This window comes from Pseudidiomarina terrestris (genome assembly GCF_030466405.1).
GTDB lineage: Bacteria > Pseudomonadota > Gammaproteobacteria > Enterobacterales > Alteromonadaceae > Pseudidiomarina > Pseudidiomarina terrestris.
Genome location: NZ_JAGGJF010000001.1, coordinates 1 through 57,671 on the forward strand (window position 1 = coordinate 1; position 57,671 = coordinate 57,671).

The 57,671-nt window shown below is 52.7% G+C and carries 51 protein-coding genes (2 of these 51 only partly in view); 18 read left to right on the top strand and 33 right to left on the bottom strand.

Features of this window, described 5'->3' with window-relative positions; genetic code table 11:
* Positions 1-97: IS3 family transposase (locus tag J6J34_RS00005; protein WP_301774300.1), on the top strand; the 97-nt coding region annotated here is incomplete at its 5' end.
* An 86-nt stretch (positions 98-183) separates the two neighbouring features.
* On the opposite strand, the gene purF is transcribed toward J6J34_RS00005, so the two are convergent.
* From purF to fabB, 10 genes are all read right to left on the bottom strand, one after another.
* Entirely contained in the window at positions 184-1,704 is a 1,521-nt protein-coding gene (gene purF / locus J6J34_RS00010) for an amidophosphoribosyltransferase (protein ID WP_301719868.1), read from the bottom strand.
* Between the two features lie 20 nt (positions 1,705-1,724).
* Entirely contained in the window at positions 1,725-2,210 is a 486-nt protein-coding gene (locus J6J34_RS00015) for a CvpA family protein (RefSeq protein WP_301835822.1), read from the bottom strand.
* 78 nt (positions 2,211-2,288) lie between these two features.
* A complete protein-coding gene (locus J6J34_RS00020; protein WP_301898263.1) occupies positions 2,289-2,861 on the bottom strand; it encodes an SPOR domain-containing protein in 573 nt (190 codons plus the stop codon).
* Between the two features lie 2 nt (positions 2,862-2,863).
* Entirely contained in the window at positions 2,864-4,132 is a 1,269-nt protein-coding gene (gene folC / locus J6J34_RS00025; protein ID WP_301898264.1) for a bifunctional tetrahydrofolate synthase/dihydrofolate synthase, read from the bottom strand.
* Between the two features lie 8 nt (positions 4,133-4,140).
* Positions 4,141-5,004, bottom strand: coding sequence for an acetyl-CoA carboxylase, carboxyltransferase subunit beta (accD, locus tag J6J34_RS00030; RefSeq protein WP_301719864.1), 864 nt, complete (start codon positions 5,002-5,004; stop codon positions 4,141-4,143).
* 102 nt (positions 5,005-5,106) lie between these two features.
* Positions 5,107-5,916, bottom strand: coding sequence for a tRNA pseudouridine(38-40) synthase TruA (gene truA, locus J6J34_RS00035; protein ID WP_301898265.1), 810 nt, complete (start codon positions 5,914-5,916; stop codon positions 5,107-5,109).
* A complete protein-coding gene (locus tag J6J34_RS00040) occupies positions 5,913-7,976 on the bottom strand; it encodes a FimV/HubP family polar landmark protein (RefSeq protein WP_301898533.1) in 2,064 nt (687 codons plus the stop codon). The genes truA and J6J34_RS00040 overlap by 4 nt, the downstream gene beginning before the upstream one ends.
* Positions 7,977-8,033: 57 nt before the next feature.
* On the bottom strand, positions 8,034-9,050 hold the full coding sequence (locus J6J34_RS00045) for an aspartate-semialdehyde dehydrogenase (RefSeq protein WP_301835830.1): 1,017 nt from the start codon (positions 9,048-9,050) through the stop codon (positions 8,034-8,036).
* 2 nt (positions 9,051-9,052) lie between these two features.
* Positions 9,053-10,234 (bottom strand): 4-phosphoerythronate dehydrogenase, encoded by a 1,182-nt coding sequence (locus J6J34_RS00050; protein ID WP_301898266.1) that lies wholly within the window; start codon positions 10,232-10,234, stop codon positions 9,053-9,055.
* Between the two features lie 116 nt (positions 10,235-10,350).
* Positions 10,351-11,562, bottom strand: coding sequence for a beta-ketoacyl-ACP synthase I (gene fabB, locus J6J34_RS00055; protein ID WP_301719859.1), 1,212 nt, complete (start codon positions 11,560-11,562; stop codon positions 10,351-10,353).
* 134 nt (positions 11,563-11,696) lie between these two features.
* On the opposite strand from fabB, the gene mnmC reads away from it, so the two are divergent.
* Positions 11,697-13,541 (top strand): bifunctional tRNA (5-methylaminomethyl-2-thiouridine)(34)-methyltransferase MnmC2/FAD-dependent 5-carboxymethylaminomethyl-2-thiouridine(34) oxidoreductase MnmC1, encoded by a 1,845-nt coding sequence (gene mnmC, locus J6J34_RS00060; RefSeq protein ID WP_301898267.1) that lies wholly within the window; start codon positions 11,697-11,699, stop codon positions 13,539-13,541.
* Between the two features lie 7 nt (positions 13,542-13,548).
* Here mnmC and J6J34_RS00065 read toward each other — a convergent pair whose 3' ends face one another.
* Entirely contained in the window at positions 13,549-13,827 is a 279-nt protein-coding gene (locus J6J34_RS00065) for a YfcL family protein (protein ID WP_301898268.1), read from the bottom strand.
* Between the two features lie 166 nt (positions 13,828-13,993).
* Here J6J34_RS00065 and fldB point away from each other — a divergent pair, with 166 nt between their 5' ends.
* Positions 13,994-14,518 (top strand): flavodoxin FldB, encoded by a 525-nt coding sequence (gene fldB / locus J6J34_RS00070; protein WP_301898269.1) that lies wholly within the window; start codon positions 13,994-13,996, stop codon positions 14,516-14,518.
* Here the strand turns inward: fldB and J6J34_RS00075 are convergent.
* Positions 14,515-14,967 (bottom strand): HIT domain-containing protein, encoded by a 453-nt coding sequence (locus J6J34_RS00075; RefSeq protein ID WP_301719855.1) that lies wholly within the window; start codon positions 14,965-14,967, stop codon positions 14,515-14,517. The two genes, fldB and J6J34_RS00075, sit on opposite strands and share 4 nt — an antisense overlap.
* Positions 14,968-15,005: 38 nt before the next feature.
* Between J6J34_RS00075 and J6J34_RS00080 the strand changes: the two genes are divergently transcribed.
* Entirely contained in the window at positions 15,006-17,372 is a 2,367-nt protein-coding gene (locus J6J34_RS00080; RefSeq protein WP_301898270.1) for a zinc-dependent metalloprotease, read from the top strand.
* 77 nt (positions 17,373-17,449) lie between these two features.
* Here J6J34_RS00080 and J6J34_RS00085 read toward each other — a convergent pair whose 3' ends face one another.
* Positions 17,450-19,084 (bottom strand): M28 family metallopeptidase, encoded by a 1,635-nt coding sequence (locus J6J34_RS00085; protein WP_301719853.1) that lies wholly within the window; start codon positions 19,082-19,084, stop codon positions 17,450-17,452.
* A gap of 175 nt (positions 19,085-19,259) precedes the next feature.
* Between J6J34_RS00085 and J6J34_RS00090 the strand changes: the two genes are divergently transcribed.
* The 3 genes from J6J34_RS00090 to J6J34_RS00100 all read left to right on the top strand — a co-directional run bounded on the left by J6J34_RS00090 (position 19,260) and on the right by J6J34_RS00100 (position 24,263).
* Positions 19,260-21,452: a TonB-dependent receptor gene (locus tag J6J34_RS00090; RefSeq protein WP_301719852.1), complete on the top strand. Its 2,193-nt coding sequence runs from the start codon at positions 19,260-19,262 to the stop codon at positions 21,450-21,452.
* Between the two features lie 98 nt (positions 21,453-21,550).
* On the top strand, positions 21,551-23,821 hold the full coding sequence (locus tag J6J34_RS00095) for an alpha/beta fold hydrolase (protein ID WP_301898271.1): 2,271 nt from the start codon (positions 21,551-21,553) through the stop codon (positions 23,819-23,821).
* A gap of 43 nt (positions 23,822-23,864) precedes the next feature.
* Complete coding sequence (locus J6J34_RS00100; protein WP_301720790.1) at positions 23,865-24,263, top strand: acyl-CoA thioesterase; 399 nt, start codon at positions 23,865-23,867, stop codon at positions 24,261-24,263.
* A 36-nt stretch (positions 24,264-24,299) separates the two neighbouring features.
* Here the strand turns inward: J6J34_RS00100 and J6J34_RS00105 are convergent, their stop codons facing one another.
* Both J6J34_RS00105 and cysS read right to left on the bottom strand, forming a co-directional pair.
* Positions 24,300-25,829 carry a M17 family metallopeptidase gene (locus J6J34_RS00105; RefSeq protein ID WP_301774560.1) on the bottom strand — a complete coding sequence of 510 codons (1,530 nt, stop codon included), beginning with the start codon at positions 25,827-25,829 and terminating at the stop codon, positions 24,300-24,302.
* Positions 25,830-25,851: 22 nt separating this feature from the next.
* On the bottom strand, positions 25,852-27,234 hold the full coding sequence (gene cysS, locus J6J34_RS00110) for a cysteine--tRNA ligase (RefSeq protein WP_301719848.1): 1,383 nt from the start codon (positions 27,232-27,234) through the stop codon (positions 25,852-25,854).
* Positions 27,235-27,368: 134 nt separating this feature from the next.
* Between cysS and J6J34_RS00115 the strand changes: the two genes are divergently transcribed.
* Both J6J34_RS00115 and lpxH read left to right on the top strand, forming a co-directional pair.
* Positions 27,369-27,869, top strand: coding sequence for a peptidylprolyl isomerase (locus J6J34_RS00115; protein WP_301774559.1), 501 nt, complete (start codon positions 27,369-27,371; stop codon positions 27,867-27,869).
* Between the two features lie 8 nt (positions 27,870-27,877).
* A complete protein-coding gene (gene lpxH / locus J6J34_RS00120; RefSeq protein ID WP_301719846.1) occupies positions 27,878-28,633 on the top strand; it encodes a UDP-2,3-diacylglucosamine diphosphatase in 756 nt (251 codons plus the stop codon).
* Here the strand turns inward: lpxH and miaE are convergent.
* Positions 28,590-29,372 carry a tRNA isopentenyl-2-thiomethyl-A-37 hydroxylase MiaE gene (gene miaE / locus J6J34_RS00125; protein WP_301719845.1) on the bottom strand — a complete coding sequence of 261 codons (783 nt, stop codon included), beginning with the start codon at positions 29,370-29,372 and terminating at the stop codon, positions 28,590-28,592. The genes lpxH and miaE overlap by 44 nt on opposite strands.
* Positions 29,373-29,564: 192 nt before the next feature.
* On the opposite strand from miaE, the gene J6J34_RS00130 reads away from it, so the two are divergent.
* Positions 29,565-30,161 (top strand): Yip1 family protein, encoded by a 597-nt coding sequence (locus J6J34_RS00130; RefSeq protein ID WP_301719844.1) that lies wholly within the window; start codon positions 29,565-29,567, stop codon positions 30,159-30,161.
* A gap of 206 nt (positions 30,162-30,367) precedes the next feature.
* Positions 30,368-31,666, top strand: a complete 1,299-nt coding sequence (locus J6J34_RS00135) for a dicarboxylate/amino acid:cation symporter (RefSeq protein ID WP_301898272.1) — start codon at positions 30,368-30,370, stop codon at positions 31,664-31,666.
* A gap of 19 nt (positions 31,667-31,685) precedes the next feature.
* On the opposite strand, the gene J6J34_RS00140 is transcribed toward J6J34_RS00135, so the two are convergent.
* The 4 genes from J6J34_RS00140 to J6J34_RS00155 form a co-directional block, all read right to left on the bottom strand.
* Entirely contained in the window at positions 31,686-32,387 is a 702-nt protein-coding gene (locus tag J6J34_RS00140) for a hypothetical protein (RefSeq protein ID WP_301898273.1), read from the bottom strand.
* A gap of 1 nt (position 32,388) precedes the next feature.
* The gene (gene smrA, locus J6J34_RS00145; RefSeq protein ID WP_301719839.1) at positions 32,389-32,973 is read right to left on the bottom strand and encodes a DNA endonuclease SmrA; all 585 of its coding nucleotides are present in this window, start codon (positions 32,971-32,973) and stop codon (positions 32,389-32,391) included.
* Positions 32,974-32,985: 12 nt separating this feature from the next.
* Positions 32,986-33,975: a protease SohB gene (gene sohB / locus J6J34_RS00150; RefSeq protein ID WP_301898274.1), complete on the bottom strand. Its 990-nt coding sequence runs from the start codon at positions 33,973-33,975 to the stop codon at positions 32,986-32,988.
* Between the two features lie 91 nt (positions 33,976-34,066).
* Entirely contained in the window at positions 34,067-36,457 is a 2,391-nt protein-coding gene (locus J6J34_RS00155; protein ID WP_301898275.1) for a VolA/Pla-1 family phospholipase, read from the bottom strand.
* Between the two features lie 237 nt (positions 36,458-36,694).
* Here J6J34_RS00155 and J6J34_RS00160 point away from each other — a divergent pair, with 237 nt between their 5' ends.
* From J6J34_RS00160 to J6J34_RS00175, 4 genes are all read left to right on the top strand, one after another.
* Positions 36,695-37,441 carry a YciK family oxidoreductase gene (locus tag J6J34_RS00160; RefSeq protein WP_301719836.1) on the top strand — a complete coding sequence of 249 codons (747 nt, stop codon included), beginning with the start codon at positions 36,695-36,697 and terminating at the stop codon, positions 37,439-37,441.
* 103 nt (positions 37,442-37,544) lie between these two features.
* The gene (locus tag J6J34_RS00165; protein WP_301719835.1) at positions 37,545-37,832 is read left to right on the top strand and encodes a metal-sensitive transcriptional regulator; all 288 of its coding nucleotides are present in this window, start codon (positions 37,545-37,547) and stop codon (positions 37,830-37,832) included.
* 38 nt (positions 37,833-37,870) lie between these two features.
* Entirely contained in the window at positions 37,871-40,120 is a 2,250-nt protein-coding gene (locus J6J34_RS00170; protein ID WP_301898276.1) for a heavy metal translocating P-type ATPase, read from the top strand.
* 76 nt (positions 40,121-40,196) lie between these two features.
* Entirely contained in the window at positions 40,197-41,234 is a 1,038-nt protein-coding gene (locus tag J6J34_RS00175) for a WD40/YVTN/BNR-like repeat-containing protein (protein WP_301719833.1), read from the top strand.
* On the opposite strand, the gene J6J34_RS00180 is transcribed toward J6J34_RS00175, so the two are convergent.
* From J6J34_RS00180 to J6J34_RS00240, 13 genes are all read right to left on the bottom strand, one after another.
* Positions 41,194-43,305 (bottom strand): aminotransferase class V-fold PLP-dependent enzyme, encoded by a 2,112-nt coding sequence (locus J6J34_RS00180; RefSeq protein WP_301774552.1) that lies wholly within the window; start codon positions 43,303-43,305, stop codon positions 41,194-41,196. The two genes, J6J34_RS00175 and J6J34_RS00180, sit on opposite strands and share 41 nt — an antisense overlap.
* A gap of 39 nt (positions 43,306-43,344) precedes the next feature.
* Positions 43,345-43,557 (bottom strand): (Na+)-NQR maturation NqrM, encoded by a 213-nt coding sequence (nqrM, locus tag J6J34_RS00185; protein WP_301719830.1) that lies wholly within the window; start codon positions 43,555-43,557, stop codon positions 43,345-43,347.
* Positions 43,558-43,570: 13 nt separating this feature from the next.
* Complete coding sequence (locus J6J34_RS00190; RefSeq protein WP_301898277.1) at positions 43,571-44,587, bottom strand: FAD:protein FMN transferase; 1,017 nt, start codon at positions 44,585-44,587, stop codon at positions 43,571-43,573.
* A gap of 17 nt (positions 44,588-44,604) precedes the next feature.
* Positions 44,605-45,831: an NADH:ubiquinone reductase (Na(+)-transporting) subunit F gene (gene nqrF / locus J6J34_RS00195; RefSeq protein WP_301720789.1), complete on the bottom strand. Its 1,227-nt coding sequence runs from the start codon at positions 45,829-45,831 to the stop codon at positions 44,605-44,607.
* 60 nt (positions 45,832-45,891) lie between these two features.
* Positions 45,892-46,500 carry an NADH:ubiquinone reductase (Na(+)-transporting) subunit E gene (gene nqrE / locus J6J34_RS00200; RefSeq protein WP_301719828.1) on the bottom strand — a complete coding sequence of 203 codons (609 nt, stop codon included), beginning with the start codon at positions 46,498-46,500 and terminating at the stop codon, positions 45,892-45,894.
* A gap of 10 nt (positions 46,501-46,510) precedes the next feature.
* Entirely contained in the window at positions 46,511-47,146 is a 636-nt protein-coding gene (locus J6J34_RS00205; protein ID WP_301719827.1) for an NADH:ubiquinone reductase (Na(+)-transporting) subunit D, read from the bottom strand.
* Entirely contained in the window at positions 47,139-47,930 is a 792-nt protein-coding gene (locus J6J34_RS00210; RefSeq protein WP_301719826.1) for a Na(+)-translocating NADH-quinone reductase subunit C, read from the bottom strand. Before J6J34_RS00210 ends, J6J34_RS00205 begins: the two co-directional genes overlap by 8 nt.
* On the bottom strand, positions 47,923-49,119 hold the full coding sequence (locus J6J34_RS00215; RefSeq protein ID WP_301719825.1) for an NADH:ubiquinone reductase (Na(+)-transporting) subunit B: 1,197 nt from the start codon (positions 49,117-49,119) through the stop codon (positions 47,923-47,925). The genes J6J34_RS00210 and J6J34_RS00215 overlap by 8 nt, the downstream gene beginning before the upstream one ends.
* Before the next feature lie 2 nt (positions 49,120-49,121).
* Entirely contained in the window at positions 49,122-50,465 is a 1,344-nt protein-coding gene (locus J6J34_RS00220) for a Na(+)-translocating NADH-quinone reductase subunit A (RefSeq protein WP_301719824.1), read from the bottom strand.
* 257 nt (positions 50,466-50,722) lie between these two features.
* On the bottom strand, positions 50,723-51,904 hold the full coding sequence (gene fabV, locus J6J34_RS00225; protein WP_301898278.1) for an enoyl-ACP reductase FabV: 1,182 nt from the start codon (positions 51,902-51,904) through the stop codon (positions 50,723-50,725).
* Between the two features lie 105 nt (positions 51,905-52,009).
* Positions 52,010-52,354, bottom strand: coding sequence for a BolA/IbaG family iron-sulfur metabolism protein (locus tag J6J34_RS00230; RefSeq protein ID WP_301774550.1), 345 nt, complete (start codon positions 52,352-52,354; stop codon positions 52,010-52,012).
* Positions 52,355-52,357: 3 nt separating this feature from the next.
* Entirely contained in the window at positions 52,358-52,837 is a 480-nt protein-coding gene (locus J6J34_RS00235) for a hypothetical protein (RefSeq protein WP_301774549.1), read from the bottom strand.
* Positions 52,838-53,017: 180 nt separating this feature from the next.
* The gene (locus J6J34_RS00240; RefSeq protein WP_301774548.1) at positions 53,018-54,850 is read right to left on the bottom strand and encodes a cation:proton antiporter; all 1,833 of its coding nucleotides are present in this window, start codon (positions 54,848-54,850) and stop codon (positions 53,018-53,020) included.
* Positions 54,851-54,986: 136 nt separating this feature from the next.
* Here J6J34_RS00240 and J6J34_RS00245 point away from each other — a divergent pair, with 136 nt between their 5' ends.
* Positions 54,987-56,015 carry a Fe(3+) ABC transporter substrate-binding protein gene (locus J6J34_RS00245; protein ID WP_301898279.1) on the top strand — a complete coding sequence of 343 codons (1,029 nt, stop codon included), beginning with the start codon at positions 54,987-54,989 and terminating at the stop codon, positions 56,013-56,015.
* Positions 56,015-57,671 carry the 5' portion of an ABC transporter permease gene (locus tag J6J34_RS00250; RefSeq protein ID WP_301719817.1) on the top strand. 11 nt of this gene lie beyond the right edge of the window, so 1,657 of the gene's 1,668 nt are visible here — the first part of the coding sequence; its start codon is at positions 56,015-56,017; the stop codon falls past the right edge of the window. Before J6J34_RS00245 ends, J6J34_RS00250 begins: the two co-directional genes overlap by 1 nt.
* A protein-coding gene (locus J6J34_RS00255; protein ID WP_301898534.1) for an ABC transporter ATP-binding protein crosses the window boundary here: on the top strand, positions 57,669-57,671 show its 5' end (the start). Its footprint extends 1,107 nt past the window's final position; 3 of the gene's 1,110 nt are visible here — the first part of the coding sequence; its start codon is at positions 57,669-57,671; its stop codon lies off the right edge, out of view. Before J6J34_RS00250 ends, J6J34_RS00255 begins: the two co-directional genes overlap by 14 nt.

The following is a 57,671-nucleotide window of genomic DNA, read 5'->3' on the forward strand; positions in this document are numbered from 1 at the left end:
AGAATACATCGATTATTACAACACCAAACGTATTAAGCTCAAACTAAAAGGCCTGAGTCCGATTGAATATCGAACCCAGACCTTGGAAGCCGCTTAGAAATGAGTCCAACTTTATGGGGTCACTTCATTACCGCGGGCTTTTTTATTGCGTTTCCGATTAGAGCGTCGTTAGGTGCCTACGACCTAATCGTCTTCATCCTCGTTGTGCATCTCCAGATTCGCGTCTTCAGTATCGCCCTGAGCATTACGGGCAACATCATTACGCGCTGCATCCAGACGATCCAGATAGCCCTGGTTAATATCACCGGTGATGTACTCGCCGTTAAAGACTGAGCTTTCAAACTGCGTGATCGACGGATTCTCTTCCTGGACCGCAGCGAGCAGATCGGTCAGGTCCTGATAGATAAGACCATCAGCTTTGATCAACGCGTTGATTTCTGAGGCTTCACGACCATGACCAATGAGTTCGTTGGCGCTTGGCATATCGATGCCATAAACATTCGGGAACCGGATTTCAGGTGCAGCTGAGGCAAAATAAACCTTATTCGCGCCGGCTTCACGTGCCATTTCGATGATTTGTTCGGACGTCGTGCCGCGCACAATAGAGTCGTCGACTAAGAGCACATTTTTACCACGGAATTCAGCGCCAATGGCATTCAGCTTGCGGCGGACCGCTTTACGGCGAAGGGTTTGACCCGGCATAATGAAGGTGCGACCGATGTAGCGATTTTTTACAAAACCTTGCCGATACGGCAGGCCGAGTACGTTCGCCATTTCCAGTGCAATATCACAGCTGGTTTCTGGAATTGGAATCACCACGTCAATATCCAGATCAGCGTAATCACGTTTGATCTTCTCACCTAACTTACGGCCCATATTTACACGTGATGCGTAAACTGAAATCTTATCGATAAAGGAGTCTGGCCGCGCAAAATAGACGTATTCGAAAATACATGGCACGTGTTGCGGGTTGTCCGCGCACTGACGCGAGTAAAGCTCACCATCTTCGGTGATATAAATAGCTTCGCCTGGCTCCACATCGCGCACGTACTTGAAGCCTGTACCATCAATAGCCACGCTCTCAGAGGCAACAATATACTCGTTACCATTGGCGGTTTCACGCTGACCTAACACCAGCGGGCGGATGCCCCATGGGTCACGGAAGGCCACCACGCCGTGGCCAATAATCATTGCCACAACCGCGTAAGCACCGCGGATCTGACGGTGTACCCGGCTGACGGTTGCAAACACATCGTCCGGCGTCAGTTGCAGACTTTGCTGCTGATAAAGTTCATGCGCAAAAATGTTCAATAGGATCTCGGAATCCGAGGTGGTATTAATGTGCCGACGCGCCTTAGCAAACAACTGCTCCTGCAATTGTTCTGCATTGGTCAGGTTGCCATTATGCGCCATTGCAATACCAAACGGCGAGTTCACATAAAACGGCTGAGCTTCTGCTGAACTCGAGCTACCAGCGGTGGGGTAACGCACATGCCCAATACCCACGCGACCGGCTAAGCGATGCATGTGACGCGTATGAAAAACATCTCGCACCAATCCATTCGCCTTGCGCAAACGCAGTGTATTGTTATGAACGGTCATGATCCCTGCCGCATCCTGTCCGCGATGTTGTAACATCGTCAGACTGTCATACAAGGCCTGGTTGACCGGATCTTTACCCACTATACCCACAATGCCACACATGCTACGACAACCTCATTTGCTTAGTTGGGGAGAAAACTCGAAGTTTGCTCAAAATATTCAAAAAACCATTGGATGAAAATACCGAAATGCGGTATCAGCAAGGACTGTTGCCACCATTCGGCGCCGGCCAGACCGGTAAAACTATCCATAAAGAACAGTAACGCGCTGACAATCAGCACCCCGCGCAGGGCTCCGAAGACACCCCCGAGAATGCGATCCGTGCCGGTCAACCCGGTCTTATGGACCAGTTGGCCCAGCACGTAGTTCACGACGGCACCGACAATTAGGGTACTGACAAAGAGCGCTAACGCAGCGACGGCGTTACGCACCATAGGATCATCAAGACGGGTAAACCAACTGGCGAGATCTTCATAGTACCAGCTGGCAATAAAGAATGCGGCGACCCAAACGGCTAGCGACATGGCTTCTTTCACGAAGCCGCGCACCAGACTCACCAGTGTCGACAGCGAAATCACAATTAGAATGGCATAATCAATCCAGACCATAAGGGCTATCCCAAGGCTGTTGAAGACGCGCGCAGTTTATCAGAAACCAGCGAAAAAAACGCCACTTTTTATTCAGCTTTACGGTTCGAATCGCACCACCCGCCCCTCCAGGCCGGTAAGCTGCTTAAGCTCGGGGAGTTGTTGTTCAAGTTCGCTTTGCGACAGTGCGGGACCGACCAGCAGTCGGGTTAAGGTTTTGCCTTGCACCTGCACGGGCTCACGGTAAGCAGCAAAGCCTTGCTGTTGCAGCTGCTGGATGAGCTGGTCAACAGATTCGGCGTTACCAAAGGCGCCCAGCTGGATGACCCAGCCCGGTTCTTGTAATGACTCTGAGCTTGGGGTCGGTTGCGTCTGAGCGGCATTGGCTTCGCGTTCTGCAACGGCTGTCTCATCCAGTGCCGGCGCGGCATCAGCCGTTTCCGTCACAGTCTCAGTACTTGCCGGGGAAACCTCAATTGCTGTGCCCTCGAGTTCGGCCGCCGGCAAGGTCACTTGCTGTTCGATCACGTCCGTCTCCGGCTGCAGTGGCATCGCTTCAAAATCTTGCTGTTGCCGAACCTGTTTGCCATCCAGCAGCTCGGGCAAAATAATCACCGCCAGAGCGACCAATATAATAGTGCCAACAATCCGGTTCTGTAATTGCGATGCCATGCTTACTCCGCTTCGGGGATTTTAGCCACAGTGTAGAACGACCCGCACACCAATACTAGGGGTTGCGAGTCAGATTCGCGCGCAGCCTGACATGCGGCCTGAAAAGCCGCAGTCACCGCCGGGAATTCGTGCACCGATGCCCCAGGCAGTGCGGCCGCTAACTCCGCCGCCGCAGCACCACGCGGAGCTTCCAGGTCAGCGACAAACCAACGCTCTACCACCGGCGTAAGTTCCGCGAGGGTACCGGGAATATCTTTATCTTTCAGCATACCCACCACAGCGAAAACCGGACGCTGCGGGAATCGTTGCTGCAGATAGTTCGCCAGAAATGCCGCCGCATGTGGATTATGCGCAACATCCAACAGATAATCAGGCTCCCCGGCGACAAACTGTAAGCGCCCCGCTTCACTGGCGCGCAGCAAACCTTGCCGTAGCGCCTGCTCGGACACGGGCAACGGTAACAGCTCCAGGGCCATCAGAGCAGTCGCGGCATTAGGCAGAGGTAAACTGGGTAGGGGTAAGTCGTGCAACTGGCTGTGGCGGCCACTGAAGCGCCAGCTTTGCCCATCTGCTGCCAGTTGGTAATCAAAATCAGTTCCTACCCGGACGGGATGAATGTCACGCGCCGCCAACGCGCTGAACACTTCTGCGGGGAAATCGGGCTCACCAATGACCGCAGCCTTACCGGGACGAAAAATACCTGCCTTTTCCCGCGCAATACCTGTGCGGTCATCACCGAGAAAACCGATGTGGTCAATACCCACGGACGTGACAATGCCGACGTCCGGGTCAATACAGTTTACCGCGTCGAGCCGACCGCCCAGACCCACTTCCAGAATCCAGACATCCAGCGCGTGTTGTTGCATAAGCCAGAATGCCGCCAGTGTGCCAAACTCGAAATAGGTCAGGGAGGTATCCTGCCGAGCTTGTTCAACGGCCTGAAAGGCGCGGACATGCTCGCCCGCGTCGAGCTGCACGCCATTGACGCGCACGCGCTCTTCGTAGACGCGCAGGTGTGGAGAGATATAGACCCCGGTGCGATAGCCGGCAGCACGCAGCATGGTTTCCAGGTAGCGCACCGTTGACCCTTTACCATTCGTTCCGGCAACGGTGATCACCTGTGCTGGAGCTGGGTCAATGGCGAGCCGCTGTCTGACCCGTTCTACGCGTTCAAGACCGAGCTCAATTTCGCTTGGATGCAAGGCCTCTAAATAACGCAGCCAGGCGTCTAGCCCGGCTGTCGATGAAGGTGCGGATACAGTAGCGTTCATAGGTTGGATTAGTATTCGTCGGCCACCGGCGCATGATGTTGGAACTTAGCCAACAAGGATGCAATACGATTGCGCATCTGGCGACGGTCAACAATCATATCGACAGCGCCATGGTCGAGTAAAAACTCCGCCCGCTGAAAGCCTTCGGGCAGTGTCTCACGCACGGTTTGTTGAATAACCCGTGGTCCGGCGAAACCAATCAAAGCTTTCGGCTCGGCAATATTCACGTCACCAAGCATGGCAAGACTGGCCGATACGCCGCCCATAGTGGGATCGGTCAGTACTGAGATAAAAGGTAAGCCCTCTTCGCTCATTCGTGCCAGCGCTGCTGATGTTTTCGCCATCTGCATGAGGGACATTAAGGCTTCCTGCATGCGGGCTCCGCCCGACGCAGAAAAACAAATCAGTGGAATACGTTCACGCAAACAAACCTCGGCCGCTTTGACAAAGCGCGCGCCCACCACAGAGGCCATTGACCCGCCCATGAATTCAAATTCAAAAGCAACGGCAACAACAGGCATGCCCTTGAGCTTACCTTTTTGCGCGACCAAAGCGTCTTTTTCACCGGTCGCTTTTTGTGCTGCAGCGATACGATCTTTGTATTTCTTTGAGTCACGGAACTTCAGGATATCTTTTGGCTCAAGTTCGGCACCAATTTCACTACCGCTGCCATTATCCAGAAAACTGTCCAGGCGGCGACGCGCTGACATACGCATGTGGTGATCACACTTAGTGCACACATGCAGGTTGCGTTCCAGATCTGCGCTATAAATGATGGCATCGCAACTACTGCATTTCGCCCATACTCCCTCGGGAATATTGCGACGTTTACCGCTTTTGGGCTTTGCAAGAATTCGCTCAATCCAGCTCATATCGTTTCATTCATCTCAATTGGTTGTTGGGGCAAATTGCCTGAACTCCCTGTATTAAAGCACACTACGACCTTATCTTGCAGTAAAAAGTGGTCTTATTAGTCAGCTTCCGGGAGCGTTTTCGGGCAGCCATAGAGGCCCGGCAGGACACTTTGGAAGTGCATACTGGGCCGGATAATCGACCTGCACTAAATACAAGCCTGCAGCTTTTGCCGTCGCTGCGGCGAGCGTGCGATCGCGCTGCATAAGTAACTCTCCCGGCCAGGACACGGGTTGTTCGCCGCGCCCTACTTCCAGCAACGTACCGACAATATTGCGCACCATATGGTGTAAAAAAGCATTGGCGGCGATATCGATGACCACAAAATCACCGTGGCCACTGACGTCAATGTGGGTGACACAGCGATTGGGTGAGTTGGACTGACATTGCGCTGCGCGAAAAGCACTAAAATCATTCTCGCCGAGTAGCGCCTGTGCCGCATCGTGCATGCGCTGGACATCAAGATCAAAGTGGTAATGGCTCACCCCACGACCCAGGATCGCCGGACGCAACCGGGTATTGCAGATAATGTAACGGTAACGCCGGCCGGTGGCGCTGAAGCGCGCGCTAAAATCATTATCAACTTGATGCACCCAGCGCACCGCCACATCTGCTGGCAAATTACTGTTCACACCCATGGTCCAGGCCGCTGGCGTGCGTGCTTCGTTACTGTCAAAGTGCACCACCTGTCCGGTGGCATGCACGCCTGCATCTGTACGTCCGGCACAGACCACTTCGATCGGCTGGTTAGCAACTTTGCTAAGCGCCCGTTCAAGCACCTCCTGAACGCAGGTCACTTCCCGTTGTCGTTGCCAGCCAAAATAGTTACTGCCGTCGTATTCAATACCAAGCGCAAAGCGCGTACTACTCATCGCCCGCCCTGTTCACTTAATTTTTTTAATAATGCAGTCGCTTCTTGCTCTGCTTCCTCATCGCCGCAGCCCTGAATGCCTTCAAGCAGGTCGCGGGCATCGTCCACTTCACCCATATCGATATAGACTTGCGCCAAATCCAGGCGGGCAGCGGGTGATTTACTTTCATCCAGCATGGCTTCTGTGGACAGATCGTAATCGTGATCGCCGTCATGGTCTCCGGCCAGAGCATCATTGATCTTGTCCTTATCGTAAGGGTCAACCTGCTCTTCGCTGGCCTCGGTATCGGCCTCTTCCATCAGCGCGTCAATCGACAAGTAATCATCATCCGCATCCGCCGTGTCGGTTTTCTTGTTCTTTGTGACTGGCGTTTCGGTGTCACTGTCAGCCGCTGGTTTCTGCTCCGGCGCCGCTGAGGTGGTCATGTCATCATCTAAGCGCAGTCCGCCAAAGGAGTCTGCTGTATCAGTGTCAGTTTGCTCAACGACGCGGTATTCACTTACATCTTCAGGTTCAAGTGGAACTGCGGTTTCATCGTCCTCTGGTGAACTCGGTTCAAACGCGAGTAACTCATCCACTTGTTTCGAAATAGGATCCACATCCTCGTCATCTGCTGAGGTATCGGGAGCCGGCTCGTCATCGGCATGTTCGCGCAGATAAGCATCCAGATCGACATCCGAAACTTCGACATCTTCGACATCGTCATCGTCAGATGTGACGGGTTCGAGCGCTTCCTCTTGCCATTCCGAGCTGGTTTTATCGGTACGCTCGGATACTTCATCACTCACTTTTCCGCTAACATCCTCAGCAGGTTCGTCTGTTGCTTCTGTTACTTCGGTTGCTTCGCTGGCCGGGCGGGTTGTCGTCTCTGCTGCAGCTGCTAACTCAGTTTCCTCGATAGTATCTGGCGTGGCAGCCCGATCTTCTATGGTTGCAGATTCAGCTGCTGGCTCTGGTGTGCCTGACACTGCAGGCGGCACTGCAGAATCCTTTTCTAGCGCTGGCTCAGTGCCGATCTCCCGTTCCAGACGACGCACATAAGCGAAATACCACAAGCCACCCAACAGCAGGATCAGTAGCAACGCCAGGCCGCCCAGATGCAGCGGTTTTAATAACCAGTCCATCCAGCTCTGCTGCTTGCTGGAGCGCGTTGCCACTGGCTGCGGTTCAGACTGAGTCGCGACCGGACGTTCCGCTGTGGAGGTATCCACTGCAGTTTGGTCGGCTTCAGCTGCGCTCTCAGTAACTTCAGTCACCTGTTCAGTGTAGCCAGGCACTTCAGCGTCAGTCGGCTGCGCTGCTGTCATTTCCGCTTCTTCTGCGGCCATGCCAGGGTTCACCTCACTGGGTTGCTGCGCTACGCCCTCAGCAGTCAGCTCCTGAGTCCCCTCTGCATTGAGCTCTTGCGCAATACTTTCCATTTCTGCTGAGGCACGCTGTTCGTCAGCGGCGCGTTGGCGCAACACGCGTAATTCGCGGGTGACAGCTTCCAGCCGTTGCTGCAGATCAGTGTTCTCACTTTGCAGATTCTCAATTAAATCTATGGACTCTGACAACTGGCCGCGCAGGGCCTGCATTTCAGAAACTGAGATTGCGATTTGACCTTCAACCTCGGCGCCGGTGACGGGTGTCTCATCGGCGGCAGCGGTGCGGGTTGGTGCTGTGGAAGCGGCCTGCTCTGCGGCGGCCTCAGACGTCGAATCGGTTGTGGCTGTGTCTGCGGTTTTATCAGCTGGCAATGATGCCTTAGGTGTGGTTTCACCGGCCGTCTGCTCGCCGAGCGCCGGGATGTCCAGGTAAAAACCGGTGTACATGAAGTCCGGTCGATTATCACGGAAGGCGCGTGGATTTGCCGCGACAATGGCATCCATCATTTCAAACAGACTGACGCCGCGTTGTCGACCATAGTAGGTCGCTATGCTCCACATGGTGTCGGTAGGGACAATCGGACCGAACTGATCAGGTTGCCAACGTGATGCACGCGAGCCCTGCTGTGCCATAGCAGTCGCGGAAACCGCAACAAGAACTGCCAAAACTGCAGCCATAATAATCCGTGTCATCACGTGTCCATCCTTTCTAGCTGTCATTATCGAATCCGAAAAAGGTCAAAAACCTATTCAAATATAGTCGTTTATCAAATGTTCAGCAATTTGAATACTATTGGTCGCTGCGCCTTTGCGGACGTTATCGGCAACCACCCACAAATTCAGCCCTTGCGGATGAGAAATATCGTTGCGCACGCGGCCGACAAATACTTCGTCATGCCCGGTGGCGTGGCTCACCTGGGTCGGATAGTCCGCATTGTCGTCAAACAGCACAACACCGGGCGCCTGGCGCAATAATTCTTTAGCCTGCAATGCATCAATAGGCTGTTGTGTCTCAATGTGAACCGCCTCAGCATGCCCGAAAAAAACCGGTACGCGAACGGCAGTGGCGTTCACCCGAATATCGGGATCGGCAAAGATTTTTTGTGTTTCCCACACCATTTTCATTTCTTCTTTGGTGTAGTCATTGTCCATAAATACGTCAATTTGCGGTATGCAGTTAAACGCCATCTGCCGCGCGAAATAATCGCTTTCCAACGGCCGGCCGTTCATCAGTTGCGCTGTTTGCTGCGCCAGGGCATCCATCGCTTCCTTGCCCGCACCCGAAACGGACTGATAGGTCGCCACATTAATCCGTTCAATACCAACAGCGTCATAAATGGGCTTAAGTGCCACCAGCATCTGGATGGTCGAGCAATTCGGATTGGCAATGATGTTGCGATTGCGAAAGTCAGCCAGCGCGTGGGCATTTACCTCAGGCACAACCAGTGGAACGTCTTCTTCGTAGCGAAATTCCGAGGTGTTATCAATGACAATGCAGCCGGCTTCTGCAGCGCGTGGCGCAAATTCACGGGAGATACTTCCGCCAGCTGAGAAGAACCCCAATTCGACCTGGGTCCAGTCAAAGCTATCCGCGTCCAGCACTTCGACGTCTTCGCCACGAAATTTAATGGTCGAACCGGCAGAACGGCTGCTGGCTAATGGGAAGAGCTGCGCCACCGGAAATTTGCGGGATTCCAGTAATTCGATCATGTGTTGACCGACTAATCCAGTCGCGCCAAGTACCGCAACATTAAATGCTCGTGACATGCTTACTCCTCTTGTGTTGCCGTCTGAAATGTTAGTTGGGCGAGTCGTTGTTGCCAGGCGACAGAGTCTGCCCAATCACCTGTGCTTAAGTGTAGCTGATTAAGTTCGCTGCGTACCGCATACTGTGCCCGCAGTGCATCAAACTCAGCTGGAGTACAAGGCACTGCCCGTAACGCTGCATCGTCCTTACGGATATCGTAACAGCGCAAAATCCAGTGCGCCAGCTGCTGCCAGTCTGGCGCCTTGTCAGCCCGCAAGCCCTGGATCTGGCCTTGCGGATAACGGCCCAGCAACGTTGCCAATGACGGCAATTGTAAGCTCAGCTGCTGATCCGTCAACCACTTATTCAGCAGTTGCCAACTGCCGCCAAGTTTACCCGCCAGGCTATGCCCGGCGATATGAGGCGTGGCCAATTGCAGATAGGGTAACAACGCCGCTGAGATCTGTGGCTCATGTTCCCAGACATCAAGTACCACGTCTAAGTCAGACTGCTGTTGCAGCCGGTTTAACAAAGCTTGTTCCGCAATCACTGGTCCACGGCTGGCATTGATAAGCCAGGTGCCCGGCGCCAGCTGAGCCAACGCCTCAGCGTCAAACATATGCCAGGTCGGGTGAGGTCCTTCACGCTGCAGTGGCACATGACAACTGATCATTTGCGAGTTCAGCACGCGTTGCCAGTCGTCGTGTACAGCCAGGGTACTTGAGCCCTGCTCGAGGAGGGGCGGATCGTAGTAATGCACGCTTAGCCCTAAGCCGGCAAGTCGTTGTCCCGCCGCCCGTCCGGTATTGCCAGCTCCGACAATGGCCACCTCACCCTCGGGCAAGCCACCGCGTTGCAGCGCCAGCGCTGCCGCTGCACTGGCCACATAATCGCCAACCGCATTGGCGTTCACCCCGGGAGTGCTGTGAAAACTTAGTCCTGCGGCCTGCACTGCCGCCTGGTCGACGTGATCCGTGCCGATAGTGGCGCTACCCAGCCAGCGTAGCTTGGGCGCTTGCGCCAGCAGTTGTGCATCGACTTTGGTCACCGAGCGAATAAACATCGCCTCCGCTCGTGCCAGTTGTTCGGCACTGGGTAAACGGCCACCAAACCGCTCCAGTTGCAGCGCAATGCCACTTTGGCGGGCGACCACAGCAACCAGCGAGTCTAATTCCGGTAAATTGGCATCGGCGAGTAGGTACATGGCATCCAACGGCTAAAGTCCAAAGCCTAAGCATACAAAAAGGCGCGCCGTAGCGCACCTTTTTCAACGGAAATCGAGCTTAATTTACAAAGTAAGCCGAAGCCTAAACCTTTGCTTTACTTGTATTTACGCATCACCAGAGTGGCATTGGTGCCACCAAAACCGAAGCTGTTCGACATCACTGTGGTCAGCTCTACCGGCTTCATTTCGGTGATAATGTTCATGCCCTCGGCGCCTGGGTCGAGGTTATCAACATTAATCGATGGCGCGACAAAACCATACTCTAACATTAACAATGAATAGATGGCTTCGTGAACACCAGCAGCACCTAAGGAGTGACCTGTCATTGCTTTGGTCGCACTGATCATAGGTGTCTGCTCAGGGAAAACTTCCCGGATGGCTTCCAGCTCTTTGGTATCACCCACCGGCGTACTGGTGCCATGAGTGTTGAGGTAGTCGACAGGGGTATCCACAGTTTCCATCGCCATTTGCATGCAGCGGATCGCGCCTTCACCCGATGGAGCGACCATGTCGTAGCCATCTGAAGTCGCGCCGTAACCAACGATTTCGCCGTAGATTTTGGCGCCGCGAGCCAGCGCTGTTTCAAGCTCTTCAATCACCACGATACCGCCACCGCCGGCGGGTACGAAACCATCGCGGTCAGTGTCGTAAGTACGCGACGCTTTACTCGGCGTATCGTTGTACTTAGTGCTCAATGCGCCCATGGCATCAAATTCCATGCCCAGCGTCCAGTGCAGCTCTTCACCACCACCGGCAAAGACACGGTCTTGTTTACCCAGCTGAATCAGTTCCAGCGCATGACCGATACAATGTGCAGAGGTCGCGCAAGCAGAGCTGATGGAGTAGTTCACGCCTTTGATTTTAAAAGGTGTAGCAAGGCACGCAGAAGTGGTAGAGGCCATGCAGCGTGGGACCATGTAAGGGCCAACGCGCTTAACGCCTTTCTCACGCAAGGTATCCGCTGCAGCGACCTGATGCTCGCCAGAAGCGCCACCAGAACCCACTACCAGACCCGTACGCGGATTTGACACCTGCGACTCGTCCAGACCTGCATCCTCAACTGCTTGCGCCATAGCCATGTAGGCATAGGCTGCAGAGTCCCCCATAAAGCGTAACGCTTTACGGTCAATGTGGTCCGCTGGATTTGCACGGACGGGTCCCCAGACCTGACAACGCAAGCCCATATCGGCAAATTCTTGAGAATATTCAATACCTGAACGTCCGGCTTTCAGAGATTCAAGTACTTCTTTTTGGTTCACGCCGATACTCGACACGATGCCGATACCGGTTATCACTGCTCTTCTCATTCTAGTTTCCTGTCTTGCTGAGCGCAGGTGTATGTTAGCTTAGTTCTGCAAAAAAGTGGTCTGCTTTCCGCAATATTAAGTAAAAATTGTTACACTATTGCGTATTCTTCATCGTCGAAGTTCGAGATTACTCTGTGACCAACCCTACTCACGCTCAAGTTACGTTTAATGAATTTGGTTTACCCGTTGCCACGGTATTCGATGACATCTACTTTAACAATGAAAACGGTCTCGCCGAAAGTAATTACGTCTTTATTCAGCATAATGATCTACTGACCCGCTGGCAACTTGAACGCGAACGGCCTTTTGTGATTGCTGAAAGTGGTTTTGGCACCGGCCTCAATCTGCTGGTCTGCTGGGAGCAGTTCCTGCAGCATGCCCCCGCCGACGCAACCTTACATTTTATCTCCTTCGAAAAGCATCCTTTAACGCCGGTCGATCTGGCACGGGCGCTGGCCGCGTTTCCGCAGTTGAGCGAACCGGCGGCAGAGCTTATCGAGCTCTACCCTCCGGCAGAACCCGGCTGCCATCGTCGCCATCTGGCCAATGGCAGGATTATTCTGGATCTGTGGATCGGTGATATTCACCAGCAGCTCCCGGCCTGGCTTCCTCATGCTGCGGACAGCGTTGACGCATGGTTTCTGGATGGCTTCGCGCCGGATAAAAATCCAGATATGTGGCAGCCAGAACTTTATGCGGCAATGGCCACCAGTTGTGTTGCCGGAGCCACCTTTGCCACCTTTACCGCAGCGGGCAGTGTTCGTCGGGGCTTGCAGCAGGCTGGGTTTGAAGTCGCTAAAGTTAAAGGCTTCGGCCGTAAACGCGAGATGCTGTGCGGTCAGCTGCCCAAGGTTGCTGCGCGCCCGCAACCGCCGCAGACCGAAGCCGTAACTATTATCGGCGCCGGTATCGCCGCGGCCTGTGTCGCGCACGAGCTTAGCCAGGCAGGTGTCAGCACAGAAATCTTCAGCACTGCCGTTGCGGATGCCGCCTCCGGTAATCCACAAGGCGCGGTGTACCCCTTGCTGCATGCCGAGCGCAGTCCTCTGGCCGATTACTTCTGCATGGCCTTCGGCTATGCCACGGGCTTCTATCAGCAACAGACACCCGCGCTCTGGCACCCGGTTGGGGTGGTGCAGTTGGCCTACACGGACGCACGCCAGCAACGTTATAATAAAATTAGTCAGGATTCAGCGTCCGGAGGCCCGGGCTACGATACCGCCCTGGTTCGGGCACAAACCAGCGCAGAGACTCAGCAACTTTGGCAAGCCCTACCTCCCTGCCCCAGTTTGTACTACCCCAGCGGCGGCTGGTTGTCGCCCAGACAGGTGGTGAGCCAGCTACTGGCCAATCATCTCGTACACCAAGGCGCCGTGCTGCAATGCATCAGCAGAAGTAGCGCTGCTGATGGCCAATGGCAACTGGAATTCGCCGACGGTCAGGTGGAGCACCGCTCGCGGGTGGTGCTGGCCTGCGGCGCCAATCTGAAACACTTGCTTGAACCCTTTGCTGTTAAGCTGCAGAACGTGCGGGGCCAGGTCACTCAGGTGAAAGCCAACGCGGTTTCAGCGGAGTGCCCTCTGGTGGTGTGTTACAAAGGCTATTTTACCCCTGCTGTTGCCGGCCTGCATTGTGTCGGGGCGACTTACGCGCGCGATAGCGAAGACCTCAGTACCCGCACAGCGGATGAACAGGAGAACCTTAGCAATTTGCAGGATAACCTGGCGCCCTTGCACTGGCCTCAAGAGCTTGAGCCGGTTGCCAACCGGGCCGCCATTCGTAACACCACCAGAGATCATTTACCGCTGGTAGGCGAGCTTGAAGAGGGGCTCTGGGTGCTCGGCGGACTGGGATCGCGTGGCTTTACCGCCGCGCCGTTGGCGGCAAATGCGCTCACCGCCGCATTATTGCAGCGGCCGTTGCCTTTGCCAGCACAGCTGTGGCAGCGTCTGCAGCCACAGCGTTTGCGTAATGAGTAAGCAGACGCTAACTCGCAGCCGTCTCTAACTTCGCCACCATATTAGCGATATGCTGTTGATCTGCGGGGCTTAACTCGTGTTTGGTTTCGTCCAACGCTGCCTTAAGGCTTGGCAGTACTGCGGCAGGTTCAGCCCGGTCATGCAGTTCCAGCTGCGCCACCACCAGATCAAAATGGCCTCGCAGATAACCACTGGCAAAAAGCTCGTCGTCATCACCATCGTGTACTGCCTGGTCAAAAACCTGCTCTAACTGCTCAATAAACTGATCAAACTTCTCGTTCTGCACGTTCTACCTCACTAAAGCGCGTCTGTATGCTTCATCTTCACCGACGTCATGTTCATCAACATGCTCATCAAGAAATGGCGCGGCAGAATACCACAAAACCGAGGCTTTCTGGTACACTAGTGCAACGATTTATGCCACGCCAAGCTACGAGATAAAGGTTAGCGACATGACCGACAAAATAGGCCTGTTTTACGGTTCCACCACCTGCTTTACAGAAATCGCAGCAGAAAAAATTCAAGCCCAGTTCCCGCCAGGACAGGTTGAGTTATTTAATATCAAAGATGTCCCGCTTAAAGAAGCCGAGCAGTTCGACAACCTTATTTTCGGTCTTTCGACCTGGGATTTTGGCGAAATTCAGGAAGACTGGGAAAGCCGTTGGGACGAAATCAGCGAGCTGGACTTAGCGGGGAAAGTTGTCGCTCTCTTCGGTATGGGCGACCAGGTCGGCTACACCGACTGGTTTCAGGATGCCTTAGGCATGTTGCACGACGAGCTCGCCGCCAGTGGCGCAACCCGCATTGGCTTCTGGCCTAATCAGGGCTATGACTTTGCCGCCTCGAAAGCGTTGACGCCGGACGGTGAGTTTTTTGTCGGCCTGGCCCTTGATGAGGACACCCAGTATGACTTGAGCGAAGAGCGCATTCAGCAGTGGGTGGCGCAACTGCATCAAGAATACGCGGAAGTTAGCTAGTCACTTTCACCCGTCAAACCGAGACGCTGGCGCCATACGGCACAGCGCTCTTGCGCATGTTGCCCGGTATGTCGTAGCGCAGCGGAATGTCCCCACACCGGACCGGGCCAGGCTGGGTCGCCAGGCTCGCGCAACAGCAAGTGGACATGCAACTGCGACACCACGTTCCCCAACGCCCCGACGTTGAGCTTGGCCTGTGGCCGCCACTGCTTCAACTTCTGACTTACGTGCTGAATCTCGAGCGCCAGCTGTTGCTGCTGCGCGGCAGGTAAATCCAGGAACTCCACCACGTCCGCAACCTTTGGCACCAGCACCAACCAGTCGTAGCGACTGTCATCGAATAACAGCACTTCCGATAACTGCATCGCCCCTAGTCGCAAACAATCGTGCGCTAGCCGCTGATCCAGCACGAACGGGTTACTTTCACTGCCAGGTTTGTTATAACGCATGGATGACCCATTTAAGTTTCTGTAATAAGGATACCCTCATGAAAAAGCTCATGTTGGCACTTGTGTTCTCAGTTATCAGCTGGTGTAGCTTCACCGCTCATGCTGAAGCCTTGCCACCGATCAGCGACTATACGGCCGAAATGGAAGCGCACACTGGCTTCTTTACCTTCTATCATCAGCAGGACACCGGCCATTATTATCTGAAGATTCCCCGCAATGAACAACAGTTCATTTTTCAAACCAGCTTACCCTGGGGGCTTGGGTCTAACGATATTGGCCTGGACCGCGGTCAACTGGGCTCGACCCGCCTGGCCAGTTTCACCGTGCAGGGGAATAAAGCCCTTCTCGTTCACCATAATACCTATTTCCGCGCCAGTTCAAGCAACGCCGCGGAACGTGCCAGCATCGATGAAGCCTTTGCCGACTCGGTGATTGCGGGCTTTACCGTAGTGGCAGCGGATGAGCAGGCCGTCATCATTGATTACACGCCTTTTTTACTTAGTGATACCCATGGCGTGGTCGAGCGACTGGCGCAAACGCAGCAAGGCAGCTACAAAGTCGCCGCCGATCGCAGCGTCATTTACCCGGCCCGCAGTAAAGCTTTTCAGGACAATACCGAGCTCGAAGCGAAAGTCACCTTCAGCGGCCAGGGCAAAGGCGCTTACGTGCGTCAGGTTGCTCCTGATGCCGACCACCTGACCTTGCACCTGCATCATTCGTTTATCCGATTGCCAGATGAAAGTTACGCCACCCGCGAATTTCATCCGCAAAGCGGCTTCTGGGCAGAGGAACACCGGGACTACGCAGCGCCGCTGGGCGAGTCAATGGCGGTCAAGTACATCCCCCGCCACCGCTTAGCGAAAGGCGAAACCATTACCTATTACCTTGACCCAGGTGTACCTGAGCCGGTCCGTAGTGCATTGCTTGAAGGCGCACGCTGGTGGCAGGACGCCTTTGCCGCTGCCGGTCATCCGAATGGCTATGAGGTCAAAGAGTTACCTGCTGGCGCAGACCCGATGGACATCCGCTATAACGTGATTCAGTGGGTCCACCGAGCTACGCGCGGCTGGTCTTATGGCTCGTCGGTCATCGACCCACGCACTGGTGAAATCTTAAAGGGGCACGTCACCCTCGGTTCGCTGCGAGTGCGTCAGGATATGCTGATTGCCCAGAGCTTACTGGCGCCCTATGCAGAGAACCTCAGCGAGGAACAACAGCAAGCGCTGGTTGCTGACATTGAAGCAATGGCGCTGGCACGGATCCGTCAGTTATCTGCCCATGAAGTCGGTCACACCCTAGGCATCGCGCATAATTTTGCTGCCAGTGCCGATGACCGCGCCTCAGTCATGGATTATCCGCACCCACTGATCAGTATTGCCACGGACACCGGCAACCTCACTCTGGCCAACGCTTATGCAGAAGGAATTGGTCTCTGGGATAAACAGGTTATTCGTTACGGCTATGGCGAAGGTGGTCGACAGCTGGCCCGCATCATTGCCGAGAACAAGGAGCTGGGCCTGAGCTTTATTTCAGACCCCGACGCGCGGCCAGTTGGTGGTGCTCACCCTGATGCCCACTTATGGGACAATGGCAGCGACGCGGTTGCTGAACTTGAACGGGTACTGGCGGTGCGTCAGACCGCGCTGCAACAATTCGGCTTAGCGAATCTCAAAAGTGGAATGCCGGTCAGCGATCTACGCGCTATTCTTGTGCCAGCCTACCTGTTGCATCGCTACCAGACAGAAGCAGCGGTGAAAATGATAGCTGGCGAACACTATCGTTACGCGGTTAAAGGCGATGCCGAAGTCATTCGCCGTCCCGTCAATGCAGCCCAGCAACAACGAGCTCTTAAAGTTCTGGCGCAAACCTTTAGTGCCGAGCAACTGGCACTACCGGCCAGCGTCCGCGAGGTGTTGCTGCCGTTTGCCTACGGTAGTGGTAGCACACGTGAGAATTTCGCCGGCAACACCGGCCTTATTCCGGACCCAGAAACCATGGCCGCCAGTGCTGCGCGCTTTAGCTTACAGCTACTGCTGCACCCTGAGCGCCTTGAGCGTCTGGCCCAGCAGCATCAGCATAATCCGGAGCTGCCAGACGTGGCCGCAGTATTCGCTACCATTACCCGCACGGCCATTACACCGGCCCGCAGTGGCGTTGCCACAACACTTGCTGAGCGCGTTGCTTTTGAAGCCTTAACGGCGGTAGCAGAGCTGTATCAACGACCGCTGAGTCCGGTGCTGAAAGGCCGGGTGTTACACTTTATTGAGAGTGAACAGCGCGCCTGGCAAGCAGCTTCGGATAGCGCCGCCCGCAGCTTAGCTCTGACCGCCATCAAGCAACTGATGGACGATGGCACATGGCCCCTCAAAGGCGCACCAGCACTGCCACCCGGTTCACCGATTTAATGGCCTTCGGGTTGCTTTGACACAAACAAAAACAGCGCCAGATGGCGCTGTTTTTGTTTAGCTGCTTTCACTACCAGTTAATCGAGGTCAGCAAAGAATGAATCCGGCAACCAGCGCGGGCGATCAGGGTCGTTAGCAATGGTTTTACCGATTTCATAATTAATATTGGTAAATACCACACCGGCCTGATAATTGATGGGTAAGCTGGTTTCATCGCTTGGGCGGTGATAATGCTCAGCAAAAAACTGGCCCCATATTTCGCCGCCGTTCTCTTCTTCTCCTTTGGCGGTAAAGCCCGTCATCAGGAAGACCGCAGGCACACCTTTTTTAACAAAAGGATAGTGATCTGAACGGGTAAAGATGGCTTGCTCAGGCATAGGATCTTCGCTCAGCTCAATACCATATTGGCCCGCAGCTTCAGCAACCGACTCACCTAAAGTTGAATGGGTTGAGCCAAAGGCGATGACGTCGGCAAAGTCATACAACAAGACCGGCATATCCAGATTCACATTGGCAACGATCTGTTGCAATGGCACCGTAGGGAAGTGGGCAAAGTAGTCCGCTCCTAACAAGCCGCGTTCCTCAGCAGTCACTGATAAGAATAAAATCGAACGCTTGGGTGCTTGTTCCGCCTCGACAAACATACGCGCAGTTTCCAGTAACACGCTTACGCCACTGGCGTTGTCCATCGCACCGTTGTTGATGTGATCATCCTGGCTAAGGTCCTGCGTCATGCCGATGTGATCGGAGTGCGCGGTGTACAGCACGAACTCATCTTTCAGGTCAGGATCACTACCTGGCAGGATCCCGGCCACGTTAGGGCTGCTGATTTCTTCATGTTCAGACGCCCGGCTCATCGTCACTGCAACAGCAAGTTCGAAAGGCTTGGGTTGCTCTTCTTTTTCCAGTTGCGCGAAGATTTCATCAAGGCTAATTGCGGCATTGGCGAACAAAGGCTCCGCGGCCTGGTAATCAAGGTAAGCACTACCGACGATATTTTTGTAAGCCAGGTTTGGTTCACCATCGGGACTCAACCAGGTCACACTGGGTGCGCGCTGATACATTGCACTGACCTTAAACGGCCGAACTTCTTCCCGCGCCGGTGTATGCAAGGAGATAACTCCAACCGCACCACGCTCCGCGGCAAAGCGAGTTTTGCTGCTATTCAGGTGCGCACCTTCTTCGCTCGGTAAATCAGCTGGGCGGCCACTTAACATGACCACAATTTTGCCATCAACATCGACATTGGCGTAATCATTAAGGCCAAACTCTTCTGAGACCAGACCGTAACCGACAAAGACGACAGGTGCTGTTACTTCACTTTTTTCGGCGTACGCACTGGGTCCCATCAGGAACTCTTTGCCGAATTCTAATTCAACTTGTTCCGCGCCCGTATCAACAATGAAGTTGGCACTTCCCTCTTTCAGACTGCTACGGCGGAACTTAATCCGTTGGTAATAGGTACCATCGTCACCCGCAGGTTGAAGGCCCAGAGCTTTAAATTCCGAGACAATATACTGCGCGGCGATTTCATGTCCCCGACTTCCCGTGTCGCGTCCTTCCAGCGCATCACTGGCCAAAAATTCCAGGTGCGCCTGCAGGGTTTTAGCATCAGCGCTGACGGCTGCATGCGCGGGTGCAGCTGCTTGCTCGGTGCAGGCCAGCAGGCCCGTCGACAAGAGCGCTACACCCACTAACGTACGAATTCGCATAAATCTTCCTATTTCAACAGTCTAAAAAAATGATTCTAACCAAGCTCAACAGCAGAAACGAGTGAATGTTGCAAAGCTTTGTAATGGATTGTTTCAAAACCCTTGAACCTGTCTGAATATGTTATATTATAACATTACATACGTTAGGGTAAAAACAACCTCCCAGGAGCACTTAATGTTGAAGTACAGCCCACTCGCTTTGCTACTTGCGCAAATGTTTAACAGTCCGGCAGCTGCCGACGAACAAGCCCAGGAGCATCAACACGAAGATACTGAAGTCATCGTCATCAGCGCCTCGCCGCTGGCGCGCACCGAGCTTAACTCAGCTCAGCCGATTTCAGTAATAAGTGGCGATGAGTTACGTGAAAAGCAAGCACACACACTGGGTGAAACCCTGGCGAAAGAGCCTGGCATCACCGGTACACACTTTGCCCGGGTCGCTTCAAGTCCGATCATCCGTGGCTTAGATGGTCCGCGCGTTAAGATTACACAAAACGGCTTAGATACTGCGGATGTGTCCCGCGGCAGCCCTGATCATGCAGTCACTACAGAAACCTCAGTAGCACAGCAAATTGAAATTTTGCGTGGCCCAGCCACCCTGCTGTATGGCAGTGGCGCCATTGGTGGCGTGGTGAATGTGGTCGATGAGCGCATCGCCCAGGATTTCGTGGGCGACACCCGCGGCTTTTTTGGCGGGAACCTTGCCAGCGTTGATAACCTGAGCGACGCCAGCGCCGGCTTAACCACTGATATTGGCCAGACCGTCTGGCACATTGACGGCTTTAACCGCAGCAGTAATAACTATGAAGTACCCACCTTCACCAATGATGAAGGTGAGCGCGTGTCGGTCATTGAAAACTCCTTTGTAGATGCGGCCGGTGGCACCTTAGGCGGCAGCTATATCTTTGATAACGGTTACGCCGGACTGTCGTACTCACGGCTTGAACAGACTTATGGTATCCCGGGTCATCATCATGGCCACGAAGATGAACCTGAAGACGAACACGCAGACGAGCACGGTGATGAGCATGGCGCTGAAGAAGAAGTGCTGCCTTATGCTGATTTGGTGCAGGACCGGGTGCAGCTACACGCCGGTATTCTGAATCCGGTTGAGGGCATCGAAAAACTTGAACTTCGTTACGGCTACACGGATTATCAGCATCAGGAAATTGAAGGTTCAACGCCATCGACGACCTTCACCAATGAGCAGCACGAATTACGGCTTACCGCCAACCACCACCTGACCGGTGACTGGTATGGCGCCATTGGTTACCATGGCTTTAGCCAGAGCCAGCAGGCCTTTGGTGAAGAAGCGTACACGCCGCCGAGTGAAACAGACCGTCACGGCCTGTTTTGGCTGGCAGAAACGCAAACCGACGGGCTCAACTGGCAAACCGGAATTCGCTACGAGCACGTGGCGATTGATGCGCCAACACTAGCGTTTGGCACCACCAGTTACGAGTTTGAACCCGTTTCCGCTTCATTTGGTGTCAGTTATCAGTGGCATCCGCAGGTACGTTTAAACGCTAATTTCAGTCACGCACAGCGCGCGCCGTCTGCCAACGAGCTATTCGCCAATGGTGCCCACCTCGCGACTCAGACCTATGAATTGGGCCTGGGCTACGAATTACACCAGGAAGGCGAGCACGCTTATGCGATTGAAGCCGGCACAGAACGGCCGCTGCTGGAAAAGTCCAATAGTCTGGACTTAGGTGCGCATATTGAATCCGATGGCAGTCACCTACATATCAACCTGTTTGCCAACCGCATAGATAACTATATCTATGAGGCTTTTACCGGCCTGAATAGCGCTGATCTCTTTATCGAAGATGACCATGGCCACGAAGACGAGCATGAGCACGAAGAAGAAATTGGTCATGAGCCTGAAGGCGAGCACGATCATGAAGAAGGCTTGTCTGTCATTCAATACGTGCAGCGCGATGTGCTGCTGTTTGGTTACGAGATCAGTGCCCGCTGGCAGTTGACTGATCAGTGGCGCCTGAATGCGTTTAGTGATTATACCCGTGCCTACACGACCGACGGCCAGGAGAACCTGCCGCGGTTACCGGCACAGCGCATCGGCACTGACCTGACCTACAATCAGGGCAGCTGGGAAACCCAGGTCGGCTATATTTGGCATAGTCAGCAAACACGTACTGCAGCCTATGAATCAGCAACACCAAGTTATGGCTTGTTAAATGCCCAGTTCAACTGGTTCCCACAGGCCTTTGCCACGACGAACCTGAGCATTTATCTGAAAGGTGAAAATCTGACAGACAAACTTGGTTATGTGCACACGTCGTTCCTGAAAGACGACGCACCTGTGGCGGGTCGTAGTTTCAGTATTGGCATCCGCGGCGAATTCTAGCGCATTGGTTGTGCGATCTGTCGCAGTGCAAGGGAGCTTGCAGCCTGCTTTGTTACACTAGTAGCGTATTACGTTTAACGACTACAAGGAAAGCAGGCATGCGAGCCCTCGCGCTAAGTTTTGTATTAAGCCTATTACTGGTTACCGAAGTTACTGCACAAAGTACCGCCAGTAATGAAAATTTCGGCCGTGCCCAGCTCTCCATCGAGCGGATCTTTTCAGCACCCGACCTCACCACGGTCGCGCCCGCGAACCTTAAATTTTCGCCGGACGGCGCCCATATCGCCTACTTACGCGCCAGCCCTGACCAGCCGCAGGTGAATGACCTTTGGGTGTACGATGTACGCCAGCAGGAACATCGTTTGCTGGTCGCTTCCTCAGCACTGGTGGCCGACCCCACTCAAATGTCTGCGGCTGAGCGTGCGCGCCGCGAGCGTATGCGTATCCGCAAGAGCGGTATCGTTGACTATCAGTGGTCACCAAGTGGTGAGCAACTGCTGATTCCAATTGCCGGTCAGCTCTATCTGGTCACACCTGCGGCGGCCGCTGCAGAACAGTCCGCCGAACTTCAGGTACAACAACTTACCCGTGAGACAATGAACGCGACCGATGCGCGTTTTTCACCACAAGGCAACTTTGTCAGTTTTGTTCACGCCGGTGCGCTTTACAGTATTGAACTTGCTGGCAGTGAGCTGCGGCAGATCAGTGGCTCCGGTAGCGCCACCCTAAGCTACGGTGTCGCTGAATTCGTTGCGCAAGAGGAAATGAAACGCATGACAGGCTACTGGTGGAGCCCTGATGAAGCCAGCATTGCCTTCACCCGGGTTGATACCAGTGGCGTCGACCTTGATGCCCGCACAGATGTTTACGCTGATCGCACGGAGCTGGTGCAACAACGTTATCCTTTCACCGGCAGCGCCAACGCAGAAGTTGATTTGGGGTTATACGATCGCAGCGGTGATGATGTCCGCTGGCTGGGGCTGCCTGAGCGTCACCGCGAAGGTTATCTGGCGCGGGTGAACTGGCTCCCTGATAGTTCACAAGTCAGCTACCAGTGGCAAACGCGAAATCAGCAACAGCTGACGTTATACCTGCAACCGCGCAGCACGAAAGATGCAACCGCTGTGCTCACCGAAACCAGTACCAGCTGGATCAACCTGCATCATGATTTGGTATTTCTTGACGATTCCCGCCATTTCATCTGGGCCTCGGAGCGCAGCGGCTTTAAACACCTTTATCTCTATCGCACTGATGGTAGTCTGATTCGTCAGTTAACCAGCGGCGACTGGCAAGTCGACAGCATTAGTGCCGTCGATGACACCACTGGCTTTATTTATTTTACCGGGCGCAAATCAAGCCCACTGGAGCGCCACCTTTACCGCGCCAGTATGACCACAGCGTCGCCGGGGCAGCCGGTACAACTCAGCCAACGCAAAGGCATGCATACCGTCACTTTTGCCGGGGACCAACGTAGCTACATTGACAGTTTTTCCAGCAGCACCCAGCCACCGCAGGTGAGCCTGCACGGCCCGACCGGAGAGCGGGTGGCCTGGTTGCACCAGAATATTATTGATGAGAAGCACCCGCTTTCCAGCTATCTGGCCAATTGGTCCTATCCGGAATTCGGACAGCTGCGAAGTAGTGATAATCAAACCCTTTATTATCAACTGACTAAGCCAACCCATATGGTGGATAATCAGACCTACCCGGTCATTGTTATGGTCTACGGCGGTCCCCGCGCGCAGCGCGTCACCAATAGCTGGGGAGATTACTTCAGCCAATACCTGGCGCAGCGCGGCTTTGTCGTCTTCAAGCTGGATAACCGTGGTAGTGGCAACCGTGGCAAAGCTTTTGAGCAGGTCATTTATCGCAACCTGGCTCAGGCGGAAGTTCAGGATCAGGTCATTGGCGCTGAGTTTCTGCAATCACTTCCGTACGTTGATGATGATCGTATCGGCGTGTTCGGCCACAGCTACGGTGGTTACATGGCTCTGCATCTTATCCTGCGTCACCCGCAGCATTTTCAGGCTGCCGTGGCAGGCGCGCCGGTGACCGACTGGCGACTTTACGATACCCATTACACCGAGCGTTACATGGGCACGCCACAGGACAATCCTGAAGGCTATCGGGCCGCTGACGTACTGACTTATGCCGAGCAACTGGAACAGCCCTTGCTGATTTACCATGGCATGGCCGATGACAATGTCTTGTACACGCACACCGCAAAGCTGAGCTATGCGTTGCAGCAAGCCATGCTGCCTTTTGAACTCATGGCCTATCCGGGCAAACAACATGGCCTGCGTGGGCGGGAAACCTCGATTCATCGCTATCGACTGATCGCAGACTTTTTTGCGCGCCAATTACAATAAGATATACTAAGCGCATCAATTTGATTCAAGGAGTGATTTTATGATGCGCTTTCTCTCTCGGCGACTCGTCATGCCGAACGACCTTAATTTTGCCGGCTCGCTTTTCGGTGGCCGTATTCTCGAATGGATCGACGAAGAAGCCTACATTTTTGCTGCTTGCCAGTTAGACGCAAAAAGCCTGGTGACCAAACATATTGGTGCCATCAGCTTTGAAACATCTGCGTATCAGGGCGATGTGGTTGAATTTGGTCTGGGCGTGAAACATGTCGGCCGCAGTTCGTTAGCGCTGACCTGCGTGGTACGTAATAAACAAACCAAACAGAACATTTGTGTTGCCGATGATATTGTCTTTGTGCATATCGATCCGGAAACCCGCCTGCCCCAACCGCATGGCAAAACCAAAGCTGAACTTGAGTCGATAAAAATAGAAACGCCGGAATAATCCGGCGTTTTTTGTTGCTTGCGTTTACTGCCAGCGTTACTTGTGCAGATAGGCGCCGGCAAAACAAGTCACAGGGGCGCCACTTGGCTTACCATGCTGCCAATCGCCCCCCTCAATACCACTTCCCGCAATATCAACATGCACGTACGGGATCGGATGATCACTATCATTACCGTGGCGATCAAGGCCGGCCGCAATGGTCAGAAATGCCATAGGGAATTGATGCCCACGACGAGTGGTCGCCGAGGGACCGTTGTTACTGGACAATAGATCATCAGATTTAGTGCGTGGCGCCACAAAAGCGAAGTCTTCCCGGCGTGACCAACTGATTTCAGTCGGATCGCCATACACCTCACCAGCTTCCCACAGCTTATCTGGCAAGCCCTGCGCCCGGGCCGGACCGTTGGGCACTAAAGCACTGTAAGGGCCTTTCGCTAAAGCTGCATGGCCGGTTAAGGTTGCCACACTGAATAACTGCGGCCGCGGATAGTTTCCGGCCTGCACCCGTAGGTGCGACAGCAAATCAGCCAGCACCAGTCGGCCCTCGGCATCGGTATTGCCGATGCGCACCCGCACACCACTATGGGCCTTGATAATTTCGTCGGCAACAAAAGCTTCGGCGCCGATACTGTTGCGCACCACACCTAACTCAGCGACAACGCTGACAGTGTCCGGACGCATTTCAGCAACGGTTTTGACAAAACCGGCAACGCCCGCCGCGCCACCTTTATCCCGGCTCATGCCGGCCATGTGACCACCAATCTTGAGGTCAGCGCCGCCAGTGTCATAAACAATCCCTTTGCCGGCAAACATCAGCGTCTGTTCCGCCGCAGGAGCGTTGTATTCCAGCCGGATCACACATGGCCAGTGGCGTTCAACATTCAGCGACGCACGTCCTACGGCCATCAGCAGTGGATACTCGTGCTGCAACTGTTGAATATCATCAATCACAGTGACTTTTACCGGCGTATGGGCAAATGCCTGCTGGCAGTATTCCGCAAAGCGCGGCGGTGCCATCCGCTCAGGCTCGGTACCGCATAAGTCGCGGGCAACCCGCTTACCGGCTTCGACAGCAGCCAGCCAGTCGCTGTCCAGCGTGCCTAACACGCCCACTCCAGTGATGGTTTCAATGCTTTCTTCGCCCAGCGCTTCACGCGCTTCCAACGGCTCATAGAGTGCCTGGCAAAAACCCCAGTAGGCAACCGCTTCGGCCTGACCATAGCGAGCATCGTCCTGGGTCCCAAACACCACCAGCAGCGGCTTAGTAACGCCAGCTTGCTGAGCAATACGAGCGCCGGCACCGGCGGCATCAGAGAACGCCCGGACATCGTCAAAATCACGCGTCAGCGGACCCGTTGGCGCCGTGATCAAACGGCCACCAAAAACGTCAGCAGCAACGAGTAACGGCTGCTTGCCAACCCGTTGGTCATAGTCTTTTGCACGTTCAACAAAATCAGCAAATTCCGCCGGTACTGCCTGCGCGAAATCCCCCACTAAGATCACTGCGTCGTATTCGGCATGCGCAGTGCTGTAACTTTCAACTACTTCAACTGTTGGAAATGCCATAGCTATCCTCGTTGTTGTTAATTTAGATACGCCGCCAGCGTGTGCCCTGCGGGGTATCTTCAAGTTCAATTCCTAGTGCTAGCAACTCATCGCGCGCAGCATCTGCCGCTGCCCAATCTTTGTTCGCCCGCGCGCTGTTGCGGCGTTCGATCAGCGTTTCAATCGCGGCACTGTCTGGCTCCGAGCCCGTTGCGCCACTTTGTAAGAACTGTTCTGGCTGCTGTTGCAACAAACCGAGTATGCCACCCAGATGTTTCAGTATTGCAGCAAATTGTGCCGCCTGCTCAGGCGTTTCCGCGCGGTTGACTTCCCGGGCCAGATCAAACAGTACCGGCAGCGCTTCCGGCACGTTGAAATCATCATCCATCGCCTGCTCAAAACGCTCCGTATAAGTGGATGCCAGCCCGGCATCGAAAGCAGTTTCAGGAGCATCCCGCAGTGCCGTATACAGCCGTTCCAGACCCGCCCGTGCCTGATCCAGATTATCGGTCGAATAGTTCAGCTGCGAACGATAATGACTCGACACCAGGAAATAGCGGACGGTTTCTGCATCGTATTCCGCCAGCACGTCACGAATGGTAAAAAAGTTACCCAGCGACTTTGACATCTTCACGGCATCGACCTGGACCATACCGCTGTGCATCCAGAAGTTCACATAGTCAGTATTGTTGGCACAGCAGCTTTGCGCCACCTCATTTTCATGATGGGGGAAGATCAGGTCAGAACCGCCACCGTGAATATCAAAATGTTCACCGAGATGGCGCTTATTCATTGCCGAGCATTCAATGTGCCACCCCGGACGCCCTTCCCCCCACGGCGACGACCAGCTGGGTTCGCCCGCTTTGGCCCGCTTCCACAGGACAAAGTCCAGCGGGTCGGTCTTATTCTGTGCCACATCAACCCGTGAACCGGCCTGCAACTGCTCAAGATTTTGCTTGCTCAAGCGGCCATACTTGTCAAAACTGCTGACATCAAACAACACGTCGCCATCGTCAGCGACGTAGGCATGGCCGCGTGCGATCAAGGTTTCGATCATGGTGATAATATCGCCCATATGGCCAGTGACCGTAGGTTCAATGTCCGGGCGTAACAGGTTCAGCGCATCAAAATCATCGTGCATCGCTTGGGTGAAGCGCTCAGTCACGGCAGCGATGGCTTCGTTATTTTCGTTCGCGCGACGAATGATTTTATCGTCGACATCGGTGATATTGCGAACATAAGTCACCTTGTAACCTTTAGCTCGCAGGTAACGCACGACAACGTCAAAAGCGACATAGGTGCGCGCATGACCGATATGACAGTAGTCGTAAATCGTCACCCCACAGACATAGAGCTTCACCTCGCCAGGGGTGATCGGTTGAAAAGCTTCTTTACTACGGCGCAGGGTATCAAAAATGGTCAACATGCAATTTACGACTCCAAACTAAGGTTCTTAAGCTGGTTATGATAACGCATGGTGTAGCCTTCTCACAAACAGTGCTAAACTGTTGCCAGATTTATTTCATATCTAATCTATCAGTCTGAAAATGGAGTGACCTCATGCAAGTTACATTGCACACGAATCATGGTGCGATTACGTTGGAATTGTACCCGGAACAAGCCCCGAAAACCGTTGAGAACTTTTTACGCTATGTACGCGAAGGCTTTTACAGTGAAACACTGTTTCACCGCGTCATCAAAGGTTTCATGATTCAGGGTGGCGGCTTCAATAAAGAAATGGTGCAAAAAACCCCTCATGAAGCGATCGATAACGAAGCTGACAACGGTCTGAAAAATAAAAAAGGCACCGTTGCCATGGCCCGTACTCAAGATCCACATTCGGCGACCAGCCAGTTCTTTATTAACCTGGCAGACAACGAGTTCCTGAACTTTAAAAATGAAAGCATGGGTGGCTGGGGCTACTGCGTTTTCGGTGAAGTTGTCGACGGTATGGACGTAGTCGAAGAAATTGGTCAGGTCTACACCACTCAGGCCGGTTTCCATCAAGACGTGCCAAAAGACGACGTCGTCATCGAGAAAGCCACGGTTGACGGTGAGTAACACCACGCATGGCAACCTGGTTCATCTCTGATTTGCATCTGAGCCCGGCCCGGCCAGATATCGCGCATTTGTTTTTTGATTTTTTGCGCGATTCAGCGCGGGCCGCGGATCAGCTGTTTATCCTGGGCGATCTTTTCGATGCCTGGATCGGCGATGATGACACCAGTAGTTTTGCGGCGCAGGTCCAACAGGAATTGCGCCGTTTTACTGACCACGGCATCCCCACTTATTTCATTGCCGGTAACCGCGATTTTCTTATTGGCAGACGTTTTGCCAACGCCACCGGAATTGAATTGCTTGATGACCCCACCGTCATCGATTTATACGGCACGCCGACGCTGCTTCTGCATGGCGACCTACTCTGCACCGACGACCACAGCTATCAGCGCTTTCGCCGCTGGATACGTAAACCCTGGCTGACGCGCTCACTGTTGCGCCTGCCACTGTCATTGCGTATGCGGATTGCCAATAAATTACGTGCGTCGAGTAAAACGCAGGGGCCCTTGAGTGAAGCCGAACTTGCCATCATGGATGCCAACCCGGATGCGGTGATTCATGATTTTATGAAGTTTGATGTAGAGCAAATGATTCATGGTCATACCCACCGCCCTGCGGTGCACCAGCATGACCTACCCGATGGCCGCCAGGCAACCCGCATTGTCCTTGGCGACTGGTACACTCAGGGCAGTATGCTCAAAGTTACGGCTCAGGGTTACCAACTTATACAACAGCCTTTGCCTGAGGCCGACCACTGTGAAATTTAAAGTCTTCATCAGCTGACTGAATCAGCTGCGCTTCCTGCTCGCCAAAAAACGCCACTCTGCTGGCAATATCTGCTGTCGCAATCTGCTCTGCCAGGGTCAGGTAATCCTGATAGTGCCGTGCTTCTGAACGCAGCAATGACACGTAAAACTCGCCTATAGGCCCAGGCAGCCGTGGTGCAAGTCTGGCGAAGCGTTCGCAGGAACGCGCCTCGATATAAGCACCACAAATTAACTTATCGACCAGCGTAGCGGGCTCATGGGTTCGCACATGCCGCAGCAGCTCCCGCGCATAACGGCTCGAGCTGACGTTTTGGTACTGAATACCATGACTTTCGGCGATCTCCAGCACCTGATAGAAATGGTGCAGCTCCTCTTTAATAAGCAGTACCATTTTATCAATCAACGCTTGGCTATAAGGGCTGTCCGCACGCGCAGTCATGGCTTTTTTCAGGCCTTTTTGATGCTTCAACTCGCGCCAGTCGCCGCGCATCCGGTAGGTAAAATCTTCATAAGGTTGCAGCCACTGTAACAACGCATCACCACTTTCCTGGTCTACCGCGTAGCGGCGAATGAGCAGCATCGCACTTTGCGCAGCTTTTAACTCGCACACCATATGATCGCATAACAGGATGGATAAGTTCTCTGGCTTTTCGGCTTCCGCCAGCCACTCGGCAGGAGTTTCACACCTTAAAAAATCACGTACGGGCGATAAGAGCTGTTCGATAGCTGCTGAGTTCATAGGGAAGACCAAATCACAAAGTTAATCATCAAAAGACTGGCGCGCTAGTGTACTAAGAAATTGCCGGAATTGTCACTGAAAAAGCCTTGACTCTGCTGAAAATCCGACCAATATAGATAGTAAGTCGACCCAAAAATCGGCGTAAAAAAATAATAATAAATTTTACAAAACAACGAGAAGTAGAGGTTCACCATGATTTTGAATCACATTTGGGGACTGTACGCACACCCTCGCGAAGAGTGGAAAAGTATTGACGCACGTCATGAGAGTATGACCTTTGCCTTAAGTCATATCCTTATTGTTGCATTAATACCCTGTGCTGCGGCCTACTACGCATCTGCAGTACTTGGCTGGAGTATTGGCGCCCGTGAAGAGACTTACCTGACACAAAGTAGTGCGATTACCATGGCAGTTGCTATGTACGTGGGCATCATTGTGGCTGCATTTGCACTGGCATATTTAATTCACTGGATGGCTAAAACTTTCGGTGCTGCGCCAACCTTCACCCAATCGATGGAGCTCGCCGCTTATACAGCAACGCCTGCCATCATGTCGGGAGTTGCCGCACTTTATCCTGAGTTGTGGTTTGTTACTATGGCTTTCTTAGCCGGCGTCGCTTACTCCGTGTATTTGCTTTACTCAGGCGTCCCTATCCTTATGCATATTCCCGAAGAGCGCGGCTTTATTTATGCCAGCTCAGTGGTTACCGCGGGCCTTATTATGCTTGTCGTCCTGATGGTGACCTCGGCAATGGTCTGGACCAATGGCTTCATGCCACAGTTCATGTAATAAAAATAAGCTCTGCTTATTCTTTTTTAAAAAGCTGGCCTCTGTCAGCTTTTTTTATGCGCCCTGCAAATCAAAATGTCGGCTAACCTGGCCCTCTTATCGCAAGTTTGTAGGGTTTTGCGGGGGCTTGTGCGTACAATAGTAAAATCATTGCCAATTTTCTGATAGTCTGTGCCAGATTAAACCATTCAACGACAGGTAAATGTATGCGGGATAATAACAAAAAGCTCAGCTTAACAACGCGTATCGTCATCGGTATGTTTTCGGGCGTCGCCGTCGGCTTCTTCTTGAAACTCTTTTTTCCAGACAGTCTTTTCGTCGAAGGCTACTTGACCAAAGGTTTGTTCCACGTCGTTGGGCAAATATTTATCAGTTCACTGCAAATGCTGGTAGTGCCATTAGTGTTTGTATCACTCGTGGTCGGTACCTGCTCCATCAGCGACCCAAGTAAACTCGGTCGACTCGGCGGTAAAGCGGTAAGTCTGTACATGGTCACTACCGCCATTGCGATTTCATTCGCAATTTTCGCTGCCGTCCTCATTCAACCAGGTGCGGGCGTTGAATTACAATCCGATGCCACCTTTGAGCCAAGTCAGGCGCCTTCTCTGGCTCAGGTGATTATCGACCTGTTCCCGAAGAATCCGTTCTCGGCTATGGCCAGCGGTAATATGCTGCAAATCATCGTTTTTGCGCTGCTGTTTGGTATTGCGATGGCATTGGTCGGAAAACCTGGTGACCGCTTACGTGGCTTCTTTGAGGACTTCAACGAAGTCATCATGAAACTTGTCATTATTCTGATGAATCTGGCCCCTTATGGTGTCTTTGCGCTGATGGCGAAACTCTTTAGCGAGACTCAGTTTGAGACCATCTTCAGTCTCGGCAAGTATTTCTTGCTGGTGTTCTTCGTGCTGATTTTACACGGGGTCGTCACCTACTCGCTGATCCTCAAAGGACTGACAGGTTTAAGCCCTTGGACCTTCCTGAAAAAAATGCGCGAAGTGCAGATTTTCGGCTTCAGTACCTCAAGCAGTAACGCAACCATTCCAGTCACCCTGGAAACCGTGACTAAACGGCTTGGTGTCAATAACAGTATCGGTTCTTTCACGGTGCCACTGGGTGCGACCATCAACATGGACGGCACTGCAATTATGCAGGGTGTCGCCACTGTTTTTATTGCGCAAGTCTACCTTGTCGACCTCAGTATTGCCGATTACGCAATGGTAGTACTGACCGCAACACTTGCCAGTATCGGCACCGCAGGCGTACCTGGCGTTGGCCTGATTATGCTGGCCATGGTCCTTGGACAAGTTGGCTTACCGGTGGAAGGTATTGCCCTCATTATTGGTGTCGATCGCTTACTTGATATGACGCGTACCTCAGTGAATGTCACCGGTGATGCGATGGTGAGCCTAGTGGTTGCGAAAAGCGAGGGTGAGCTGGATGAGAAAATATTTAATGACAGTGAAGCCGACCTGAAAGAACGCGACGTTGCAGATCAGCTGTAAATCGAACCCAGGGGGCGTGTTAAAACGCCCCCATTTCCCGCCAGACAAAACGCATTAATTCTCGGGTATCGACGGTCATAGTTTCAGTATTGCCGCGTATGGCTTGCTGCATGAGCTGCTCGAGTAATGGCCCTAAAACGCTGTCTACCCATTCCTGGCTGGTTTGCTGGCTATGCACCGGGGGTAGCTCCAAGCGTTTAAGTTTAACGCTTAGCACGGGCTTACCCTGATCAAACAGATTCACTACGACATCTTCCAGAGTCACGGCATCGACACTCCAGAAAACTTCCTCACTGGCACGTTGCACCGGTAACTGAGCCTGTACCTTGTCGATAAGGTCGTGAAGATTTGACTGCCCCTCACCGTAATAGGCAATCGTCAGTTGCGCGTTGCTGATTTGTGCGCGTTCCAGGCGCAAGTGTTGCTGTTGCTGAGTCAGCCAGTCGCCGTTTAACCGGACTTGCTCCGCCCATAGCAACTGGTTCAGGCCAGCGTCGAGTTGCGGCACCCGCGTTTTCACACCAACATCGGTGGCCAGTAACTCGGCGGTCAGGGTGTTCAATTCAAAAGCGCTGTAACTAAAGTCTGCATCGTAATTTTTATCGACACGTTCCGTAAGTTGCTGCGCAACGCGTTCAGACAAGGTTTGCTCGGGTACGGCTTCAGCGCAGCCCGACATAGCGAGGGCCAGAACCCCTCCGAGCCAAACAAATTTGTTCATGTTAGAGTCCTTGTTTCTGACGCTTTTGATGGAGTTCGCGGTTTTCGTGCTTTTGTTCCGCATTTTTACGCAACATCACATACACCGAGCCGGCTCCGCCATGGTGCCGTTGCGCACTATGGTAGGCCATTACGGGTTCAAGCTGCTGCAGCCATTTTGCCACGTAACTTTTAAGTAACGCCGGATGAGGTTTGGAATGACGCCCCATACCATGGACCACAATCGCCGACCGCACTCCGCGCCGGTGACAAAGCTGAATGAACTCAAACAGCGCTTCACGAGCACGGCGCAAAGAATGGTGGTGCAGGTCCAGGGTCGCCTCGATCGTGTACTGCCCTTGCTTTAAACGCTTAAATACGCCGTGTTGCACGCCATCACGACGGAACTCCACCATCGCCTCAGGCTCAACGAAGTCGACGAACTCCATCGACAAGTAATTGATATCATCTTCCAGGTTCTTCTCAGCCGCTTTCCTGCGGGCAGCCTGCGCCGCCGTTGGCTTGGCTTTCTGAGGTTCAATGACATCACTGGCCAGGGGTTTTACGCCGGCCATTTCTTGTAAAAACTCATCAAAATCGTCACTCATAACTACTCCAGTTTACGACTTTGTTAAAAACTCCCGAATACTGGTTAGTACGGCAGTAACGTTCTTTCCGATCCGTTCACCAAGCGGGCGTTTCTCGTAATAGCGGATGTGGTAAATACCATGGTCCTTGCAGCGTGCCAGCAACCAGCTGTCGGTGGTACAAATTTCATCAACCAGATCCATTTCTAAGGCTTTTTCTGCGGTCCAGTACTCCCCCGTTGCGACCTGATCAAGGTCAACTTTGGGCCGGTACTGAACGATATGGTTCTTAAACTGAGCGTGGATTTGCTCCAAATCTTCTTTAAACTTACGTCGCCCAGCATCCGTGTTCTCACCAAATACCGTTAAGGTGCGTTTATAATCGCCAGCGGTCACGGTTTCAAAATCAACATCGTGTTTTTTCAGCCAGCGATGAAAGTTTGGTAATTGTGCAACCACACCGATAGAACCAATGATAGCAAAAGGTGCAGCAATAACTTTATCCGCCACCGCCGCCATCATGTAACCACCACTGGCTGCTACTTTATCGACACCAATAACAAGCTCAAGTTCAGCATCACGCAGGCGTTGCAGTTGCGCTGCACCAAGACCGTAGCCGTGGACGACGCCGCCAGGGCTCTCTAAACGGACAAAAACCGTATCACCAGCTTTAGCTGCACCTATCACGGCGTTAACCTCGCGCTGCAGATTGTCGACCTCATGCGCGTCTAGGCTTCCCTTGAAGTCAATCACGAACACGCGTTGCTCGGCAGCTTGTTCGTTTTTCTCTGCTTTGCGTGCTTGCTTTTGCGCCTGCTTACGCTGTTTCTTGCCTAAGGTTTCCAAGCTGATGGTCTGAGCGCTGTCACGCAGATCTCGCGACAGATTCCTGACCTGTAACTCTCCGTCTTGTCGTCGCTGCCGCTGGGCCGCATTACTTATGATGGCAACGATCAACATCACCACCATCAGAATAATGGCAGCTTTCACCACGAAGTCCGCTATTTCTAGTATAAACTCCATAATATCCTCGTCTGGGAACTCACTTTGGTTTGCCGTATAAAAAAGGGCCGACAAGCGGCCCTTTTGCAACTCATGAGACTAATTATACAGGTTATTGCTTGATCACTGCAGTGTTGGTCACCGGAATTGCGGTTGCATCGGTGCTAAACCAGCCTGCTGCCTGCAGCTGCATTTCCATGGTGGCTGCAGCTGAAGCGGATGGATCCACAATTGAACCATGGTCACCAGCAATGAAGCGCACCGCACCGGACACCGTTGACCCGTCCGTACTTGCTGTGGTTTGCGTGATCGCAGGTAACTGTAATGCACTAATCAGCGGCTCAGTACCTGCCAGAGGTTTACCCTGAACAGCGTTAGGGATGACCTGGTCAGGCAATACATCAGCACCATTACCGACGACTTCCATCAGGTGAATCGGGCTGTCGTTCGCGACGACCTGAGCTGCATAATTAATAGGGTCTGCAGAATCAACCACCGCTTGAGCGGCGAAGGCAAACTGCTCGAATACACTATTAACTTCAGCTTGTTCCGCTGCTGACAGACTTGCCCAGAACTGCTGATACACTTGAATTAATAAGCCCTGGAACTGCGGCGAAGTCGGTGCAACACCTGCTTGTTGCGCGGCGCTGTTCACAGCTGCAGCAAAGTCTTCATTTGCTGCATAGAGCAACTGACTCTTCACAACAGGACCAAATGACGGCGACGCTAACAAGAAGTTCGCAATGCTGGCACCCGGCGCCATTAAGGAGGTCGCGTTGACTTTAAATAAGCCTGAAGCTGGCGCCAGAGAGCCTGACATAGGCTCATTCGCCATAGCTGTGAAGCCTGTACCTGCAATCGCACCCAATGAGTGACCAATGAAGAACACGTCCTGACCATTCAGTGGAGCGCCCATCGCAGCGTTAAGACTTAAACGCAGGCCCAACAAGTCGGAAATTGACTGACGCAGGTTGTCCCGGGCCGTCAACAGACTGCCAAGGTTCATGTACGCAGTCGCACTACCTGTGGTCGCGTTGATTGGACCGTAGCCACGATCACCGTGTAACGGGTGGTCAATCGCCACAGAAGCAAAGCCCATCACCGACAACGTTCCGGCGATACCAAAGGCATTTGTTTTCTCACCGGTAATACCATGCTGGAAAATCACCACTGGCCAGCCGTTTGCCGGCTCAGAGATTGGCGCAAGACCCTGTGCAGCACGTACCATATTCGCAGTATCAACATCAGGAACAGTAACAATCGCAGGAACATCAACGGCAGCAGTTGTTGCTGGTACCGGGTTGAACTTGGTCAGATGACGTTCTTCATCGATGCCTGGGAAATCGTAACAATTGTAGGGTGGTAACAGACGCGTTGGATCTTCAAATGCAAGAGGATCAATCGCCCCGGCGGGTAACGCACCCGCTTGTACCGCACCTAAAATCGACGCCGGACTATCACACATTGCGCGCCAGCGACCGTTTAACGGCGCTTGCGGATTTTCTGCCGTCGGCACAGCTGAGTAATAAGGCAAGGTGACCTGCCCTTGATACAACTGCGCGGACGCTGCTGCCAGGTATGCAGGGTCTTGCGGATTCTCTGCTAAACGACCTGAAGCCACCAGTACGTCAGCCACAGTCATGCCGGTCGGCTGTGCCATCAATGCTGGCCCGCCGCCTTGTGAGAACTGCTGTGCCATCAACCCTTTAATTGCACCGAAGACATCTGTAATCGACTGGGTGGTGAAACTTGAAGTCAAAATAATTTCACTACGGTCAACACCTGCTGCAACCAGCGCATCTTCATGGCTGTTGATCAGACGTTGCAAGCCTACTGCCGAGGCGTCCCCGGAAACTGGGTTGCTATCAGCATCACGTTTCATCAGACCATAGGTTTGCGATGGTTTTACATCACGTCCCATAGTGTCCTGAATATTGGTGGTGAGCACTGCCACGTAGCCGGTTTTAGCCTTTAACGGACGCAATGGGATAACCGCGACGCCAGCCGGGCCGGTAGCGCGCACGATGAAGTCAACACCATGCGTCAGTTCACCGGCCACGGCACAAGTTGCCGCCGGGCTTGCTGCTGCACAATCAGGGCTGACTGCACTGCCGCCCATGATGGTTTCGAATAAACGTACGCTACCTGCTGCTTCCAGGGTGGCAGCGTCAACTTCGATGGTGTTGCCATTTTCGTCCAGTGGCAACGAGAAACTGAAGGTCAGCGTCGAGTGCGTGCCCCAGCCATCAAGGCCGTTCAGAGCGACTTGCGGGTCGCTGTTGTCTGATGGGTCAGCCACCGGGATGTTCAAGGTGCCATCGACACTACCACTCAACAAAATATTTGAAGGTACTGGAATTGCACCATTACTCGGGTCGAATACTGCGCGAGTCGCGTTGACTTGGAATTCTGTTGTTGCTGAAGGTGGTGCTTCTTCGCCACTACCGCAACCAGCTAAGGTAAAGGCACTAGCAATGGCCGTTACAAGCAAGAGTTTTTTCATGAGGCTTCCCCAATCCTTGTTCGTGTTGTTATGTTTTGAGCACCTGTAGATGCTTTTGTTTATCTCGCCTATCATCGCCTTTTATAACTGGTAGGACAAGACGCACACTTAACAAAATTTTATACACCGCTGACGCCTAAGATAAAAGTATTTTTCAAGAATTTCTCGCCAGTAGCTGAGAATCCAGACAAAAAACAGTAAACTGAGACACAACATTCACAGCAAGTGTAAGCCGAAATGACAGACATACATAAAGACAAAGTAGCAAATTATAACCTGGAAGGAAAAGTAATCTTAGTCACCGGTGCCGGAGATGGTATTGGCAAGGAAGCGGCTATGACCTTCGCCGATGCCGGTGCCACGGTTATTTTACTCGGTCGCACGGTCAGCAAGCTGGAGCTTGTCTATGACGCTATACTGGCCGCAGGGGGCCCGCAGCCGGCGATTGTCCCACTTGATATGAAAGGCGCGACTAAGACTCATTACCAGGGGCTGTGCGCGACTATCGAAGAGCAATTTGGTCGTCTTGACGGGTTATTACAAAATGCCAGTTTGCTAGGTGTCCTGTCCCCTTTCGAGCATATTGACCATGGCAGCTGGAACGATGTTTTGCAGGTCAATGTCACCGCACAGTTTATGATGACCCAAGCTCTGATGCCGGTACTGAAAAAAGCACCTCATGCCTCGATTGTCTTCACCTCCTCCGGTGTGGGTCGTAAAGGTCGCGCGTTCTGGGGGCCTTACGCAGTGAGTAAGTTTGCTACAGAAGGTTTAGCACAGGTCATGGCGGATGAATACGAAGGCAGCAACGTCCGCGTTAATGTTATCAACCCCGGCGCAACGCGCACCAGCATGCGCTCACGCGCCTACCCTGGCGAAGACCCGATGAAGCTAAAAACACCAGCAGATCTTATGCCAACCTACTTATATTTGATGAGCGACGCCAGTCTCGACGTCAACGGTCAATCTTTAGACGCTCAATAGCATTCATCGCCTCGGCTTCGGTCGGGGCTTTTTCTAGTTGACATATAGGGTACGGGGGTATACTTTAACCCTTAATCAATTGACCGTTTTCGAGGCACCCTAAATGAAAACAACAGCCACACCGCATCCTGACGCATTAAAAACTAATCTGGCCCAGCGCCTCAAGCGCATTGAGGGGCAGGTCCGTGGACTGCAAAAGCTTATTGAGAACGATACCTACTGTGATGACGTTCTAATGCAACTGGCATCCGTGCAATCGGCGTTGAATGGCGTCGCTAAAAAACTCCTGAGTCAGCATATGCAGACTTGTGTCAAAGCACGCTTAAATGCCGGTGATGACTCGGTACTCACCGAGCTTGATACCACCATTGAACGACTGCTAAAACGCTGAAGCCCCATCCATCAACGAATCTACCGACAGGTGACGCGATGAAACAACAGACTATGCAATTACAGCTCAGTGGCATGAGTTGCGCCGGTTGCGCGAAAAGCATCGAGCGTGCGCTCAGTGAGGTCAATGGGGTTGATGAGGTTCACGTCAACTTTGCCACCGAAATCGCTGCTGTAAAGGGCACCAAACTCGATGGGCAGAAACTCACTGCCGCCGTAAAAGCGGCTGGCTACGATGCGCAAGCGATAGACCATAGCCAACCGGCAACGAGTGACCCGCAAGCACAGGCACAGCAGCGACAACTGGTTAAGTTTATTATCGCTGCCCTCCTCTCTCTGCCACTTTTATACACCATGTTCGGGCATTTCAGCTGGACTGAAGGGGTACCGGTACCCGACCTGCTGATGTCCCCCTGGCTACAGCTCATGCTGGCCACCCCGGTGCAATTTGTCATCGGCTGGCAGTTCTATCGAGGCAGTTACCATGCCTTGCGCGGTGGCGCGGCGAATATGGACGTTCTGGTCGCATTAGGAACCTCCGCGGCATACTTTTACAGCATCTATCTGGCCTGGTTCGACGACACTTTCCAACGTCATGACGGCCTCTACTTTGAAACCAGTGCCGTACTGATTACTCTGATTGTGTTAGGGAAGTGGTTTGAAGCCCGGGCTAAAGGCCGCTCTTCAAATGCAATTCGCCAGCTGCTCGAGTTACAACCGGCCAAAGCCCTGCTAGAGCAAGATGCTGATAGCACCAAGCAGGTTGCTGTTGCTGATCTTCAGGTCGGTGACATTGTCCACGTTCAGCCGGGACAGAATGTGCCCGTTGATGGTGAAGTTATCAGTGGGTCAAGTGCCATTGATGAGTCCATGTTGACGGGTGAGAGTATGCCTGTCAGTAAATCGGCCGGCGACAAAGTGATTGGCGGTACCTTGAACACCACCGGTTTTATCCGGGTGCAGGTCAAACAAACTGGCGCCGATACTGCATTGGCTAAAATTGTTAAAGTGGTTGAACAGGCGCAAACTTCGAAAGCGCCGATTCAACGCTTAGCGGATAAAGTCGCTGGTATATTTGTTCCTGTCGTCCTCGTCATTGCCTTGCTGACCTGCCTGATCTGGTTCTTCTTGCTGGCCCCGGGTGACTGGCGACAGGCGTTCGAGTCCACCGTTGCGGTGCTGGTTATTGCCTGTCCTTGTGCGTTAGGCCTGGCCACCCCTACTTCCATTATGGCGGGTTCAGGACGCGCCGCCCAGGCAGGTGTACTGTTCAAACAAAGCGCTGTACTGGAAATGACGCATACCATCGACACCATTGTGTTCGATAAAACCGGCACCCTGACCGAAGGTAAGCCTAAGCTGACGGATTTTGAGCTGCTGAGTGAGACCATATCCAAGTCAGCTATCGCTGGCTTGTTACTGGCTGTCGAGAAGCAATCCGCCCATCCTTTGGCGCAGGCTATTGTTCGCGGCACTGAAAGTCTCACTGAATCTGCTACAACGCCCAAGGTGAAAGAATTTTCTGCATTACATGGTAAAGGCGTCAGCGCCACTATTATCGGGCTGGACGGTGATGTGGAGCACACGCAGCACGCTCTGATCGGTACGCTGCGGCTACTAAAAGAGCACGATACTGTCATCAGCCCCGCTGCGGAACAGCGCTTTCAGGAGCTGCAACAGCAAGGTAAAACGGTGATGGCCGTTGCCGTCAACCAGCAACTGGTCGCCTATGTCGCGGTTGCAGATACCTTGCGCGAGACAAGTAAAAACGCATTACAGCTGCTGCGCCAGCGCGGCCTCAAATTAATCATGCTGACCGGTGATAACCGACAGACGGCACAAGCGATCGCTGAGCAACTGGGCATTGACGAGGTCATAGCTGAAGTCTTACCTGAAGACAAAGCCAGGCAAATTAAGCAACTACAAGCTGAAGGCAGGTGCGTGGCCATGGTCGGAGATGGTGTTAACGATGCTCCTGCGCTGGCGGTAGCGGATGTTGGCGTGGCGATGGGCTCGGGCACTGACGTCGCTATTGAAACAGCAGATATTGCATTGTTACGCGCTGATCTGCAGACCCTGGTGCATGCCATTGAGATGAGTGAACTCACACTGCGTAATATTCGACAAAATTTATTCTGGGCCTTCGCTTATAACACATTAGGTATTCCCATTGCTGCAGCAGGTCTGCTTGCACCTTGGCTGGCAGGCGGCGCCATGGCGCTAAGTTCGGTGTCAGTCGTACTCAATGCGCTGCGGTTGCAAAGGGTAAAACTATCGAGTGTGCAATGACGAACGATGACAAGCATTGTGGCTCTGCCATGCTTAGTTTATCTTAGGGGGGTCAATTCGCAATTTTGGGTGCTTTATGCTCGCAAGTATTATGATCGCCAGTACACTCGCCGCAACGATGTTAACCAGTGCCACGGCAATAGAGCTAGAAAGACTTCCGACCCGCCCGGACGTGCACTGGATAGGAGTCAGCACGCCTAGTCCTGATGTGGTCTGGATCAGCGGTAGTAAGGCCACCATCGCGCGCAGCGTTGATGCCGGGCAAACCTGGAATTACAGCACCCCCTCCAACTCAACCCTGGAGTTTCGCGATATTGAAGGCCTAGATGATCAACATGCCTTTGCCTTGAGCATTGGCAAGAATGGCAATTCGCGCATTTATTACACCAACAATGGTGGCGACAGCTGGCAGCTGCGTTACCGCGCCGGTGGCAACCAATTTCTAAATTGCTTTGCCATAGCTCCAGAAACGAATGAAGTTTGGGGCTTTGGCGATAGTATCGATGGCAAGTGGGATCTGTTGCGCTCTACTGATGGCCGAAACTGGCTGTCGTCAAGCAATGCCGTAGGTAGCCCGCCACTTAGTGCTGAAGGCGGCCTTGCTGCCAGTGGCGGTTGTGTGCGTTATGGCAAAAATGCCTGGGCGATTGGCACCGCGAATGCTGCAACCGCACGCTTACTTGTTAAACGCAGTTTTGGTATCCGCTTTAAAGCTATAGAAACACCTCTACCTGCGGGTCCCGGTGCCGGAATCGCCAGCGTCTGGCCATTCGCTGAAGATCACGTGCTCATGGTGGGAGGTGACCTGAAGCATGCAGAGCGCCGTCCGCGCATCGTCGAGTACAAAGACGATAGTTTTACACCCTTGGCCGAGCCGCCCCTTAGCGGCGCACTTTATAGCCTCACAGTAACGCGAGATAAACAGCTGATTGTCAGCAATCCGTCGGGCGCAGCCCTGTTGCCCTCGGTCGACAGCAACAACTGGCTGCCTCTCAGCGATGCCAACATCTGGAATTCAGCCTGTAATGTTGATGCCTGTTACTTCGTCGGGAAAGAAGGCTACACGGGCAAGCTTAGCTTGCCAGTAACGCCATCCCCCCAGACACGTGACTAACATTACAAAAGCCGAACCGGGTCAGAACTTGTGCCGCCACTGCACTGCGATTGCCTGAGCGGCATAAGCAGATGATAGGCCGGTTTTTGAAGTCTTCCCGGTGGTCATAAAGAAACTGTACGAGACGGGTCAGCGGCACGTTCATGACTTGCGCTGGTAATTGCAGTGGGGTGACCTGATGTTCTTGTTGCTCACGCACGTCAAGTACCAGTGTTTCCGGCCGGCGCAACCATTCCTGCTGCTGTTCGGGCGCAATATTGACCAACTGGCAGGGCTGCCCTTCCCCTTTTAATTCGCGCAATTGAGAGGCAATGGCGAAGTCATCATCCCACTTCCGACAGACCAAAGTATGCTCACCTAACACGCTTTCCAGCACCTGCGGTGCCGCTTGCTCGCCGACAAAGGCAAAGTCCACTCGCGCGCCAGCGGTGGGTTCAATCGGTGAGCTCAATAGATACACCGGCTGCCGGCTACCGACCCGGTACAAGCGCCGATTGCCGACCAGTAAACAACCGTCCGTGGGCACATCGCAATCGACCGGCGTGGAGCAATCGGCCTGAGCAGCTAATGGCCAGCCGACGTTATCGCGTTCAGCATCGCAGCCACTGGCACACAGCAACTGTGCCAGCATGGCTGCAGTACTGTCATCGCCTTGTGGCTCTGTGGTCACTACAGCTTTTACACGATAGTGCTGACACGCTACTAATTTCTCTATCCGGTCAGCGAGTTGCGGGATGGGGTCGATAACGGCCATTTCACGTGCAGAGCGGTCGATCACCAGATAGCAGCATTGAGCATCGAAGCGCAGCTGCACGACACCGTCCAGCTCACTGTCGAAGTCTTCATTGGTATCACTCAGTAGTAAACAGGAATGCCGCAGTGCTTGCGCAGCTTCTTCAATCCGCGCACAAGCCGCGTCAACGGTCGCCTGCTCCGTGGCCGGACCAAAGGACAACCGAATCGCCGACTGCGAACGCCAGTCATCAAGGCCCATGGCGTCCAGTACGTAGCTGCGGGTGACTTTTGAACTGCAGGCCGAGCCGGAGCTTACGCGAATATTGGCGGCGTCAAAGACGTCCATAATATCGCGCGAAGGTACGCCTCTTACAGAAAAGTTCAGGGTTGTTGGCACTGAGTATTCAAACGCATGATTCAGTTCCAGGGTCGGAAATGCAGTGCGCAAAGCTGCCAGCAATTGCTCACGATACGCCCCCAGGGTCGCTACCGGCTTAAAGACTTGCTGCTCACGGTCAAGCAACAACTCAAACAAAGTGTGCATGGCCGCTATACCCGGCAGGTTTTCAGTGCCTGAACGGAAGCCCTGCTCCTGGCCACCACCGATGATGAGTGGCGTAAAGGCAGCATGTTCGCGTACATATAAAAAGCCAATCCCTTTCGGTCCGTAAAGCTTGTGACCGCTGAATGGCGCATAGTCGATGCTGGTTTGCGCCAGCTGTAACTGCCCTTTACCAAGCATCTGTACACAGTCGACCATCCAGGGAACGCCTGGTGCATGTTGGCGAATGACCTTTTCAAGCGTCGCTAAATCTTGACGAACGCCGGTCTCATTATTTACCGCCATGGTTGAAATCATCAAGGCGTGTGGCAAGTGCTGAGCGATAAAATCAAGATCCAGTAAGCCATTTCGATCGACTGGAATCGCTTTTAACTCAGCCTTTGTCCCTAGTAACTCGTTCCAGTGAGCAAGAGCCTGAGGAACGGCTTTGTGCTCCGTCGCACCGTAGAGAAGGTACTTTCCGGCGGTAACCTGGCCCTGCTTCCGCGCTGCGGTCAGCGCAGACAGCACAGCGGTCTGAATGCCTTCTGTTGCGCCACTGGTAAAAACCAGCTGCCCGCGTTCGGCGCCAATCACCTCACAACCTAAGCGACGCGCATTATCCAGGATGTAACGTGCCTGCAAACCGGTAATATGGCTGCTGCTAGGGTTACCAAACACCTGTTCCATGGTATGTGATACGGCACGCGCAATTTGCGGCAACACGGGAGTAGTTGCATTGCAATCAAGATAAATTTCATCATCTTTCGGACGTATGTGTACTGGCGTGACCATAATCACCACTTTAGTGTTGGATTTTTAGTAATTGTGCACTTAGTTGATTCGGTTTTTTTGCCACTCTTGTTCTTTTGCCATGCGCGCTTTTTTATCATCACAAGGCTCATCACAATCGCAAGCTTTGTCCATGCCAAGGCTGGCAATACCGCCGCAACTACCTGAGATGGTTTTGCGTTGTACAATAAACCCAACCGACATGGCCAACACCACAACTAAAAAGATGCCGAAAACTAATAAAAATAACCCCATGCGACCTCCTGAGTTACTGCAAAAAAGGTTTGAACGCTGTACTAGTGTACTCTTTAAACTCGCCGTTTTCACGTGCGATCAACATCACCGCCAGTTGCTGGGCTTCAGCAAAAGCCAAAGCTGCTTCTGGTCCCATCACCGTCAGCGCAGTCGCGTAGGCGTCGGCATCCATACAGCTGTCGGTAACCACCGTCACCGAGACGAGATTATGCTGTACCGGACGGCCCGTACGTGGATCGATAATATGGGAGTACCGAATCCCATTCTGTTCAAAGTAATTACGATAGTCGCCAGATGTTGCCACGGCATTATTACCAGGCTCAATGATACGTTGGGCAGCTCGCTGGGTGCTTTCCGGCCGTTCGATGGCGATTCGCCACGGTTGATTGCCAGGCTTGCTACCTTTCATGATCATCTCACCACCGATCTCGATCAGGTAGTTCTGGATCTCCATCTGCTCGAGTAAGCGCGCGACCCGGTCCACGGCATAACCTTTGGCAATAGTTGACAGGTCAACGTAGAGGCCGGGAACATGTTTTTGCAATTGATGATTTTCAACCGTTAAGTGTTGATAACCCATCTGCGCCAGCGCAGTGGCAAGCTCTTCATCAGAAGGCACCCGCTCAGGCCGTTGTTCAGGACCAAAGCTCCATAAGTTAACAATTGGACCTACAGTCACGTCCAGCAGACCGTCAGTTTGCTCCGCGATCTCTAACGAGCGGCGCACCACCTGTTCCAGTGAACGTGAGATCACCACCGGCTCAGTCGTTTGCTTTTTATTAAACAGGGATAGCTCTGACTGCGGATCATAGGTCGACATTTGACTGTTGATCTGCTCGAGCAGGCCATCGACCCGTTCCTTCACTTTCTCCGCATCATGCCGGGGATTCGCCGAGACATAGCGAATATGGTAGGTCGTACCCATAGTATCGCCAGACACCGCGACCTGCTGCGGCGCATGGCTACAAGAAACGAAAAAGGCTAGCCCTACCAGGGCTAGCCAAATTAGACGTAATGATGATTGATTCACCTTACTTATCCACCTTTTTATCCGCCGAAGTCATCCAGCATGATATTTTCGTCTTCCACGCCCAGATCCTTGAGCAAGTTAATCACTGCGGCATTCATTACCGGTGGACCACACATGTAGAATTCACAATCTTCAGGCGCTTCGTGATCTTTCAGATAACGCTCGTAAAGAACATTATGAATAAAACCAGTATCGCCATCCCAATCATCTTCCGGCTGCGGATCAGAAAGTGCCACATGCCATTCAAAGTTGTCATTCTCACGTTGCAACATATCGAAGTCTTCAACGTAGAACATTTCTTTCTTCGAACGTGCACCGTACCAGAAGCTGATCTTACGATCGGTGTTAATACGACGGAGCTGGTCAAAGATATGCGAACGCATTGGCGCCATACCAGCACCACCACCAACAAAGACCATTTCCGCCTCGGTTTCTTTGGCGAAGAACTCACCAAACGGACCAGAAATAGTGACTTTGTCACCCGGACGTAAGCTAAAGATATAAGATGACATTTTACCTGCTGGCAGGCTCAGGTCGTTCGGCGGCGGTGTTGCACAACGCACGTTCAACATGATGATGCCTTTCTCATCCGGGTAGTTCGCCATCGAGTAAGCACGCACAACTTCTTCATCAACCTTGGATTCGATATCAAAGAAACCAAACCGTTCCCAATCGCCACGGAATTTCTCTTCGATGTCGAAATCTTTATAGCGAATGTGATGCGGTGGAGCTTCGATCTGGATGTAGCCCCCTGCGCGGAAAGGTACGTCCTCTCCTTCTGGCAACTGCACCACAAACTCTTTAATGAAGGTCGCGACGTTATCGTTCGACTTCACTTTACAGTCCCACTTACGAATACCGAAGACTTCCTCGGGAAGTTCGATCTTCATGTTTTGCTTAATGTTCACCTGACAAGACAGACGTACGCCTTCACGCGCTTCTTTCTTGTTGATGTGGTCACGCTCGGTCGGCAGAATATCACCACCGCCCTCAGTAACTTTCACGGTGCACTGGCCACATGAACCACCACCACCACAGGCAGACGATACGAAGATACCCGCATTCGCCAAAGCGCCTAATAACTTGGTGCCTGGCTGCGTGGTAATTTTCTTGTCTTCATCTTCGTTAATCAAAATCTCGACATCACCCTGGGGTACTAACTTTGATTTAGCGAACATAATGATCGCAACCAAAATCAATACGATTAGGGTAAACATGCCTACGCCGAGCGCTATTAATGTCAATTCTTGCCCTTGCATCGACTCGTACCTCTTAATTATCCGTTGCTAGTGTTACTGGTGCTGTTACAGGGATACGCCAGAGAATGACATAAAGCCCAATCCGATCAGACCCACTGAAATAAAGGTAATACCCAGGCCACGTAAGCCATCAGGAACGTCAGAGTATTTCAGTTTCTCGCGCACAGCTGCCAAAGCAACAATCGCCAGCGCCCAACCTACACCACTACCAATACCGTAAACGACACTTTCGCCGAAGTTATAGTCACGCTCAACCATGAAAGAAACACCACCGAAGATGGCGCAGTTTACGGTGATCAACGGCAAGAAAATACCTAGTGCGTTGTAGAGAACAGGCACGTATTTATCCAACGCCATTTCCAGGATCTGAACCAAAGCTGCAATTACCCCGATGAACGCCAGGAAGCGCAGGAAACTCAGGTCCGCATCTGGAAATCCAGCCCAGCTCAAAGCGCCTGGGGCCAGAATGTTGTGATAAATAATATTGTTTACCGGTACCGAGATACCTAACACCACGATGACGGCAACGCCCAGACCAAAAGCAGTGCTTACTTTTTTCGATACTGCCAGGAACGTACACATCCCCAGGAAAAACATCAGGGCAAGGTTTTCGATGAATACCGATTTTATAAATAAACTTACATAAGCTTCCATGATCGGCTCCTTAATCCTTTGGCTCTACTTGTTCTGGACGGAAAGTACGCAGTATCCAGATGAACGCGCCAATAACAAAGAACGCGCTTGGCGGGAACAACAGGAATCCAACCGGTTGATACCAGCCACCCTCTGAAGCCAGAGCGAAGATTTGCGTACCGAACAGGCTACCTGAACCAAATAGCTCACGGATAAAGCCGACAAACAGCAATACCACCGAGTAACCCAGACCGTTACCGATACCATCGAGGAACGAAAGGCCTGGCGAGCTCTTCATCGCGAAAGCTTCCGCGCGTCCCATAACGATACAGTTGGTAATAATCAAACCAACGAAGACCGAGAGCTCTTTAGCGATGCTGTAGGCATAGGCACGAAGTATCTGGTCAACAACAATAACCAGACTCGCGATAATCGTCATTTGCACGATAATGCGCACGCTTGATGGAATATGATTCCGAATCATTGAGATAAACAAGTTCGAGAATGCGGTAACCATGGTCAGTGCGATACACATGACCACGGTATTTTCCATCTTCGACGTAACTGCCAATGCCGAACAAATACCAAGGATCTGCAGGGCAATAGGGTTGTTCGCAAAAATCGGTCCAAACAGGACTTCTTTCATTTCTTTTGCACTACTAGCCATTGTTCAGCTCCCCCTTGCGAATTTTGTCTAAAAGTGGGCCATAAGCCTTGTCGCTAAACCAGTAATCAACCAGGTATTCAACACCATTACTGGTCAGTGTGGCACCTGATAATGCATCGATATCATGGTTTTCCTGGGCTGGGTTCTTCATCACGTCGAACTGCACTTCTTCATAATTGTCGCCGTAGATTTGTTTACCTTCCCACTGGGCCACCCATTTAGGGTTTTGAATTTCACCACCTAAACCTGGTGTCTCACTATGCTCGTAAAAGTTCACACTACGAACAGTCGACAAGTCCGGTTGCAAAGCGATCAGACCATACATGGTACCCCACAGTCCGTAACCACGGATGTAAAGCACTAAGGTCTGCAGTTCACCTTGCTCATTATTGATGAAATAAACCTTGGTTACGTCTTCACGCGCGCCGATACCTGCGATGTCCTCGCTCTTATCGAGTTTGGTGCTCCATTCAGGCTTATTCGCAGCCGCGATGGGATCGTAGTTCACCGGCCCCAGGTCGTTGGCTTGTTCAACCACTTCCAGGGTGTTCAAGTTAATCAACTTGGTCTCAACCCGCTGGTTAAAGAGTTCAACGACGCTGGTATCCGGCTGCAGCAAGCCAGCGGCGTCAAGTACGTTACGCTGCATATCTAACGCTGCATTCTTCTGTTGAATAGGCTTTAAGCCCACAGCTGCACCAGACACGACAACGGCGCAAACCAAACAGAGGATGACGACAACGAGTAATGTTTTACTTAACGATTCGTTTTTCTTATCAGCCACGAGCTAACCTCCGTTTAATGTTCGCCTGTACAACAAAGTGGTCAAACAGCGGAGCAAATACGTTCGCGAACAGAATCGCCAACATGATGCCCTCTGGATAAGCAGGGTTCACCACACGGATGAGTACAGTCATGGCGCCAATCAAAAAGCCATAGAAAAATTTCGCGCGGTTGGTAAAAGATGCCGAGACCGGATCTGTCGCCATAAACATCATACCAAAGGCAAAACCACCAACAACTAAGTGCCAGTGCCAAGGCATCTGGAACATAGCATTGGTTTCACTACCAATCACATTGAACAGCAGCGACAGCGCCACCATACCCACAAACACGCCTGAGACAATCCGCCAGGACGCAATGCGGAAATAAATCAGTGCCAGACCACCAATCAGGATCATCAGCGTTGATACTTCACCTACGGAGCCTTGAATGTTGCCGAGGAAAGCATCCCACCACATGTCCATGTTATCGAAGTAGTTTTCACCTACCGCAGCCCGACCAAGTGGGGTTGCGCCGGAAAAACCATCGACCGCGGTCCAGACTTTGTCGCCCGAAATCTGTGCCGGGAACGCAAAATAAAGGAACGCCCGACCGGTCAATGCCGGGTTAAGGAAGTTACGACCCGTGCCGCCAAAGATTTCCTTACCGATGACCACACCAAAGGTGATACCCAGAGCCACCTGCCATAACGGAATGGTTGCTGGCAAGATCAGCGCAAACAGCACTGAGGTCACGAAGAAGCCTTCGTTAACTTCGTGCTTACGCACTGTTGCAAAGAGCACTTCCCAGAAACCACCAACGATAAAGGTCGTGGCGTAAATAGGAACAAAGAAGCAGGCGCCATACCACATTTTGGTACCCCAGCCTGCATCAGCGAAATCACCGCCAAGAAGATGGAACAGGCCAACCTGCCAGGCATCGGAAAGCTCATAGCCAGTGGCTAACGCCATCGCTGCCTGGTTACCCACGTTGTACATGCCCCAGAACATCGCCGGGAAAGTCATCATCCACACCAAAATCATGATGCGTTTCAGATCAACATTGTCTTTTACGTGGGTCGAATTTTTAGTGACCTTACCAGGCGTATAGAGAATAGTTGCCACGGCTTCATACAGGGCATACCACTTCTCATATTTGCCGCCTTTTTCAAAGTCCGGCTCAATCCGCTCAAGATAATTTTTTAAGCCCATGATTAGACCTCTTCTTTCTGAATCGTGGTCAACACGTTACGCAGCACCGGGCCGTACTCATATTTACCTGGGCAAACATAGGTACATAGCGCCAAGTCTTCTTCGTCTAGCTCCAGACAGCCCAATTGCTGAGCTTCGTCGGTATCACCTGACAGCAAGTCGCGTAACAGAATCGTTGGAAGAATATCCAACGGCATGATGCGCTCATAGTTGCCGATAGGCACCATTGCGCGGTCTGAACCATGAGTTGAAGTGGTCATGGTGAACAATTTTTTCGGCAGCAAATGACCTGCAAAAGCACGCGTCACTGAGTGTTGATCGACACCAGGTTTAATCCAACCAAGGAATTCTTTCTCATCACCCTCAGGCAGCACGCTCACTTGCATGTGGAAGCGGCCTAACCACTGATGGGCATCATCGACCTTATGGCCGTTGAGAATTGAACCAGAAACAATGCGTTGCTTACCATCAGCAAGCTCGCCCTTGGTGAGCTCCTTCAGGTTTGCCCCCATTTGGGTACGCAGTAAGCGTGGATTTTTCACGCTAGGGCCACCCACGGCAACAACGCGCCCGGTGTAAATTTCACCGGTGGTGAACAATTTACCGTAAGCAATCGCGTCCTGATAAGTAATGTGCCAAACCTGTCGTTTGACGCTGACCGGTTCCAGGAAATGAATGTGCGTTCCGACCAAGCCTGCTGGGTGCGGACCTTTAAAGCTTTCGACCTGAACCTCAGCATCGCCGGTTTCTACTTTCGCATCGGCAGCCTTGGTCACATAAACCTTGCCTTTAGTCAGATTGCTCAGCACTTTCAAACCATCAACAAAGGCTTGCTGCTCTTCCGCAATAATGACGGCGGGATCACCAGCTAACGGATTTGAGTCCATTGCATTGACAAAAATAGCCACGGGTTCAGCATCAAGCTCTGGCGAGCGGCTGAATGGGCGGGTGCGTAAGGCAACCCATTGACCTGAGTTGTTTAATTGTTCGACAACTTTTTCCCGGTCAAGGTTAGCCAGCTCTTTGCTTTCGTATTTCGCAAAGGTTTCTTGCTCGTCACCATCGATTTCGATGACAACAGCTTGCAAGACACGCTTGGCGCCACGCAGTACGTCTTTAACAACGCCAGCTGCTGGTGCGGTGAATTTAACCCCTGGGTTTTTTTTGTCTTCGAAAAGTACCTGGCCTTTTTTTACGCGATCCTCAACCTTGACATGCATGGTTGGGCGCATACCCACATACTCTTCACCCAGAACGGCAACGGTGGTGATGGACTCACCATCTTCGATAGTTTGCTGGGGAGCCCCGGCGATCGGGATATCCAGCCCTTTCTTGATCGTAATCATACGCGTTTGCACTACTCGTTAGGGAAGATGAATCTTTCTTCAGTAACGCTGCTCAAGCAGCCCCCTGAAACCTGATAAATCATATAGTTAGCGCAATAAGCTAGGGCGAGCCGAGAACTCACTGCACTGAACGAATTTTATACATAGTCACCTAGGGCGGGCATTTTAGCACTTTTGTGCCGTGCGTTACCACCTTACACGGCACATTTTTGAGGTACTAAAACCAGTTTATGAAGTGATACGTAACTGAGCCTGAATCAAGACCAGTCCACTTGCGGATCGACATCGGCATCATAGTCAACGCCCGCCATACCAAATCCAAATAGTTTCAGAAAGTCAGAGTGATACTCTTCGTAATCTGCCAACTCATGGAAGTTATCCTGGTTCACTTTATCCCAGAGCTCTTTCACTTTAGCCTGAGTTTCTTCATTGGTTTCCTTGCCATCCATACGCATGCGCCCGGCTCCATCGAGGATCGGCTCATCGCCGTATAGCCCCTCGCTGAATAAGCCATAAATCTGCTCAATACAGCCTTCGTGGGTACCTTCGTCTTTCATGACACGATAAATAAGCGAGATATAGAGTGGCATAACCGGAATTGCCGAGCTGGCCTGGGTCACCAACGCCTTTAAGGATGAAACATAGGCTTCCACATTGAGCTCGCGGTGCTCGCCGCGAATCGCTGTCGCCGCGCGGTCCAGGTCTTCTTTCGCTTTACCGATGGTGGCATGACCATAGATAGGCCAGGTCAATTCTTTACCAATGTAGGTGTAAGCTGTGGTTTTCGCATTGTCGGCTAGAACATCGGCGTCTGCCAAGAATTTCAGCCAACGTTCCCAGTCTTCGCCACCCATCACTTTAACGGTGTTTTCAATTTCTTCTTCAGTGGCCGGCTCAAGGGTGATTTCCTTCACTTCGTCCTTGTCCGTGTCGTAGGTCTTGGTCGTATAGGCTTTACCCACGGGCTTCAATGTTGAACTGTAAACTTCACCAGTATCGGGGTCTTTACGCTTAGGCGACGCCAGGCTGTAGATCACCAGATCAACTTTGCCCATATTGGCTTTAATTTTTTCGATGGCTTGCGCTTTCACTTCGTCGGAGAAGGCATCGCCATTAATGGTGTCTGCGTACAAACCCTCTTCATGCGCAGCATCATGAAAGGCTGCTGTGTTGTACCAGCCAGCAGTGGCAGTTTTACGTTCGGTCGGTTCTTTCTCGAAGCATACGCCCAGGGTCTTCGCGCCAGCGCCGAAAGCGGCGGTAATGCGCGAGGCAAGGCCGTAGCCCGTTGATGAGCCAATCACCAGCACACGCTTTGGCGCGCCTGCAATCTCGCCTTTGCGCTTCACGTAGTCGACCTGTTCCTGCACATGCTTAGCACAGCCCACCGGGTGCGCATTTGTACAGATAAATCCACGAATCTTTGGCTTAATAACCATAATATTGTCCTGTTCCTTGTCTCGCTTTAGGTCTCACTGTACCTGTAGTTTAACCGACAGCTGGCGTAAAACACATCTGATTAGTTTAGTCTTTCTACAAAGAGGTCATGAGCTTGCATCAACTTTACTACCGCCGCGACAGGCCGGTGAACCCGGGACCTGGCGAAGGTTTTCCCACTCAGCGGAGGTATAGGTGTGCAATGCCAGTGCATGCACGGGCCCGGCCAACGCCGCGCTTAAGAGTTTATTAATCGTGCGATGGCGCTGCAGTAGACGTTGTCCGCTGAAGGCGTCGCTGACGATGACCACCTTAAAATGGGAATCGTCCGTTGGGGTGCCGTGCAAATGACTCTCATTGGTCACTTGCAGATAGGTGACAGGTAGGCCTTCGTTGAGCTGTCGCTCGATGAAGCTAGCTGTATCCGGCGTTAACGTAGATTGCTCTGGCATAAGTTAATTTTCCTCGCTCGAACTATCAAGGGCACTGAAACAAATCCGCTTGTCGCGCCCCAGCCGCGCCAGCGCGTCTAGCAATGAAGGCATGGGCTTTTCGCGCGCTGTCGCAACGCGATAAGACTGTGAGCTGACGGTGCCCCACTCCTGCCACAACAATACCCCGTGCTCGCTATACAAGGCGGCGAGCTCAGCGAGTCCTCGCTGACGGCGCTGCGGCAATGCCGAGGGTTCCTGCACCAACCGCCAGCGATTCAAGTCTTCTTCTGTTGCCAGCAGCGCATCGTTGATCTTGTTGCGACAAAAGCTTAACTGGAGGGTGCCTTCGCTGACCTTCCAATCGGCATTGGGAAGGTGCATCAGGTTCACCTGTTGCACTCGCTGCAGCGCACTGTCATCAGAAACTGTAGCTGGTGAACAGCCGACCAGCAAACCGAGTGCTGCGAAAAGCGGGAGAAAAAGACCGTTGAGCTTTGCCATACAAAGACTTTCTTTTGTAAACGAACCGAGGGGCTATCATAACGCAGATGAAAAGACAGGAGAACATCCTTGTTCAGTCGAAATGGTGTTATTCCTTAACTCCATTTCTTAATCCTTAAACGAACTTTATACAAGTCGTTTACAAAAATCAACTCCTGTAATCAACACTATTTAAACTTTTCAATCTTCTTTTTCTCGTTTCTGCTTAACTGCTTGCTCTTCCGAGGTTTCTTCCACGGTCACTAGTGCAATAATCTGCCAGCCTGGTTTGGGCTCAAAGGTGTGATCCGTTGTAAAGACATGAAACGATTTCCGCTCATCCATAGCAAACATCGGGATAGCACGGTTGCCGTAGCGCTTCTGATAATCTGTGAAGTTGAAGTTTTCAGTAAGATTAGTGGTTTTCATTTGCGCGCCCTGAAAAGTCAGGCTGGCCAGCTTCGAGAAGGTGACCCCTTTACCGAAAAGTTTTAAGCGTTCCCGATAACTTTCCGATAACTGATTGCGTGCCGGCGCTTCGTGCTCATTGGTGGGCAAGCCGTAAATTTTGCTGCGACTGAACCAATCCATAAAGTGCAGGGCGACAACCGGGTTCAACTGTTTGTAGGGCGATAAAATCAATACCCTTCCTATCCCCGTCAAATCCATGTTGTTTTCCGCATGATCGGAGGTCGGATTGCCAAAGTACACGGGCAGATTTTCCATCCGCGCCTGTTTGATATTTTCCCAGTTGGTGTCGGCCAGCAATACAGGTAATTCCTGCTCTTTAAGGGCCTTGGCGATACGCCGGGCCGTGATATTGGCACCAAAAATCAGAAAGCCGTGTGCGGGTGGTTCCCGTAATTTCAGTGCGTGGGCAAGCGGCTTGGCCGTCAGACTTTGCAATACCACTGTGCTCAGGATGACTAAAAAGACCAGCGGCACCAGAAGTTCCGCTTCCGCCCAGCCATCTTGTTGCAGTTTCAACGCAAATAGCGCCGAAACTGCAGCGGCCACAATCCCTCGAGGTGCAATCCACGACAACAGTATCTTTTCTTTAAAGTTCAGTTTGGTGCCGATGGCCGATAACCAGACGCTTAACGGACGCACGACAAAAATGATGACCGCAAGCAATACCACCGCAGGCATCCCCAGCTCACTGAAGGCTGCCATGTCAAGACGCGCAGCAAGAATGATAAACAGGCCGGAAATCAACAATACGCTTAAGGTTTCTTTAAACTCAAGAATATCGTCAAGGTTGAGATTACGGGTATTGGCCATCACCATGCCCATTACCGTGACTGTCAGTAGCCCGGACTCGTGCTGCAGAGCATTTGACGCGGCAAAAACACCCAGCACGATCGCCAAGGTAGCGACATTTTTCAGATAATGTGGGAACCATTCTTTGCGTAAGGCCGTGCCAAGCAGTTTACCGGCAGCGAAGCCTAAGGCAAAGCCAACGCCGATGGTAATGGTAAAGGCTTGCACAGCCTGCATCATGCCCGCGCCCTGGCTGGCAATAATGAATTCGTATACCAACACCGCTAACAGCGCGCCAATGGGATCAATGATAATCCCCTCCCAGCGCAGGATATTGGCAACGTTTGACTTAGGCCTGACCGAGCGCAGCATCGGCATGATCACGGTGGGTCCTGTCACCACCACTAAAGCCCCAAATAAAGCCGCAAGTTCCCAACCAAAATCAATCAACAGATAAGCCACGACGGAGGCTACAATCCAGGTGACCAGCACGCCGATGCTGACCAGGTGGGTCACCATGCGGCCGTGGCCACGAATTTCATTGAGCTTAAGGGTCAGGCTGCCCTCGAAGAGGATGATTGCGACCGATAGGGACACCACCGGAAACAACAGGTCGCCAAACAGGGTATTGGGGTGCAACCAGCCGAGGCCGGGACCCACCAACATACCGACGAGCAACAGAGGCAATATCGCTGGAATTTTGAGGCGCCACGCCGACCATTGGCATAAAATCGACAGCACACCTATGAGTGCAAGAGCTGACATACTTGACATAATTTAAGGTACTCCTTGTCTTTCCAGTAACTGTCATTACCTCTAATGAGATACTTCATCTTGCTAGTTGATAATCATTCGCATTTAAGTACAATACTAGAATATCCATTTCGCACTATTACGAGGTTAGCCCCTTATGAGATTACCGCAAATGCAAAAACTCTTATCGCTGAGTGCCTTAGCACTCGCATTCTCGGCATCTATCGCCAACGCAGCAACAGTAAACGTCTATTCTGCGCGAAAAGAAGCCCTGATCAAACCCGTACTGGAACAGTTTAGCGAAAAAACCGGCATTGAGGTGCGCTTACTGACCGGAAATGGCAATGCTTTGCTCGCGCGGCTTGAGAATGAGGGGGAAAATACTCCCGCTGACTTATTCCTGACCGTTGACGCCGGAAATCTCCATCGCGCTGCTGAAGCAGACATATTTCAGCCAATTACAGATAAAAGTATCCTCAGCAAAGTGCCTTCGCACCTGCACGGTACTGATAACCTGTGGATTGGTCTGAGCTTACGCGCCCGACCTATTTTTTACGCCAAAGACCGGGTCGACCCAAGTGAGCTTTCAGGTTATCAGGATCTTGCAGCAGACAAATGGGATAACAATGTTTGTATTCGCTCATCTGATAACATTTATAACCAGTCACTGACGGCTGCTCTGATCGAGCACTGGGGCGTTGAAGAAACCGAGAGCTGGGCCCGTGGCCTGGTCGATAACTTTGCCAAGCCTCCGGTCGGTGGTGACCGCGACCAGATCAAGGCCGTCGCCGCTGGGGTCTGCGACCTTGCTGTTGCCAACACCTATTATCTGGGGCTGATGGAAGCATCCAGCGATGCCGAAGAGCGCGAAGCCGCTAGTAAAGTTGCGATATTCTGGCCTAACCAAACTAGTTTTGGCACCCACGTAAATGTCTCGGGGATCGGTCTGACCAAGCATGCGAAGAATAAAGCAGCGGCGCAGCAGCTGATGGATTATCTGCTTTCACCTGAAGCCCAACAGTGGTACGCCGCAACCAATAACGAGTACCCCGCAGTTGAGGGGGTCGAGTGGAGTGAGCCGCTACAGAACTGGGGCCAGTTTAAAATGGACGACCTGGAAATGGCCGTGCTTGGCGAAAATAACGCAGTTGCTGTCAAACTAATGAACCGCGCAGGCTGGCGTTAATGCTGTCAAAGTGGCGACAAATCTCCCTGGTAGCCTCAGCACTTATGCTGGGGCTTCCTTTATTTGTCATTGTCGCCGCCCTGCTTGCCCTGCCTTTGGGGGGCGATTTCACCACTCTCTCCCATTTGTGGGATACCGTTATCCCGGAATATGTGCGGCACTCACTGCTGCTCATGCTGGGTGTCGCCGTTGGCGTGATAACCCTGGGCGTCGGCACCGCCTGGTTAACCACCAGCTGTCGCTTCCCGGGACAACGCATCCTTAGTTGGGCATTGCTGCTCCCGCTGGCAATGCCTGCCTATATCACGGCGTATACCTACACCGGTATGCTTGACTATAGTGGCCTGGTGCAGACGTCCTTGCGCGATGCTTTTGGCTGGGGCTACGGTGATTATTGGTTCCCGCAAATTCGCAGTCTTGGCGGCGCAATTGTGGTGCTGAGTCTGGTGTTGTTTCCTTATGTTTACCTGATTACTCGCGCGACCTTCCTGCAACAGTCGGCGACCACCCTGGAAGCCGGTCGCAGTCTAGGCCTATCCCCCTGGCAATGCTTCTGGCGTATCGCTCTACCGCTGGCCCGGCCCGCCATTGTCACCGGTGCCACGCTGGCGTTGATGGAGACCCTTGCTGATTACGGCACGGTGCAGTATTTCGGCGTCACCACCTTCACCACCGGAATCTTCCGTACCTGGTACGGACTGGGCGATTTAACCGGTGCGCTACAATTGGCGGGGCTCTTACTGGCAGCCGTCATCGCATTAATTTTGATTGAGCGCTGGTCGCGCAAACAAGCGCGTTATGACCAGCGCAACCCGCGACCTGCCGCACCTTTTCAGTTGCGTGGCAGCAAAGCCTGGCTGGCAAGTGCCGCGTGCTGGCTGCCATTACTGCTTGGCTTTATCCTACCCGCGCTGCAGTTGACCAGCTGGTCGATCGAGCGCTGGCAGGTGTGGACCGATGCGGATTTCTGGCAGCTGGCCTGGAATAGTTTTGCCTTGGCGTTTACCGCGGCCCTGCTGGTGGTGACGGTTGCACTTTGGCTTGCTTACGGGCGTCGGCAACTGCCCACGAAACTGGTGCGCACCAGCGTCGCCTTTGCCGGCCTGGGCTATGCCATTCCGGGATTGGTGATTGCAGTTGGCTTGCTGGTCTTGCTCAGCGGCGCAGATCAAATGATTATTGCTGCCAGTGAGAGCCTGTTTGGCTGGGATCCCGGACTGTTACTTTCAGGAACTCTATTCGCATTACTGTTCGCCTATACCGTCCGCTTTTTAAGTGTTGCCCTGCAGACGGTGCAAGCGGGACTCGCCGAGATCCGCCCCAGTATGGATGAGGCGGCGCGCATCCACGGCTACCGACCGTTTCAGGTGCTCCGCGCCATTCACCTGCCGTTGCTGCGGCCAAGTGTACTGACTGCCATCATTCTGGTCGGTGTCGATGTCCTGAAAGAACTTCCGGCAACACTGGTTTTACGCCCCTTTGACTTTAATACCCTTGCGGTGCGGGCTTATGAGATGGCCGGTGACGAGCGTCTGGCGGATGCCGGACCACCGGCGCTAATGATGGTCATGGTGGGCTTAATTCCGGTTATTCTGCTTTCGCGAGCTATGTTAAAATCGCAGCAACATGCATTGAAGGAGCAAGATTTTGTCCCTG

Coding starts and splice junctions, on each gene's coding strand:
- purF (WP_301719868.1), bottom strand. CDS start 1,704: ATGTGTGGCATTGTGGGTATAGTGGGTAAAGATCCGGTCAACCAGGCC.
- J6J34_RS00015 (WP_301835822.1), bottom strand. CDS start 2,210: ATGGTCTGGATTGATTATGCCATTCTAATTGTGATTTCGCTGTCGACA.
- J6J34_RS00020 (WP_301898263.1), bottom strand. CDS start 2,861: ATGGCATCGCAATTACAGAACCGGATTGTTGGCACTATTATATTGGTC.
- folC (WP_301898264.1), bottom strand. CDS start 4,132: ATGAACGCTACTGTATCCGCACCTTCATCGACAGCCGGGCTAGACGCC.
- accD (WP_301719864.1), bottom strand. CDS start 5,004: ATGAGCTGGATTGAGCGAATTCTTGCAAAGCCCAAAAGCGGTAAACGT.
- truA (WP_301898265.1), bottom strand. CDS start 5,916: ATGAGTAGTACGCGCTTTGCGCTTGGTATTGAATACGACGGCAGTAAC.
- J6J34_RS00040 (WP_301898533.1), bottom strand. CDS start 7,976: ATGACACGGATTATTATGGCTGCAGTTTTGGCAGTTCTTGTTGCGGTT.
- J6J34_RS00045 (WP_301835830.1), bottom strand. CDS start 9,050: ATGTCACGAGCATTTAATGTTGCGGTACTTGGCGCGACTGGATTAGTC.
- J6J34_RS00050 (WP_301898266.1), bottom strand. CDS start 10,234: ATGTACCTACTCGCCGATGCCAATTTACCGGAATTAGACTCGCTGGTT.
- fabB (WP_301719859.1), bottom strand. CDS start 11,562: ATGAGAAGAGCAGTGATAACCGGTATCGGCATCGTGTCGAGTATCGGC.
- fldB (WP_301898269.1), top strand. CDS start 13,994: ATGACCGACAAAATAGGCCTGTTTTACGGTTCCACCACCTGCTTTACA.
- J6J34_RS00075 (WP_301719855.1), bottom strand. CDS start 14,967: ATGCGTTATAACAAACCTGGCAGTGAAAGTAACCCGTTCGTGCTGGAT.
- J6J34_RS00080 (WP_301898270.1), top strand. CDS start 15,006: ATGAAAAAGCTCATGTTGGCACTTGTGTTCTCAGTTATCAGCTGGTGT.
- J6J34_RS00085 (WP_301719853.1), bottom strand. CDS start 19,084: ATGCGAATTCGTACGTTAGTGGGTGTAGCGCTCTTGTCGACGGGCCTG.
- J6J34_RS00090 (WP_301719852.1), top strand. CDS start 19,260: ATGTTGAAGTACAGCCCACTCGCTTTGCTACTTGCGCAAATGTTTAAC.
- J6J34_RS00095 (WP_301898271.1), top strand. CDS start 21,551: ATGCGAGCCCTCGCGCTAAGTTTTGTATTAAGCCTATTACTGGTTACC.
- J6J34_RS00100 (WP_301720790.1), top strand. CDS start 23,865: ATGCGCTTTCTCTCTCGGCGACTCGTCATGCCGAACGACCTTAATTTT.
- J6J34_RS00105 (WP_301774560.1), bottom strand. CDS start 25,829: ATGGCATTTCCAACAGTTGAAGTAGTTGAAAGTTACAGCACTGCGCAT.
- cysS (WP_301719848.1), bottom strand. CDS start 27,234: ATGTTGACCATTTTTGATACCCTGCGCCGTAGTAAAGAAGCTTTTCAA.
- J6J34_RS00115 (WP_301774559.1), top strand. CDS start 27,369: ATGCAAGTTACATTGCACACGAATCATGGTGCGATTACGTTGGAATTG.
- lpxH (WP_301719846.1), top strand. CDS start 27,878: ATGGCAACCTGGTTCATCTCTGATTTGCATCTGAGCCCGGCCCGGCCA.
- miaE (WP_301719845.1), bottom strand. CDS start 29,372: ATGAACTCAGCAGCTATCGAACAGCTCTTATCGCCCGTACGTGATTTT.
- J6J34_RS00130 (WP_301719844.1), top strand. CDS start 29,565: ATGATTTTGAATCACATTTGGGGACTGTACGCACACCCTCGCGAAGAG.
- J6J34_RS00135 (WP_301898272.1), top strand. CDS start 30,368: ATGCGGGATAATAACAAAAAGCTCAGCTTAACAACGCGTATCGTCATC.
- J6J34_RS00140 (WP_301898273.1), bottom strand. CDS start 32,387: ATGAACAAATTTGTTTGGCTCGGAGGGGTTCTGGCCCTCGCTATGTCG.
- smrA (WP_301719839.1), bottom strand. CDS start 32,973: ATGAGTGACGATTTTGATGAGTTTTTACAAGAAATGGCCGGCGTAAAA.
- sohB (WP_301898274.1), bottom strand. CDS start 33,975: ATGGAGTTTATACTAGAAATAGCGGACTTCGTGGTGAAAGCTGCCATT.
- J6J34_RS00155 (WP_301898275.1), bottom strand. CDS start 36,457: ATGAAAAAACTCTTGCTTGTAACGGCCATTGCTAGTGCCTTTACCTTA.
- J6J34_RS00160 (WP_301719836.1), top strand. CDS start 36,695: ATGACAGACATACATAAAGACAAAGTAGCAAATTATAACCTGGAAGGA.
- J6J34_RS00165 (WP_301719835.1), top strand. CDS start 37,545: ATGAAAACAACAGCCACACCGCATCCTGACGCATTAAAAACTAATCTG.
- J6J34_RS00170 (WP_301898276.1), top strand. CDS start 37,871: ATGAAACAACAGACTATGCAATTACAGCTCAGTGGCATGAGTTGCGCC.
- J6J34_RS00175 (WP_301719833.1), top strand. CDS start 40,197: ATGCTCGCAAGTATTATGATCGCCAGTACACTCGCCGCAACGATGTTA.
- J6J34_RS00180 (WP_301774552.1), bottom strand. CDS start 43,305: ATGGTCACGCCAGTACACATACGTCCGAAAGATGATGAAATTTATCTT.
- nqrM (WP_301719830.1), bottom strand. CDS start 43,557: ATGGGGTTATTTTTATTAGTTTTCGGCATCTTTTTAGTTGTGGTGTTG.
- nqrE (WP_301719828.1), bottom strand. CDS start 46,500: ATGGAAGCTTATGTAAGTTTATTTATAAAATCGGTATTCATCGAAAAC.
- J6J34_RS00205 (WP_301719827.1), bottom strand. CDS start 47,146: ATGGCTAGTAGTGCAAAAGAAATGAAAGAAGTCCTGTTTGGACCGATT.
- J6J34_RS00215 (WP_301719825.1), bottom strand. CDS start 49,119: ATGGGCTTAAAAAATTATCTTGAGCGGATTGAGCCGGACTTTGAAAAA.
- J6J34_RS00220 (WP_301719824.1), bottom strand. CDS start 50,465: ATGATTACGATCAAGAAAGGGCTGGATATCCCGATCGCCGGGGCTCCC.
- fabV (WP_301898278.1), bottom strand. CDS start 51,904: ATGGTTATTAAGCCAAAGATTCGTGGATTTATCTGTACAAATGCGCAC.
- J6J34_RS00230 (WP_301774550.1), bottom strand. CDS start 52,354: ATGCCAGAGCAATCTACGTTAACGCCGGATACAGCTAGCTTCATCGAG.
- J6J34_RS00235 (WP_301774549.1), bottom strand. CDS start 52,837: ATGGCAAAGCTCAACGGTCTTTTTCTCCCGCTTTTCGCAGCACTCGGT.
- J6J34_RS00240 (WP_301774548.1), bottom strand. CDS start 54,850: ATGTCAAGTATGTCAGCTCTTGCACTCATAGGTGTGCTGTCGATTTTA.
- J6J34_RS00245 (WP_301898279.1), top strand. CDS start 54,987: ATGAGATTACCGCAAATGCAAAAACTCTTATCGCTGAGTGCCTTAGCA.